This is a genomic window from Mesorhizobium sp. ES1-1 (assembly GCF_020164785.1).
GTDB lineage: Bacteria > Pseudomonadota > Alphaproteobacteria > Rhizobiales > Rhizobiaceae > Mesorhizobium.
In genome coordinates, this window is the sequence record NZ_JAIUGX010000001.1 from 1 (window position 1) to 57,671 (window position 57,671).

Annotated in this window: 49 protein-coding genes (1 of these 49 running past the window's edge); 21 read left to right on the top strand and 28 right to left on the bottom strand. The window is 63.1% G+C overall.

From position 1 onward, the window contains the following. Positions 1-278: 278 nt before the first annotated feature. On the top strand, positions 279-1,502 hold the full coding sequence (locus LB513_RS00005; RefSeq protein ID WP_224661396.1) for an ROK family transcriptional regulator: 1,224 nt from the start codon (positions 279-281) through the stop codon (positions 1,500-1,502). A gap of 105 nt (positions 1,503-1,607) precedes the next feature. Here the strand turns inward: LB513_RS00005 and LB513_RS00010 are convergent, their stop codons facing one another. The 8 genes from LB513_RS00010 to LB513_RS00045 all read right to left on the bottom strand — a co-directional run bounded on the left by LB513_RS00010 (position 1,608) and on the right by LB513_RS00045 (position 9,987). After that, entirely contained in the window at positions 1,608-2,900 is a 1,293-nt protein-coding gene (locus LB513_RS00010; protein WP_224661397.1) for a class II D-tagatose-bisphosphate aldolase, non-catalytic subunit, read from the bottom strand. A gap of 17 nt (positions 2,901-2,917) precedes the next feature. Continuing rightward, positions 2,918-3,745: a carbohydrate ABC transporter permease gene (locus LB513_RS00015; protein ID WP_224661398.1), complete on the bottom strand. Its 828-nt coding sequence runs from the start codon at positions 3,743-3,745 to the stop codon at positions 2,918-2,920. Between the two features lie 7 nt (positions 3,746-3,752). Then, complete coding sequence (locus LB513_RS00020; RefSeq protein ID WP_224661399.1) at positions 3,753-4,628, bottom strand: carbohydrate ABC transporter permease; 876 nt, start codon at positions 4,626-4,628, stop codon at positions 3,753-3,755. 10 nt (positions 4,629-4,638) lie between these two features. Beyond that, positions 4,639-5,877: an ABC transporter substrate-binding protein gene (locus LB513_RS00025; RefSeq protein ID WP_224661400.1), complete on the bottom strand. Its 1,239-nt coding sequence runs from the start codon at positions 5,875-5,877 to the stop codon at positions 4,639-4,641. Positions 5,878-5,918: 41 nt separating this feature from the next. Next, on the bottom strand, positions 5,919-7,001 hold the full coding sequence (locus LB513_RS00030; RefSeq protein WP_224661401.1) for an SIS domain-containing protein: 1,083 nt from the start codon (positions 6,999-7,001) through the stop codon (positions 5,919-5,921). A 1-nt stretch (position 7,002) separates the two neighbouring features. Next, positions 7,003-7,920: an ROK family protein gene (locus tag LB513_RS00035; RefSeq protein ID WP_224661402.1), complete on the bottom strand. Its 918-nt coding sequence runs from the start codon at positions 7,918-7,920 to the stop codon at positions 7,003-7,005. Beyond that, entirely contained in the window at positions 7,917-8,975 is a 1,059-nt protein-coding gene (locus LB513_RS00040) for an ABC transporter ATP-binding protein (RefSeq protein WP_224661403.1), read from the bottom strand. The genes LB513_RS00035 and LB513_RS00040 overlap by 4 nt, the downstream gene beginning before the upstream one ends. 184 nt (positions 8,976-9,159) lie before the next feature. Next, a complete protein-coding gene (locus tag LB513_RS00045; RefSeq protein WP_224661404.1) occupies positions 9,160-9,987 on the bottom strand; it encodes an arginase family protein in 828 nt (275 codons plus the stop codon). A gap of 75 nt (positions 9,988-10,062) precedes the next feature. Here LB513_RS00045 and LB513_RS00050 point away from each other — a divergent pair, with 75 nt between their 5' ends. The 8 genes from LB513_RS00050 to LB513_RS00085 all read left to right on the top strand — a co-directional run bounded on the left by LB513_RS00050 (position 10,063) and on the right by LB513_RS00085 (position 18,102). Then, on the top strand, positions 10,063-10,818 hold the full coding sequence (locus LB513_RS00050) for a GntR family transcriptional regulator (RefSeq protein WP_224661405.1): 756 nt from the start codon (positions 10,063-10,065) through the stop codon (positions 10,816-10,818). 77 nt (positions 10,819-10,895) lie between these two features. After that, positions 10,896-12,389: an FGGY-family carbohydrate kinase gene (locus LB513_RS00055; RefSeq protein WP_224661406.1), complete on the top strand. Its 1,494-nt coding sequence runs from the start codon at positions 10,896-10,898 to the stop codon at positions 12,387-12,389. Between the two features lie 65 nt (positions 12,390-12,454). Then, on the top strand, positions 12,455-13,201 hold the full coding sequence (locus LB513_RS00060) for a GntR family transcriptional regulator (RefSeq protein ID WP_224661407.1): 747 nt from the start codon (positions 12,455-12,457) through the stop codon (positions 13,199-13,201). Then, the gene (locus LB513_RS00065) at positions 13,198-13,935 is read left to right on the top strand and encodes an SIS domain-containing protein (protein WP_224661408.1); all 738 of its coding nucleotides are present in this window, start codon (positions 13,198-13,200) and stop codon (positions 13,933-13,935) included. Before LB513_RS00060 ends, LB513_RS00065 begins: the two co-directional genes overlap by 4 nt. A gap of 66 nt (positions 13,936-14,001) precedes the next feature. Beyond that, on the top strand, positions 14,002-15,288 hold the full coding sequence (locus tag LB513_RS00070; protein ID WP_224661409.1) for an ABC transporter substrate-binding protein: 1,287 nt from the start codon (positions 14,002-14,004) through the stop codon (positions 15,286-15,288). Between the two features lie 22 nt (positions 15,289-15,310). Beyond that, positions 15,311-16,183, top strand: coding sequence for a carbohydrate ABC transporter permease (locus LB513_RS00075; protein ID WP_224661410.1), 873 nt, complete (start codon positions 15,311-15,313; stop codon positions 16,181-16,183). Continuing rightward, complete coding sequence (locus LB513_RS00080) at positions 16,180-17,007, top strand: carbohydrate ABC transporter permease (protein WP_224661411.1); 828 nt, start codon at positions 16,180-16,182, stop codon at positions 17,005-17,007. Before LB513_RS00075 ends, LB513_RS00080 begins: the two co-directional genes overlap by 4 nt. Before the next feature lie 15 nt (positions 17,008-17,022). Further along, a complete protein-coding gene (locus LB513_RS00085) occupies positions 17,023-18,102 on the top strand; it encodes an ABC transporter ATP-binding protein (protein ID WP_263481892.1) in 1,080 nt (359 codons plus the stop codon). A gap of 193 nt (positions 18,103-18,295) precedes the next feature. Here the strand turns inward: LB513_RS00085 and LB513_RS00090 are convergent, their stop codons facing one another. The 3 genes from LB513_RS00090 to LB513_RS00100 form a co-directional block, all read right to left on the bottom strand. After that, positions 18,296-25,084, bottom strand: coding sequence for a hypothetical protein (locus tag LB513_RS00090; protein WP_224661412.1), 6,789 nt, complete (start codon positions 25,082-25,084; stop codon positions 18,296-18,298). Positions 25,085-25,573: 489 nt separating this feature from the next. Beyond that, complete coding sequence (locus LB513_RS00095; RefSeq protein WP_224661413.1) at positions 25,574-27,811, bottom strand: mannose-1-phosphate guanylyltransferase/mannose-6-phosphate isomerase; 2,238 nt, start codon at positions 27,809-27,811, stop codon at positions 25,574-25,576. 11 nt (positions 27,812-27,822) lie between these two features. Continuing rightward, on the bottom strand, positions 27,823-29,343 hold the full coding sequence (locus tag LB513_RS00100) for a phosphomannomutase/phosphoglucomutase (protein ID WP_224661414.1): 1,521 nt from the start codon (positions 29,341-29,343) through the stop codon (positions 27,823-27,825). A gap of 394 nt (positions 29,344-29,737) precedes the next feature. On the opposite strand from LB513_RS00100, the gene LB513_RS00105 reads away from it, so the two are divergent. Both LB513_RS00105 and LB513_RS00110 read left to right on the top strand, forming a co-directional pair. Then, positions 29,738-30,112, top strand: coding sequence for a VanZ family protein (locus tag LB513_RS00105; RefSeq protein WP_224661415.1), 375 nt, complete (start codon positions 29,738-29,740; stop codon positions 30,110-30,112). A gap of 221 nt (positions 30,113-30,333) precedes the next feature. Further along, positions 30,334-30,522 (top strand): hypothetical protein, encoded by a 189-nt coding sequence (locus tag LB513_RS00110; RefSeq protein WP_224661416.1) that lies wholly within the window; start codon positions 30,334-30,336, stop codon positions 30,520-30,522. A 128-nt stretch (positions 30,523-30,650) separates the two neighbouring features. Here the strand turns inward: LB513_RS00110 and smc are convergent, their stop codons facing one another. From smc to LB513_RS00125, 3 genes are all read right to left on the bottom strand, one after another. Then, positions 30,651-34,109 (bottom strand): chromosome segregation protein SMC, encoded by a 3,459-nt coding sequence (gene smc, locus LB513_RS00115; protein ID WP_224661417.1) that lies wholly within the window; start codon positions 34,107-34,109, stop codon positions 30,651-30,653. A gap of 60 nt (positions 34,110-34,169) precedes the next feature. Then, a complete protein-coding gene (locus LB513_RS00120; RefSeq protein WP_224661418.1) occupies positions 34,170-34,910 on the bottom strand; it encodes a DsbA family protein in 741 nt (246 codons plus the stop codon). A 141-nt stretch (positions 34,911-35,051) separates the two neighbouring features. Beyond that, the gene (locus LB513_RS00125) at positions 35,052-35,552 is read right to left on the bottom strand and encodes a DUF721 domain-containing protein (RefSeq protein WP_224661419.1); all 501 of its coding nucleotides are present in this window, start codon (positions 35,550-35,552) and stop codon (positions 35,052-35,054) included. A 55-nt stretch (positions 35,553-35,607) separates the two neighbouring features. Here LB513_RS00125 and mutY point away from each other — a divergent pair, with 55 nt between their 5' ends. Beyond that, on the top strand, positions 35,608-36,747 hold the full coding sequence (mutY, locus tag LB513_RS00130; RefSeq protein WP_224661420.1) for an A/G-specific adenine glycosylase: 1,140 nt from the start codon (positions 35,608-35,610) through the stop codon (positions 36,745-36,747). Between the two features lie 11 nt (positions 36,748-36,758). Beyond that, the gene (locus LB513_RS00135; protein WP_224661421.1) at positions 36,759-37,370 is read left to right on the top strand and encodes an HAD family hydrolase; all 612 of its coding nucleotides are present in this window, start codon (positions 36,759-36,761) and stop codon (positions 37,368-37,370) included. 65 nt (positions 37,371-37,435) lie between these two features. On the opposite strand, the gene LB513_RS00140 is transcribed toward LB513_RS00135, so the two are convergent. After that, positions 37,436-38,569 (bottom strand): site-specific DNA-methyltransferase, encoded by a 1,134-nt coding sequence (locus LB513_RS00140; RefSeq protein ID WP_224661422.1) that lies wholly within the window; start codon positions 38,567-38,569, stop codon positions 37,436-37,438. A 174-nt stretch (positions 38,570-38,743) separates the two neighbouring features. Between LB513_RS00140 and LB513_RS00145 the strand changes: the two genes are divergently transcribed. Next, positions 38,744-39,430, top strand: a complete 687-nt coding sequence (locus tag LB513_RS00145; protein WP_224661423.1) for an HAD family hydrolase — start codon at positions 38,744-38,746, stop codon at positions 39,428-39,430. 40 nt (positions 39,431-39,470) lie between these two features. On the opposite strand, the gene LB513_RS00150 is transcribed toward LB513_RS00145, so the two are convergent. Next, the gene (locus tag LB513_RS00150) at positions 39,471-40,199 is read right to left on the bottom strand and encodes a hypothetical protein (protein ID WP_224661424.1); all 729 of its coding nucleotides are present in this window, start codon (positions 40,197-40,199) and stop codon (positions 39,471-39,473) included. Between the two features lie 128 nt (positions 40,200-40,327). On the opposite strand from LB513_RS00150, the gene thrC reads away from it, so the two are divergent. The 4 genes from thrC to LB513_RS00170 all read left to right on the top strand — a co-directional run bounded on the left by thrC (position 40,328) and on the right by LB513_RS00170 (position 46,636). Beyond that, the gene (gene thrC, locus LB513_RS00155) at positions 40,328-41,725 is read left to right on the top strand and encodes a threonine synthase (RefSeq protein WP_224661425.1); all 1,398 of its coding nucleotides are present in this window, start codon (positions 40,328-40,330) and stop codon (positions 41,723-41,725) included. A 116-nt stretch (positions 41,726-41,841) separates the two neighbouring features. After that, positions 41,842-43,134 carry a M16 family metallopeptidase gene (locus LB513_RS00160; protein WP_224661426.1) on the top strand — a complete coding sequence of 431 codons (1,293 nt, stop codon included), beginning with the start codon at positions 41,842-41,844 and terminating at the stop codon, positions 43,132-43,134. Positions 43,135-43,148: 14 nt separating this feature from the next. Beyond that, entirely contained in the window at positions 43,149-43,745 is a 597-nt protein-coding gene (locus LB513_RS00165; RefSeq protein ID WP_224661427.1) for a GNAT family N-acetyltransferase, read from the top strand. Between the two features lie 2 nt (positions 43,746-43,747). Beyond that, entirely contained in the window at positions 43,748-46,636 is a 2,889-nt protein-coding gene (locus LB513_RS00170) for an EAL domain-containing protein (RefSeq protein WP_224661428.1), read from the top strand. A 118-nt stretch (positions 46,637-46,754) separates the two neighbouring features. Here the strand turns inward: LB513_RS00170 and LB513_RS00175 are convergent, their stop codons facing one another. Further along, positions 46,755-47,363 (bottom strand): YqgE/AlgH family protein, encoded by a 609-nt coding sequence (locus LB513_RS00175; RefSeq protein ID WP_224661910.1) that lies wholly within the window; start codon positions 47,361-47,363, stop codon positions 46,755-46,757. Positions 47,364-47,532: 169 nt separating this feature from the next. Between LB513_RS00175 and LB513_RS00180 the strand changes: the two genes are divergently transcribed. From LB513_RS00180 to LB513_RS00190, 3 genes are all read left to right on the top strand, one after another. Beyond that, positions 47,533-48,339, top strand: a complete 807-nt coding sequence (locus LB513_RS00180) for a protein-disulfide reductase DsbD domain-containing protein (protein WP_224661429.1) — start codon at positions 47,533-47,535, stop codon at positions 48,337-48,339. Positions 48,340-48,422: 83 nt separating this feature from the next. Beyond that, complete coding sequence (locus LB513_RS00185) at positions 48,423-48,905, top strand: peroxiredoxin (RefSeq protein WP_224661430.1); 483 nt, start codon at positions 48,423-48,425, stop codon at positions 48,903-48,905. Between the two features lie 90 nt (positions 48,906-48,995). Next, the gene (locus tag LB513_RS00190; RefSeq protein WP_224661431.1) at positions 48,996-49,472 is read left to right on the top strand and encodes a DUF2938 domain-containing protein; all 477 of its coding nucleotides are present in this window, start codon (positions 48,996-48,998) and stop codon (positions 49,470-49,472) included. Between the two features lie 16 nt (positions 49,473-49,488). On the opposite strand, the gene rnhA is transcribed toward LB513_RS00190, so the two are convergent. The 11 genes from rnhA to ctaD form a co-directional block, all read right to left on the bottom strand. Beyond that, a complete protein-coding gene (gene rnhA, locus LB513_RS00195) occupies positions 49,489-50,019 on the bottom strand; it encodes a ribonuclease HI (protein WP_224661432.1) in 531 nt (176 codons plus the stop codon). After that, the gene (locus LB513_RS00200) at positions 50,016-50,993 is read right to left on the bottom strand and encodes a homoserine kinase (protein ID WP_224661433.1); all 978 of its coding nucleotides are present in this window, start codon (positions 50,991-50,993) and stop codon (positions 50,016-50,018) included. Before LB513_RS00200 ends, rnhA begins: the two co-directional genes overlap by 4 nt. Positions 50,994-50,998: 5 nt before the next feature. Next, positions 50,999-52,009 (bottom strand): 4-hydroxy-3-methylbut-2-enyl diphosphate reductase, encoded by a 1,011-nt coding sequence (gene ispH / locus LB513_RS00205; protein WP_224661434.1) that lies wholly within the window; start codon positions 52,007-52,009, stop codon positions 50,999-51,001. 87 nt (positions 52,010-52,096) lie between these two features. Beyond that, positions 52,097-52,852: an SURF1 family protein gene (locus tag LB513_RS00210; RefSeq protein ID WP_224661435.1), complete on the bottom strand. Its 756-nt coding sequence runs from the start codon at positions 52,850-52,852 to the stop codon at positions 52,097-52,099. Further along, positions 52,849-53,235, bottom strand: a complete 387-nt coding sequence (locus LB513_RS00215; RefSeq protein ID WP_224661436.1) for a DUF983 domain-containing protein — start codon at positions 53,233-53,235, stop codon at positions 52,849-52,851. Before LB513_RS00215 ends, LB513_RS00210 begins: the two co-directional genes overlap by 4 nt. A gap of 118 nt (positions 53,236-53,353) precedes the next feature. Beyond that, positions 53,354-53,845, bottom strand: a complete 492-nt coding sequence (locus tag LB513_RS00220) for a murein L,D-transpeptidase family protein (protein WP_224661437.1) — start codon at positions 53,843-53,845, stop codon at positions 53,354-53,356. A 117-nt stretch (positions 53,846-53,962) separates the two neighbouring features. Further along, positions 53,963-54,844: a cytochrome c oxidase subunit 3 gene (locus LB513_RS00225; protein ID WP_224661438.1), complete on the bottom strand. Its 882-nt coding sequence runs from the start codon at positions 54,842-54,844 to the stop codon at positions 53,963-53,965. Between the two features lies 1 nt (position 54,845). After that, positions 54,846-55,478 carry a cytochrome c oxidase assembly protein gene (locus tag LB513_RS00230; protein ID WP_224661439.1) on the bottom strand — a complete coding sequence of 211 codons (633 nt, stop codon included), beginning with the start codon at positions 55,476-55,478 and terminating at the stop codon, positions 54,846-54,848. After that, positions 55,478-55,642 carry a hypothetical protein gene (locus LB513_RS00235; RefSeq protein ID WP_224661440.1) on the bottom strand — a complete coding sequence of 55 codons (165 nt, stop codon included), beginning with the start codon at positions 55,640-55,642 and terminating at the stop codon, positions 55,478-55,480. The genes LB513_RS00230 and LB513_RS00235 overlap by 1 nt, the downstream gene beginning before the upstream one ends. Further along, a complete protein-coding gene (locus tag LB513_RS00240) occupies positions 55,639-56,583 on the bottom strand; it encodes a heme o synthase (RefSeq protein ID WP_224661441.1) in 945 nt (314 codons plus the stop codon). Before LB513_RS00240 ends, LB513_RS00235 begins: the two co-directional genes overlap by 4 nt. 76 nt (positions 56,584-56,659) lie before the next feature. Then, on the bottom strand, positions 56,660-57,671 hold the 3' portion of the coding sequence (gene ctaD / locus LB513_RS00245) for a cytochrome c oxidase subunit I (protein ID WP_224661442.1). 641 nt of this gene lie beyond the right edge of the window; the window shows 1,012 of its 1,653 coding nt (coding positions 642-1,653); its start codon lies beyond the right edge, outside the window; the stop codon is at positions 56,660-56,662.

A 57,671-nucleotide genomic window follows, 5' to 3' on the forward strand; every position in this document is an offset into this window, starting at 1 on the left:
AATCCAGCCAGCATCTTGAATCACAAACAAGCCTCGATGGGAATCCTACGATTCTCCCAAAACAGGAAACGCTCTAGCAAGTGCCCCAACGCACGAAAGGACCTTAGAGCCAGAAAGCCCGCGGTTAAGCGGGCTTGCCGAATGGCCGGGAACGGGAGAGCGTTCTGACAACGTCCCGGCGGGATCCAAATTAGCAACCCTAGCGATGCCAACCTTGCTTGGACATTGCCGATCGAAGCCTGTATCCCAGCGAATGAAAGAACCGTCGCTGCACCAAAATGATATTTGCCGGCACAAATCTCGACCAGGGCCAAGCCTATAACCGCCGTCTGTTGCTGGAAGCCATCAGGGTCCATGGCGCGCTTTCGCGCGCCGACCTGACCCGGCTGACCGGGCTGGCGCCGCAGACGATCTCGAACATATCTGCGACGCTGACCGAAGCCGGACTGCTCGTCGCCGAGCGCCGGAATATCAACGGCCGAGGCCAGCCTCCGACGGACCTACGCCTCAATCCAACCGGCGGCTATGCTTTCGGGATTTCCATCGACAATCACCGGCTGTTCGCGGTGCTGGTCGATATTGCCGGCAACAGGTTGGACGAGATCGAGGACCGGCTAGAGGAGACTTCGCCGGGCTATGTGTTGCCGAAAATGGCGTCGGCGATCGCCACGATGCGGCGGCGCACACCGATACCGGACAAGCGCGTGCTGGGCACAGGGATAGCGATGAGCGGCCTCACGACCCATGGCAGCTTCATCGGCCTGGCACCCGACGAGATCACGTCCGGGTGGCACGGCTTTCCCCTGGAGAGCCAACTCGAATCGACGCTCGGAATGCCGATCTTCACCGACAACGACGCGCGCGCCGCCGCGGTCGGCGAAGCATTCTACGGCGAAGGACGCAAATACAGGGACTTCGTCTACATCTATTTCGGCGTCGGCGTGGGCGGCAGCATCATGAACGCCGGGCAACCGTTCCGAGGCAGCCAGGGCCGCGCTGGCGAGTTAGGCCACATGATCGTCGAGGCGGGCGGACGGCTGTGCCCATGCGGCAACCGAGGATGCCTGGAGCAATATGCCTCAATGGGTTCGGCGCTGGCGGCCATCGAATGCACATCGAACGGTCTCAATGCCCAGGATCAGCTGGTTGATGCGCTCGCTCGACTTGACCCCGGCCTGCTGCGCTGGACCGAGGCTGCCGCCGTGCATCTGCGGACGGCAATCGTCAACCTGGAGAATATTTTCGATCCGCAGACCGTCCTGCTAGGCGGTATCATTCCCGAGCCGGTTCTCGATGCGATCGTGGAGCGGATCGTGCCCCTGCCCCGCACCGTATCGAGCCGGCGCACGGGGGATGCCAGGCGCATCGTCAAGTCCAGCCTGGGCCCTGCGATCCCCGCCATGGGCGCCGCTTCGCTGGCGCTCTTCGATGCAACCAGCGCGGATTTCTCGCTCCTCTTCAAGAAGAACGCCGTCTCGGCGCCGAACCCGGCCGCGGCTTGATCTGGGAGCAGTTTGCCTTCGTGAAAGGTGAACCCATCGTTCAGGGAAAGATGCCGCCGAAGCAGGTCGAGACGGCCTCTCGCCCCGCCTGAAAGGATGACGCCGCTAGTCGGCCGAACTGGCCCCGCGATAGGTGCTCAGAACGGACCGGACCGCAGCGGCCAGCAGGGTGCGCGCCGTCTGTGGCGAGGCTGACGCAACCGCGTCGTGATAGCGCACGGCAAGGTGCTGGCTAATCAGCGTTTGCGGTATGGGCCGGTCCCCCAGCCTGCCAAGGAGGTCATCGACGGCCTTTTGCGCTGGCGGCAGGGGCCAGTAATAGCGGATGCGGTCGCTGTAGCTGAAATGGCGCTGTACGCGCATGTGATCGGCCGAACCCCGGTAATATGGCGCCCAATATTTGGGTTCTTCCTGCATCAGCGCTTCCATCGCCGGCGCCAGCGACACGGGTTCGCCGGTGAGCACCCCGTTGATGTGGTCCAGCCCATAGAGCGCCTCGCGCCAGGCGAATGTCAGCGCGGGACCGACCTTCAGAATTGCGAAGCCGTCCGCCGCCAAGGACCGCAGCAGCTCTGCCGGCTGATAATCGGTCGAGTGCGCTTCGAACGCGATGCCAGGCAGTTCGCGTAGTGCCTCCTTCAGGCGTATCGCCTTCTCCGGCTGATAGATCGCGATCCCGTCATCGCCGAATTCGACGCCGGGCTGAACGACCAACCCGACCACCCGTTCGAACGCCTGTTCCAGCCCGTGCCGGGCGAAGGCCGCCCGGTGAACCGAGATCGTCCGCTTCGCGGCCCCCGGCTCGGTCACCGCAAGATGGTCCAGACTGTCGAACGCGCCGCCCGGTGGCGGCACCTCTGTTCCGACGATATAGACCGGAGCCACCCCTCCTTGAGAGGCCGAAATCGCTTCGGCGACCTTGGCCAGCCGCGCCGCGCGATCGGCAACGACCTCGTCTTCCAGCGCCACAGGTTCACCGGCGCATCCCATGCTGGTGTCCAGGTGCAGCTTCCTGAAACCGGCGCGGACATAGGCGGCGATCATGGTTTCCGCCTTGGCCATCGCTTCGTCGGCGGGCAGGTTCTTCCAGGGATTTGGACCGAGATGATCGCCGCCGAGGATGAGGCGCCCGGGCTTGAGCCCGGCTGCCTCCGCCATCGCCGTGACCTGGTCGTAAAATGCCTGCGGCGTCAGGCCGGTATAGCCGCCCTCCTGGTTGACCTGGTTGCAGGTCGCCTCGATGAGGATCGGCTCGTCATGCGCCGCGGCGTCCTCGAGCGCGATGCGCAGTACCTCGGGATGCGCTGTGCATACCGCCGTGATGGCGAGACGGTTCGTGCCGTCCGGTCCGCCAATGAGGCGTTCGAGTGCGGGGCGGGCGGGAGATGAAGTATTCATGCAAAGGGTCCAGTGAGCTATTTGACCGCGCCGAGGGCTAGACCGCCGACGATCTGCTTCTGCAGCAGGATAAAGATGGCCGCAATGGGCACCGTTGTGACGAGCGTCGCAGCCATCACCTCGTTCCAGTCGACATGGTATGTGCCGCTGACCAGGTAGAACAGCTTCATCGTGGCGGTCAGCTTGTCGGGCGTTCGCAGCAGGGTGAAGGCCAGGATGAAGTCCGTCCATGCGGCGATGAAGGTGAAGATGGCGGTGACGCCGATCGCCGGCATGGCCAGCGGCAGGAAGATGTGCCTCAGGCTGGCGAACCAGCTTGCTCCATCGATATGGGCGGCCTCCTCGATCTCGCGCGGTATGGTCTCGAAATAGGACTGCAGCATCCAGACGGCAAAGGCGACGCTGAAGCCGGAATAGGCGAGGATCAGGGAGCGGTGATCGTTGATCAGCCCCTGAGCCGACATCATCCGGAAGATGCCGATGATCAGCACGACGGGCGATATCATCTGCGTCAGCAGCAGGAACAGGCGCAGCGCCCCCCTCGCCGGCAACGTATAGCGCGCCATCGCATAGGCGGCAGGGATCGCCAGCAGCAGGGTGAGGATCGTCGCGCCGACACTGACATAGAGGCTGTTGAGCAGCGCGCGTCCGAAATCGATCTTCGTCCAGATGATGGTAAAGTTGGACAGGTCGATGGTCTCGGGCAGCCAGCGCGGCGGGAAGGTGAAGACCTCGGTTGCCGGCTTCAACGCGGTGGACAGCATCACCGCGTAAGGAAGCAGTATCACGATCAGCAGCGGGGACAGCAGCAGCCAGAACAGGAAGCTCTTGCGCGCATAGCTCATGATCGCCTCACAAAGCCCGTTCGCGCATGGCGAAGCGGGCGTACAGGATGCAGAACACGAGCAGGAACGCGAACATCATCAGCGACATGGCCGATGCCTCGGCCATCTTGCCGTATTGAAACGCCACCTTGTACAGATAGGTGACGAGGATATCCGTGCTGTTGGCGGGGCCGCCCTGGGTCAGGATCCAGATGATGGCAAAGCTGTTGAAGGCATAGATCACGTTCAGCACGATGGCGATGTTGACGAACGGCCGTATCAGCGGCAGCGTCATGTAGCGGAACGTGTTCAGGGGTCCCGCCCCGTCGATCCGCGCGGCGTCGAAGACATCGCCCGGCAATGACGAAAACGCGCCGAGGAAGATGATGACGGTGAGCGGGACGGCGGCCAGTATGCCGATGAGGATGGCGACGGGAAACGCGACCTCCCCGGTCGCCAGGAATTCGATCGGCTGATCGGTCAGGCCGAACTGCAGCAGCAGGGCATTGAGCATGCCGAACTGGCCGTTCAGCGTCCAGCGCCAGACGATGCCGGTCATCGTGGCCGATACCGCCCAGGGAAGCAGCACGATCAACCGGGCGACGCTGCGCCCGGCAAAATCCTGGCTCAGGACCAGGGCGACCGGAATCGAGATCAGGATGGTGCCGCTGGTGACGCACACCGTCCAGATGACGGTGCGCCTGAAACTTGCCCAGAACAGCGGGTCGGCGAAAAGCTTGCTGAAATTCAGCGCGCCGACGAAGTTCCCCGCCTGCCCGAACCGGTTGACGGCATGCACGGACATGCGCATCAGGTCGGTCACCGGATAGCCCATGATCCAGATGACGAGCGCCAGGCTCGGCAACAGCATGGCAAACGGCAGGAGCAGGTGGGGACGCGACATCAGATCCGCCTCATTGAGGTGCGATCAGCCCATCGATCTGGGTCGCAGCGGCGCCGAGCGCCGTTTTCGCATCCTGCTGGCCCAAATAGATCTGCTGCAGTGCGGCCGTGGTCGCAGCAACGACTTGTTCCCACTGCGGCATGAGCGGCGCAAACTGGGCGATGGGCAGCATGTCGGCGAAAGCCTTCAGCGATGCATCATTTGCCAGCCTGGAATCGTTCATCTCTTCTTTCAGCACGGGCAGGAATCCCTCGCTCAGGGTGAACTCGAGACGCGTCTCCGTCGAGAAGATGCCGTCCTGGATGAACTGCCAGGCGAGCTCCTTGTTGGGGCTCGACTTGAACAACATCATGCTGTCGGTACCGCCCCAAGTCAGCTGCTTGGTGGCGCTCGGCATCGGCGCGATGCCGTAGTTCAGCTTCGGCGCCTCGGAGGCGATCTGGCCGCGCAGCCACGGACCGGTCACAAGCGCGCCGAGCCGTCCCTGCTTGAACAGGGTTTCGATGTCCTGGCGGTTGGAACCTGTCGGGCTCGGCTGGCTCAGCCCCCCGTCGATGAACGACTTGTAGAGATTTGCCGCCTGGACGCCCGCCTCGCCGGCGATGCCCGACTTGCCGTCCTTGACGATGTCGCCGCCATAGGACCAGAAGGGGTAGTACCAGTATGTGTCGGTTTCGATTTCCTTGCCCTGGATGCCGAAGCCATAGGCGCCGTCGCCCTTGGCCTTGACCTTCTCGGAGACAGCCTTCAATTCATCCCAGGTCTTGGGAATGTCGGTGACGCCCGCCTTTGCGTAGAGGTCCTTGTTGTAATAGAGGGCGCGCGTCGAGGCCAGGATCGGCAGGAGATAGGTCTTGCCGTCGACAGTGCCCGGCTTCAGCAGATTCTCGTAGAAGCGGCTGCGGAACTCCGGCTTGATATAGGCGTCGAGGGGTTCGGCGATATCGTTCTGGACGTAGTCCAGCACCCAGCGCGTGGCGATGACCGAAATGTCGGGCGCGGTGCCGCCGGCGATGTCGGTCGCCAGCCGCTGCTGCAGATTGTCCCAGCTGACATCCTCGATGTTGATCTCGACATCCGGATGGGCTGCCTCAAAACGCTTGGCCGCGTTCTGAAATGTCGTGAGCGTGTGGTCGCTGAAATGCGCCACGATCACATGGAGCTGGGTCTTGGCGAAAGCCGGCATGGCCGCGATGCTCATGGCCAATGCGGAAATGCCCAGAAGCGAAAGTCTGCTTATTCTTTTCATGTTACCCTCCTTGCTGGTGTTGGTGAGCGTTCCTCTGAAGCTCACTTGTGGATGCTCTTGGAAATGAAGACCGGGTAGAGTTGCGGATAGCGCGCAGTGTCGATCGGCACGCCTCGCGCGGCGGCAAGATCGTGGGCGAGGAGCTGGAACGGCACCACGCCGAGGATCGCCCGCACGGCCGCGTCCTCGCATTCGGGCAGAACGAGATCGAATGGGCCGTGGTTTGTCGCCACGGCGTCGCTGGCCGCGATCGTCGCCGCTGCGGTGCCGATCAGTTTCACGCCATCGAGGAACGCGGTGAGCCGCTGGCCCTGGCTGATCTCGTCGGCGACCAGCACGATGCCGGTGGCCGGCCCCACTCCATTGAAGGGACCGTGCATCATCTCCTCGAGTTCCTTCGGAACAACCGGCATCTTGGCCACTTCCAGCACCTTCAAGGCGCCTTCCAGCGCGGTCGGCACCTGGCTGCCGGCGCCAACGACGAACAGGGCATCGGCGTCGCGGAACTTTTCCACCCAACCGGCGGCTGCAGCCTGGCTGCCGGCAATCGCCGCGGAGAACGCCTCCGGCAGTCCGGCGTAGCGCCCGCGCAGCACGGCGTCGCCGTCGGGATTGCCGGCCAGCGCCAAAGCGCGTCCGAGCAACACCGCGGCGAAGGCCGTGGTGGTGAAGCCCTTCGTCTTGCCCATGTTGATTTCGGACCCGGTATGGGTCTCGATGACGAAGCCGGCCTCAAGGGAGATGGGGGCTTCGGGATAGGCGGTGACGACCGCCGTCAGCGCGCCGCTGGCGTTGGCGCGCCGGATTCCTTCGAGCAGGATCAGCGACGCGCCGCTCTGCGAGATAGCGATCACCAGGACGTCCGGGCCGAGCCCCCCGGCCTCCGTCTCATCGAGGAATTCCAGCGAACTCACGGCCTCGCAATCGATCACCAGCTCCTGTTCCCACGAGCGGGCGGCGATCATCGCCGCGTAGAGCGACGTGCCCGAACCGACGATCCAGACCTTGCGGATTCCGCGCTGGCCGAGGGCGGCTACGAAGGCATCGGCCTTCAGGCCGTGGTCGAGCAGGCGGCCGATCGCCGCCGGCTGCTCGAGAATGGACTGCATCATCAATGTCGACATCTCAAACCTCGGTATTGCCGGTCAGTTCGGCTTCGATGGTGAGCGCCGCCGCGCCGACCAGGCCGGTGAACGGAGCGGTGCGGGACAAGCCTATTTCCTTCAGGCCGCCGATCGCCGTCGGCAGCGCATGCGCATGGACGGCGCGACGGACCCAATCGGTCGCGGCGGGATCGCCGGTGAACATGCCGCCGGCGAGCACGATCGCAGCCGGGTTCATGAGGTTGACGAGCTGGGTCAAGCCGAGCGCGAGGTAGCCGTATTCCCTCATTGCCGGCGGTTCGATGCGCGGCAGATAGGCCGGCACCGTGTCGTCCCCGGCGCGCGCTTCGAGCAGCAGTTTTTCGGTGCAGCCGCTTTGTCCGCAATAACAGATCGTCGAGCCGCTCTGGTCGGAGCTGATATGGCCGTTTTCGCCGGCGGCATTGCTGGCGCCGCGATGCAGCCGGCCGTTGAAAACCATGCCCGTGGCAAGGCCGGTGCCGGCATTGTAGAGCAGGAAGTCACGGTGCAGGCGGCCAACCCCGAAATAGATTTCGCCGACGGCGGCGGCGTGCACGTCATTGTCGACGAAAACCTTCAGTCCGGTCGCCGCCGCGACTTCCGTGCCGATCGGAATGTTGGTGATCCCCATGTTCAGGGACCTGACCAGCATGCCGCTAGAACGGTCGACGAAACCGGTTGTGCCGACGCCGATACTGGCCGCCGTCTCGCCGGCCTGCGCCAGGATGACCTTGGCGACGGAGACGATATCCTCGAGCAGGCTGAGCCGGTTGGTGGCGACCTTGTGCTCGAACAGGATCTCGCCATCCCGAGAGACGAGCCCCCCGAGGATCTTGGTGCCGCCGACATCGATGCCCAGCAGGGGCCCGGTGGAAGCCGAGGTTATCGGTTCGGAAGAATTGCGTGCTTGCATGGTCATTGGACGCTCATCCGCTTCCTGTCGCGCGGATCGAAGAAATGGACATTGGCCGCATCGAAGGCGATGCGGATGTGGTCGCCCCGGGCGAGCGGGAGGCGCTGCTGGACGACGATGGTCAGCTCGATCTGCCCGAGCTGTGTCGCGACCAGCGTTTCCGATCCCTGGACCTCGATGAAGCGCACGGTGGCCGGGACGCCCGTTTCACCGAGCCGGATATGTTCGGGCCTGATGCCGCAGATGATCTCGGTCCCGGCGGCCTGCGCGGTGCCGATGCCGAGAACGGTCCCGTCCTCGAGACAGACGCTTCCTCCGGCCGCGACCTTTACCGGGAAGATGTTCATCGCCGGCGAGCCGATGAAGCCTGCGACGAAGGCGTTGGCTGGCCTGTCGTAGAGATCGAGAGGAGCTCCGATCTGCTCGATATCGCCGCTGCGCAGAACGACGATCCGGTCAGACATGGTCATGGCCTCGACCTGGTCGTGCGTAACGTAGATGGTGGTGGCGCCAAGGCGGTTATGCAATTCGCGGATTTCGGCGCGCATCCGCACCCTGAGCTCGGCATCGAGATTGGACAGCGGCTCGTCGAACAGAAACACTTTCGGACTGCGCACGATCGCCCGGCCCATTGCCACACGCTGCCTCTGTCCTCCCGAAAGTTGTTTGGGATAGCGGTCGAGAAGCTCCTCGATGCCCAGCGATGCAGCGGCGGCACGGATGCGATCCTGCGCCTCGGCCGCGGGCGTCTGGCGCATCAGCAGCGAAAAGCCGAGATTTTCGCGCACCGTCATATGCGGATAGAGCGCATAGCTCTGGAACACGAAGGCAATGTCGCGATGCCGGGCGGATACGCCGTTCATCTGCCGCCCGTCGATTTCGATCGTTCCCGACGTCAGGGGGTCGAGACCGGCGATCAGCCGGAGGAGGGTCGACTTTCCGCAACCCGACGGCCCCACCAGGCTGACGAAACTGCCTCGTTCGACGCCGAAGGAAATGCCTTTCAGAATTTCGGCGGTGCCGAATTTCTTGTGTAGGTCGGTGACGCTCACATAGCTCAAGAGATGCTTCCAGAAGGCCAGTGGCTCAATTAATTCCATTCAATGGAATTTTTAGGTGGCTGTCAACACGAAAGCTGACCCGCGTCTCTGCGAATTTGGATGATCGATCCGGAATGGCCTGACGCGATGCCGCCACGCCGGTCCGCGTGGCGCGGTAACAGCCGCCGATGCGGTGGCGGACGTGCTACTTGACGCCGCCCATCGTTATGCCGCTGATCATGCGCTCCGACAGGAAGATGTAGAGGGCGACCGTCGGCACCATGACGATGGTAACGCCGGCGAACAGGCCCGGCCAGTTGCCGCCCGAATATTGCATCGATGTGATCAGGGAGTAGATGCCGAGCGACAGGATCGCGGTCTGCATGAATGTCAATCCACCAGGCTCTATCGCACCGACACCTGGTGCCACGGACGGGTCCATCCCGTCGCAATCAAGCGAGACGACCCAACGGCGGGAAAGGTCGAGCGAGTGAGCGATCGATTTTGCTCCATTCTCATGAACGTCCCAGGCCGTGACGATCCGGTTGCCTGCCTTGAGCGCGGCCTCGACTTCCTGCCTTCGGGCACTGCCGATGGAGCGCGCGCCGACCTGCACCAGATGGTGCACACACGCATAGTCGCGCACACGCCGCATCGGGCTGGAAAACCCATCGCGACGGCCATTGATCTCATCGCGAAAATCGATATGCGCGTCGATCTGCAGGACGTTGATGTCCTCATGGCCGTCGAAGGGGGCGACCAGCATTGGAGGCACTGAGTCCATGTCACCGATAACAATCGGAACCACGCCGGCCTTGACGAGCGGGCCAAGCACGGCGGCAGCATCACCCACAATGCACTCCGGATCCCGCACGTTTCCGGCAACGTTGCCGAGGTCGTCAGGTTCGGCTTGCCGTCCTCGAACTGCGGTTCGCCGATGTCGAAGTTCCAGTCCGTAAGGATTCCAGAATCCTGCGCAGGAAGGCGCGGGTTCGTTCGTGTTCCGGGTTGGCAAGCACAGCTCTGCGTGCATCGACCGCGCGGCGACGGCCGTTGCGGATGCGGGTTAAATTGGTATTGTGCTGGTATTATCGAATGGGCTGCCGGCGTGACATTTCTTGACATTTTCAATGTGGCTCGAGACGGGAAGGAGGATGGTTCGCCGGCCTATCGGCGGCTGCAGGCTTCATTGGCCGGCGCGATAGCCTCGGGCGTGTTGAAGCCTGGATCGGCCCTGCCCCCTGAACGTGAACTGGCTCTTGAACTCGGCATCTCGCGGGTCACCGTCCGCAGGGCGATGGTTGAACTGGTGCGCGATGGTTTCGTTGTCCAGCGACATGGCAGCGGCACCTATGTTTCGGGACCGCCCGAGCGCGTCGTACAAAGCCTCAGTCGGCTCTATTCGTTTTCCGAAGACATGATGTCGCGCGGACGAGTCGCCGGTACTGTTTGGCTGGGCCGAGAGTTGACCGTCGCCAATGCCGAGGAGGCGCTTCGCCTCGAAATCCCTAAGGGCGCCAGAATCGTCAGAATGCGTCGCCTGCGTCTGGCCGACCAAGAGCCGATGGCTCTCGAGACCTCGCTGATCCCGGCAGCGATGCTTCCGGATCTGACGAAAATCAAAGATTCGCTCTATCAGACATTGCGTGAGCTCGGTCATGTCCCATCGCGGGCTGTGCAGCGCATTTCGGCCGTCAATATCGATGAGGAAACCGCGCGGCTGCTCAAGCTGACACCTGGCGCGCCAGCACTCGACATCGACCGTGTCACCCGCATGGACGATGGGACGGTCGTCGAACTTAGCCGATCGATCTTCCGCGGCGACGCCTATGATTTCGTCGCGGAACTCGGTCTCGGTACTTGAGCGGGCGGGCCCGCTGGCCGGGGGAATGCCAAGCTGTCGCCGCTGCATTGAACAGCAATCAGAGATAATACTAGTTCATGACCCCTTATTTCCTCGGCATCGACGCCGGCTCGTCCCTGACCAAAGCCGCGGTCTTCGATGCCAATGGCAATCAGTTCGGCATGGGCGTCAGGCGTATCCAGCTGCGGCGCCCTCATCCAGGCTGGTCGGAGATCGACCCTGCGGAAGCATGGAGCGCGGTCAGCGCGGCGATCCATGCGGCGCTCGACGATGCCCGTATCGCCTCAACCGACATTGCGGCGGTAGGACTGTCCGCGGCAATGGTCGGGGCATGGCTGGTCGATGGCGACGGGAACGCCTTGCGTCCGGGCATCGTGTGGGAGGACAGCCGGGCGCAGGACCTGCTGGACGAGCGAGCTGCCGCCGTACCGGATTTCTATCGCAGGATCTTCAGATCGAATGGGTGCGTGCTTCAGCAGGGCTGCACATTGCCGCTCCTCGCCTGGCTGCGGAAACACGAGCCCGATATCCTCGACAGGGCTGCCCATGTTTTCAGCTACAAAGACTTCCTGCGCCTGAAGCTCACCGGGCAGGTGGCTGCCGACCGCACCGAAGCCGCGGTGGCCCCCGGCAACGCCAGCTTGCGTGGCCGCAGCGTCGAAATGCTCGATCTGTTCGAGATCGCCGACCTTGCCTACAAGCTGCCAGCGGCGGCCGAGTCCGAGACATTGGCCGGTTTCGTCACTGCAGAATCGGCAGCGATCACCGGCCTCGCCGAAGGCACGCCCGTGGCGATCGGTGCCGGCGATGTTCCGGCAACGGTCATCGGCGCCAGCGCGCTCGAAGCCGGCACGGCGCTGGCTGTGCTCGGCACGACCTGCATGGTTGGCATCGTGTCCGATCAACCCGTATTCACACCGCCGGACATCGGCCTGCTCTTCACCTTGCCCGGAGAGGCCTGGTTCCGGGCGATGGTCAATGTTGCCGGCACGCTCAATCTCGACTGGGCGATCGGGACGCTGCTTCCCGACATCGCTGCGGAACCTGATCTCTATATCAGGATGGAAGCGATGATCGCAGCGCTGCCGATCGGCTGCGACGGCGTCGTCTATCTGCCCTATCTCAGCGAAAGCGGCATCATCGCGCCGGTGGTCGATCACGAAGCGCGCGCCGGCTTTCACGGGCTCGCGCCCCGGCACCGCCGCCCTCACATGATCCGCGCTGTTTACGAGGGCGTCGCGCTCGCCTTACGTGACTTGTATCAAGACCTCGAAGGGACCACCGGCACGATCCTTCTGACGGGTGGCGGCGCACGCAGCCAGATGTGGACACAGATGATCGCCGACGCTCTCGGGGCCACCGTCCTGGTTCCAGCCGGTACGGAATTCGGGGCAAGGGGTGCGGCACTTCTTGCCGCGACGGCCGTGGGACGATTCCGTTCCGTCCGCCAAGCGTCGATCTCGACGCGGCAGATACAGCGCCGGCACGAGGCGGATCATACCACGAAGCCGGCTTGGGATCGGGCGTTCATAAATTATCGGGCGCGGCGCGACAGCATCTTGCGCAGATAGCCAAGGACGCACTACACAGGATTTGCGTGGTACATACCACGAGAAGGTCCTGGTTATACCTGACAATGGCTGCAAGCGTCGTCGCCGATCAACCCCCACTCTATCAACGCATAGCCAACGCGCTTGCGACGCAGATCGCGTCCGGCATACTGAAGGTCGGCGAACGGCTGCCGTCGGAAAGGCAGATGGCCGAGGACCTCGGTGCAAGCCGGATGACCGCCCGCCAAGCCCTGAAGCTGCTGGAGCGGCGTGGCCTGGTGGAGACCCGGACGGGCCTTGGCGCCTTCGTCGCGCGTGCCCAGATCGAACAACAGCTCAGCACGCTGAGCGGGTTTACCGAAGATATGGACCGTGGCGGGCGCAAGGCGTCAAGCATCGTGCTCGACGCCGGGCTGGGCTCCGCGGACCGGGAGGTTGCCGTCGCGCTTGGAATTGCAGAGGATGCGCCGGTCCATCGCCTCGTTCGCGTGCGCCTTGCGGACGCCGAGCCCGTCGGTCTGGAGCGCACGGAAATCTCGGCAGCTCTCGTGCCGAAACTTTTCCAGCGGACTGATTTCAGGACGGATTCGCTCTACCGCGTTCTGCGCGAGGACTACGGGCTTTTTCCAAGCGAGGCCGAGCAGAAGCTCTGGTCCGCCCATCCGGACGCTGCGAGTGCCGCGTCCTTGGGGATTTCGCTGCAAAGCCCCGTGCTCGTCCTCACCCGACGCACACTCGATAGTGCTGGACGGCCGCTGGAATATGTGCGGGCAGTCTATCGGGGCGACTGCTTCGTGATGCGCGCCCATCTGACCCTCGGAAAAGGCACATGACAAAAACGCCGACTGCCGCAGCCTATCTTGCCGACCTCACGATCCGCATCGGGCGCCTGCTCAATGACAATGCCGACGCCATCGCAGCCGCCGCGGACGCGATCGAGCGGACGGCCAAGGCCGACGGACTGGTCTATGTCTTCGGCACCGGTCACAGCCATACCATGGCCGAGGAGGCGCATTATCGAGCCGGTGGGTTGGCATTGACCGTTCCGATCCTAGCGGGTGTGACAATGGTCCATGAAGGTGCGGTCGCCGGCACCGTCTTCGAGCGCATGTCCGGCATCGTGGCGCCTGTGTTCGCCCGCTATCCGATCGGCCCGAAGGACGTGCTGATCGTGGTGTCGAACAGCGGCGTCAACGCCGCCACCGTGGAAGCGGCGATGATCGGAAAATCAGTGGGCGCGACCGTCATCGCGATCACCTCGCAAACCTATTCCAGCCTCGCCGCCCAAGGACGCACAAGGCTGGCCGATGTCGCCGACATCGTGCTCGACAATGGTGGCCCGCCCGGCGACGCCACGACCAGTGTTCCCGGCAGCGAGTTGCGCGTCGGCCCGGTTTCAACCTCGATCGGCGCGGCGCTGATGAACGCCGTGTTCGCCGAGGCGGCGGCACGCCTGCAATCGGCCGGCGTGGCCGCCCCCATTTATCTCAGCGCCAATATGCCTGGTGCCAAGGAGGTCAACGAAGCGCTGGTGGCCCGCTATCGGCCGCGCAATCCGCATCTCTGACCAGTCCACACGACGAGAATTCCGGGTCTCAAGGGGAGCCCCGGCGGAAACGGGAGACTACATACAATGGGCCTGACACGAATTCTGACACTCGCCGGCTTCGCGGCGACACTTCTTGCCGGCACTGCCTATGCCGAACCGGTAAACCTGACGCTTTGGCACATGGAGCAGCCGCCGCACCGTGTGCAGCGCATGAAAGAGCTTCTCGATGAGTTCAATGCTGCGCACCCCGATATCCAGGTCAAGCAGGAGCCGCAGAGCTGGGGCGAAATCTACGCCAAGGCGCCGGCTGCCTTCGCTGCAGGAAATGGTCCGGATCTCCTCTTCACTATTCCCGACTTCACGACCGTGCTGAAGGGAATAGACGCCGTGGTGCCGGTCGACGACCTGGTCAAGGACCTCGACGCCAAGCACGGATTCGTCAAGGCGACGCTCGCGCCCTACCAATATGACGACCACGTCTGGGCCGTGCCGGCCTACAACATGGCCATCTCGCTATGGTATCGCAACAGCGTGTTGAAGGCGGCCGGTGTCGAAGTACCCAAGACCTGGAGCCAGTGGCAGGCAGCGGCCGAGAAGCTCAGCACGGACGGCAAATCGGGTATCGGCCTTCCAGCCAACAAGCAGCTCTACACCGACCAGACTGTCTACAGCTTCATGGTCAACAGCGGCGCCGCCGACATCTACAATGCGGACGGCTCCATTGCCTTCGACAAGCCGGAAACGGTCAAAGCCTATGATTTCTACAGCAAGCTCGCAAAACTGTCCCCGGCCGACAATGGCACTTGGACCTGGGGCGAGGCCGAAGCCTGCTTTGCAAACAGCACCTGTGGCATGATCCTGCAGTTCGGCGTCATCAATACCTATGATACGCAGGCGGAGGGTGATGCGGCCGATCTCGGCGTGGCGCCTGTGCCGCACGCCGATGACCAGAGCGAGTCGGCGACGATTTCCTATTCGAACGCCATCATGCTGACGACCAAGGATGAAGCCAAGCAGAAGGCCGCCAAGGTATTTCTCACCTGGCTGCTCGAGCCCGCCAATTACGGCCGCTTCCTGACCATGGAGCCGGGCTTGTTCCTGCCGGTCACGGATGACGGCGCCAAAGCGGACTCGTTCTGGAACGACAAGACCGTGACGAAGTACAAGTCGCAGGTCGAAACCATGATTGCGAACTCGCACACTGGAAAGCTGTTCGGCTTCACCACCGGCAAGGTCTTCCCGTCGATCGGCGCCATCTCCGCGCAGAACGTCATCGCGGAGACCTTGCAACACATCGTCGTCGACGGCCAGAGCGCCGGCGATGCGGTCAAGGCCGGCCAGGGCCGCATGAGCGAAGTCGCCAAGAAATAAAGGTCGGGGCCGAGGAACGCTCATGAAGAACACGACGCTCGCCATCGCGTTCGTTTCCCCGGCCCTCATCTTCCTTTTGGCCGTTCTCGGATGGCCGCTCGTTCAGGCCGCCATCCTGAGTTTTCAGGATGTCGGCGTGATTGGTTCCGAGGGTCATTTCATCGGCCTAGGCAATTACGCGACTATCCTGGGTGGCGCCGGCTTCTGGCAGGCGCTCGGCCGCAGCATCGTATGGGTGCTGTCGAACGCGGTGGTGCAGACCATCCTTGCGCTCGCGACAGCGCTGGTCCTCAATCAGAAATTCCCAGGCGTGCGCATCGCGCGCACCTGGATCATCCTCACCTGGATCGTGCCGACCGTCGTGGTCGTCATCATCTGGCGCTGGCTGCTGTCCTCGTCGGGCGGCATCATCAACCCGCTCCTGATCCAGGCCGGCGCAATAGACCGCCCGGTCGGATTCTTCGCCACGCGCGAGAGCGCCATGGCGACACTGATCATGATCAACTCCTGGCGCTGGTTTCCCTTCACCACCTTGATGATGCTGGCTGGCCTGACGCGCATTCCCGGTGACCTCTACGAGGCCGCCAGGGTCGACGGCGCCGGTACGTTTCAGCGGTTCAAGCGCATCACCTGGCCATTGCTGCAGCCTACCCTCATGGTGCTTGGCGTCGTCGGAACGCTGCTTTCTTTCAACGTCTTCGATGTCATTTGGCTGCTTACCGCCGGCGGCCCGGCCGGGGCGACCCAGACCCTGCCGGTGCTCATCTACGAAACCGCCTTCAAGGGCTATCGTCTGAGCCAGGCCGCGACGATTTCGGTTCTCACCACGATCCTTCTCATGGGGTTCGCCTTCTTCGCCACGCGTGCCATGGCGGCCGCGGAGGCGGATCGATGAGGCGGACCTTAGGCCAGTCTCTGTCGCTTTATGGCGGTCTCCTGCTCATCGCCCTGGTGATCGGCTTGCCGTTCTGGTGGGTGCTGACCGGGTCCATCAAGCTGCCAAAGGAAATCATCCAGCGCGTGCCCACCATGGTGCCGCAAAGCTTCACCCTACAGCATTTCGAAAAACTGCTGCAGGCGTCGGACTTCCCGGTCTATCTGCTGAACAGCATGGTCGTGGCCCTGTTTTCGACGGCTTTTACCGTCCTGCTCGCGCTGCCTGCGGCCTACGCGTTCTTCCGCATGGAGTTTCCCGGGCGCAACGCACTCTACAAGACCATTCTGCTGGCCTACGCTTTTCCGGGCGTGGTCGTGCTGATCCCGCTCTATGGCCTGTTCGCGAAGGTCGGATTGATCGACAGTCCGGTCGCGCTGGTGATCGTCAACGTCGCCTTCGCTCTGCCCTTCTCGATCTGGATGATGCGGTCCTTCCTGTCCAGTGTACCCCGTGAGATCGAGGAGGCAGCGGTCGTCGACGGGGCACCGACCCTCACCATCCTCGTCAGGATCCTTATGCCGCTGATTGCGCCGGGCATAGCCAGCGTGGCGATCTTCGCCTTCATCTCGTCATGGACGGAGTATCTGTTCGCCTCGGTACTCATCGTGTCGGACGCGCGCCGGACCATCCCAGTCGGCTTTGCCGGCATCATCGGCCAGTACCAGATAGACTGGGGACTGCTGCTGGCCGGCGCGACGGCTGCGATCATCCCGGTTGTCATCCTCTTCGCTCTCGTCGGTCGCTGGTTCGTCTCCGGTCTCACCGACGGCGCCGTGAAATAGGCAAAAGGAAAACTCATGGCGGGTCTGTCGCTGCAGAAGGTCAAGAAGCGTTTCGGCGAAACCGAAGTTATCGGGGGCGTCGATCTCGACGTCGCCGATGGCGAGTTCGTCGTTTTTGTCGGTCCATCGGGCTGCGGAAAGTCGACGCTTCTGCGCATGATCGCCGGGCTGGAAAAAACGTCCGAGGGGCGCATCCTGATCGGCGGGCGCGATGTGACCGACGAAGATCCCGCCAAGCGTGGCATCGCGATGGTATTTCAGACCTACGCGCTCTACCCGCACATGACGGTGGCGACAAATATGGGTTTCCCGTTGGAGATGGCCAAGCGCCCCAAGGAAGAGATTGATCGCAAGGTGGCGGAAGCCGCCAAGATACTGCATCTCGAGGCCTACCTGCATCGCAAGCCGCGCGAACTGTCCGGCGGCCAGCGCCAACGGGTCGCCATCGGCCGCGCGATAGTGCGCCAGCCGGGCGTGTTCCTGTTTGACGAACCATTGTCCAATCTCGACGCCGAATTGCGCATGCAAATGCGCATCGAGATTGCCCGGCTGCACCAGCAACTCGGCACGACGATGGTCTATGTCACGCATGACCAGGTCGAGGCGATGACGCTCGCCAGCCGCATTGTCGTGTTGCGCGCCGGCCGCATCGAGCAGGTCGGCGAGCCCCTCGATCTTTACGAGAACCCCGACAACAGTTTCGTCGCCGGCTTTATCGGCTCGCCACGCGTGAATTTCGTTGATGCGACCGTTACGGCCGTCGAGGACGGCCGTGCCCTTGTCGCCGCGCCCGAGGCCGGACTCGCCGGCATGGCGGTCTCCACGCGCGGCACGCCGCCCAAACCAGGCACGCCCGTCAGCCTGGGTATCCGACCGGAGCACTTCGTGCCCGCCGATGGCGCGGCCGGTACGCTCTCAGGCACAATCTCGCTGGTCGAGCGCCTGGGTGGCGTTGCCTATGCCCATGCGGTCCTGGCTGACGGCTCGATGATCACGGTCGAAAGCAGGGACGCTCACAATTTCGAGGTCGGCAAGACGCAGGTCTTCGGCCTGCAACGAGCGTTCTTGTTCAGTGCCGACGGCATGCGACTTTGACGAAGGTCGGCCGAAGGCAACGGCTTGTGTGCAATATCCATCGCCTGGCCGTCCCTGACTAATTCAGCACCTGCTCGCTGGTGGTCGCGCACCGCACCTAAACAGGCGCTCTCGCATGAATCGAAGGTGACCTGGGTTCACCGTCGAGAAGGTGAACCCAGCGCTTCTTCCAAGAAGCCCCGCAGCCGTCCGACTACCAGTTCACCTTCACGCCGACATTTCCGCCATAACTTTGGACGTCTTCGCCGAACTTGCCTTCGAAGTTGGTGAACATCGATGTGTTGCTGCCTAAATTCATCTTCACGCCGGCGTCCACCGCCACCGCGTCCTCGGCAGCCGCCGCGCCTTGGATTAGGAAGGGATAGCCGGGCGCAGACTGGAACTCCGGCCTGACGGAGCGCTCCGCCTCGAACTCATGCACCCAGGCTGCCCTTGCCCACGCCTGGAGCGACTGTCCGTCGCCGACATCCACCTTGGTATCGAGTTGAAGCCCTAGAGAGACCGGCAGCGAGAGTACGGCGCGACTGTCGAAGTTCAGGCCAAGCGCGCCTGCACCATCCGAAGTCTCAGCGAAATCCTCCGCCGACAACATTGAGAATTGCACGCCGGCGAACGGCGTGACGGCGCCATCTCCCATTTCCTGTCGCCAGCCGGCCTCTACGCTGGTGCCGAGGCCAGCGCTCAGGAAGTTGCTTTTCCAGTGTTCGGTCGGGAGGCCGGCGACCGGGTCGAGTGGAGCATTGGAGCCAGGCACGCCGACGTAACGATCGATGCTGTTGTTGTAGAGCCCAACGGCGAGAGCGCCGTTTAGGTAGAACTGGTCCCATTTGCGGGTCAGGTGCGCGCCGACCTGTCCGCCGATGATGTTGCCGCCGGTCGCCCGATCAGGCACCGCAAAGGACATGGCTGCACCACCCAGCGCGAAGCCTACCAGCATGTCGGGATCGCCAATCGAGTCGAAACCAGCGCTCAGACTGCCGCCCTTGTACTCATTCTCGGCACTGCCCAGATCGGCATGTCCTGCAAGTTCGCCCGTACTGCCTCCGGCAGCCGCCCAATAGCTCCAGCGCCGCTCGTCCGGTACCTTTTCCAAGGCGTCGAACTGGTCGCCCTTGCCCTTTGGCTCGTCATAAGCCTGCGGTGCAATCTGGTCTAATGGGCCGGTGCCCAGCCCGGTCCGCCAAAAATCGGACTGGCGTGTCATCGCACTCAGGAAGGTTCCGTAGGCGTCGAACTGTGGTTGCTCGAAACCCGAGACACCCTCCCCGGACATTGAAGAGTAGATCGATCCCAATTGCTCCAGGGTTGGAACGTAGAACAGCGCTTCGGAGATCCTGGCGAAACCTGGTGAGGAGAGGTCCGTCTGGATCCGGTTCACCGCGTTACCGACAGCGGCCTGGTTTCCGGTCAGGCCCACGGGCGCGTAGTTGATATCGACGTTGAGGAAGACGTCCTCGGGGTTCGGATAATTCAATTCATACTGCGCGACCGCACTTGGAATCGCGCTGAGCTTGAAACCGTTGTCAGTGATCCCGTCGTCGGCATGGAGGATCAGGAAGTCCTGGCTACCGGGTTTGGCGGCCGCAGGGTTCAGAATGTTGATGCCGACGGCGCCGGCGAGCACGGCCGTGCCGTCGACATTGATCAGATCCGACTGCGCATTGAGATCGACGTCCAGCTTGTAGGTGCCGGTCGCGGACTGGTCCCAGTTGCCGACCAGATTTGTGGTCATCGCCTTGCCGTCACCGCCCGGAGAGAAATACCCGCCGTCGGAGAAGAGATTGCCAGCGCCGAATTTGGCGTCCATGCCGGCGTTGAATGTTGCCCCCGCTATGTTGGTGAACCCATTGTAGCCGGCGCCGAGATCGACCGAACCGGTCACTATGCCATAGTTCGTGACCGTCTCGTCGGCAGCACCGGAAAGGATCGCCCAGCCGCCGGCAGTGCCGCTTGCTGTCGTGATGGTGCCCTTATTGCTGATCGTGTTGTCGTTGCCATCGACGATCCAGACACCGACGCCGATATGGTCGGCATCCGTAGCCCCGCCCTTGACCATACCGGTCGTGCTGTTCAGATTGATGGCGATATCGCCGTTGCCGTCGACCGCCTTGCTCTGCGCGACGATAGCGCTGGTGCCAGCGGCGTGGGTCACAACCGAGCCGGTGAGGTCGACCGTGACGTCGCCGGCTGTGCCGAGGAAGCCCTGCGTGGCATCTTTTTTGCCGCCATTGCTTTGCGCGAAGATGCCGATTGAGCCGTCGCCATAAGTGTCGATCTTGCCGGCGTATTTGACGTGAACCAGGCCTGAATCGCCGGCGTCGCCATTGCTGCCGACCGCCCAATTGGTCACATAGTGAATACCCGGGATCAGTTCGTTGCCCAAGGTGCCAAGGATGCCGCCGCCGCCGCCAACCGACTGGGCGAAGATGCCGGCTGAAGAAGAGCCATGGGTGATGATCGCACCATTGCCTTCGACGGTCACATCCTTGCCCGACCCGCCATTGCCGCCGCCTTGGCCGAAGGCCAGGCCGATGCCCAGATTGAGCGCCGGAACCGGTCCCATCGCGCTTTCGAGGACCCGGTCGACATTGCCGGCGACACCGCCGCCGCCGCCGATCGACTGGGCGAAGATGCCGTTGGAAGCCGCGCCGAATGTCTCGATGGTGCCGTCGCCATTGTTGATGACATGGACGACGCCGCCGTCGCCGCCGCTGGTTCCCTTGCCGCCGATGCCGAGCGTTCCGGTGGCGCCGATATTGGCCTTGCCGCCAACGCCGCCGCCGCCGCCGACCGACTGGGCGAATACCCCGTTGGAGTTGCTGCCCTTGGTGGTGATATCGCCGGTATTGGTGACCTCGACGAGGCCGCCTGTGCCCGTACTGCCGCCCTGGCCGCCGACCGCAGCGCCGAGATTGCTGTAGATCTTGGTCTTGCCGAACAGCACGTTGGCGATCAGCGCCGCAGGTACCGGGATCAGTTCCCCTGTCCCAAGCAATCCGTTGCCGCCCGCACCGCCGCCGCCGCCCACCGACTGCGCATAGATGCCGTCCGACATCGAGGCATGGGTGATGATATCGCCGTCGTTGGTCACTGCGACGTGGCCGCCATTGCCAGCGCCGCCGCCGTCGCCGCCGACGGCGATCGACATGGCCATGTTGACCTGTGCCCCGGGAGGAGCATCGCCCTTGCCGATCAGGACGTTAATCGAATTGGCCCGGCCGCCGATGCCGCCGCCGCCGCCGATCGACTGGGCAAAGATACCGTAGGCACTGTTGCCGGTGATGATCGGATCGCCCTCAGCGTCGACCGTCTGCGTATCAAGGCCTGTTTCGATCCTGCCGTGATTGTTGACGGTCACGTCCTGGCCATCGCCTGCCGCCCCGCCCTTGCCGCCGACGGCCACGGACAGGTTGACTGTCTGCGCGCTCTGGCTGGTTGCGTTCGCCCAGCCGGCAACTCCGGTTATGGCGTTGCCGCCATCGCCGCCGCCGCCGCCCGCGCTCTGCGCGAAGATGCCGGCCGCGTTGTCGCCAAAGGTGCGGATACCCGCCCAGTTGTTCACCGTCGCCGTGGAGCCGTTTCCGGCGACCCCGCCGCTGCCGCCAACAGTGACGCCGAGGTTCACGTTGAGCGACTCGCTGTTGTTGATCCCGATATTGACGCCGACAGCAAAGCCGCCATCGCCGCCGCCGCCGCCGATGGACTGGGCACGGATGCCGTTGGCTCCCATGCCGAAGGTGGTGATGAGCGAATCCGCCACGGTCGCGCCGAGTTCGTCTTTGCCCGCATCGACGATAACCGCGCCGGCGGTCTCGCCAGTCCCGCCCGTGCCGCCGACTGCGACAGTGATTGTTCCGCCGGGCCCAATCGCCATGGAGCCGCTGGCAGCGTAGCCGCCTATACCGCCGCCGCCGCCGACGCTTTGAGCCCAGATGCCGTGGGCTTCGGTGCCTCGCGTGGTGATGTCGCCACCATTGATGACATGCACTGTGTCGGCAATGCTGCCATTGCCGCCACCGCCGCCGACGGCGATCGAAACCGCCACGGTCGGGATGGCGGTCGGATCGGGCGATGCGGTCGCCGTGAAGGCGACCGCCGAGCCGCCATTTCCGCCGCCGCCGCCGACGCTCTGCGCAAAGATGCCGTAAGCCTTGGCACCTGAGGTGATGATATCGCCCTGATTGTCTACAGTGACGGTGCCGCCATTGCTGCCGCCGCCGCCATGGCCCCCTACCGCTGCCGACACGGCGCCGACGGCGATCGCACCGGCAATCGAGAAGCCGCCATTGCCGCCGCCGCCGCCGAGGCTTTGGGCATTGATGCCGATTGCGCCGGCTTCATGCGTGATGATCGTGGACTTGTTGTTGACGGCAACCGCCTTGCCTACTCCGCCGGTACCGGCATCGCCGCCGAGCGTGACCGTCAATGCGACCGCTCCCAGGGTACCGCCGCCTGCGAAGCCGCCATTGCCGCCACCGCCGCCGACGCTCTGTGCAAAGATGCCGTGGGCTTGAAGTCCATAGGTCTCGATCGTGCCGCCGGTCGTGTTGACGGTCACGATGTCCGCGTCGCCTGCGACGCCGCCTTTGCCGCCCAGTGCAAGACCGAAATTGAAGGCGCCGCCGGCAGCCACCGACACCGAACCGCCGCCATCACCACCACCCCCACCGACGCTCTGCGCGAAGATGCCGTTGGCCTGGTTGCCATGTGTGGTGATGTCGCCTTTGTAGTTGACGGTCACATCCTTGGCGTTGCCACCGGGGCCGCCAGTGCCGCCAAGCGCGAAACTGATGCCGACCCCCGTGCTGGTGCCGCCCGCAACGGCGACCGCCAGGCCGCCGCGGCCGCCGCCGCCGCCGACTGATTGCGCGAGAACACCGTAGGCCTTGGTGCCCGTCGTATCGATCTCGGATGCCACGAGCCCGCTCAGATCGCCGGGCGTCGCGACGTGGTTGACCTCCACGGAGCCACCATTGCCGCCAGCTTCACCGGATCCACCGATGGCGATGGCGACTGGGGGGCCGACTGTGTAGGAGCCGCCGCCATTGCCGCCGCCGCCGCCGAGCGACTGGGCAAGGATGCCAACCGCATCGTTGCCGCCGGTGGTGAGATGACCGGACGAATTGACGGTGACTTTTTGTCCGTCGCCGCCGCCGCCGCCCGAGCCGCCGATGGTGAAGAGACCGACGCTGGAGCCGCCATCGCCGCCGCCGCCGCCGATCGATTCCGCCTGGATCGCCGTGCCTGCCGTCGTAATGGTGCCGGTGTTGGTGACCGTGACCGCGCCGCCACTGCTGGTGGACGAACCTTTGCCGCCGATCGCGACCAGGCCGCCACTGTCGCCGCCATTGCCGCCGCCGCCGCCAATGGACTGGGCATAGATGCCGCGTGCTTTCGGCCCGATGGTGATCAGCGTGCCGTTGTTGGTGACGGAAACCGTTCCGCCGGCGCCGCCGGCGCTGCCCTCGCCGCCGATCGCCACTAGGCCGCCGCTGCCGGAACCATTGCCGCCGCCGCCGCCAATCGATTGCGCCACGATGGCGTCTGCGCCGACATCGGTCACAGCCGGGCCGAGATCAGTCACGCTGCTGTCCGACCCGCCGAACGTCCGGATGACATTGCCAGCGGCATTGGTGACGATGACGGCCTTGCCGTCTCCGCCCGAGCCGGCGTCGCCGCCGATGGCAACGAGGCCCCCGGAGCCGCCGGCATCCCCGCCGCCGCCTCCGATCGATTGCGCCAGTATGCCGAAGGCGCCGACACCATAGGTCGTGATATTGCCGCCGGCGTTGTTGTCGACAGTAACCGTGTTGCCCGTGCCGCCGCCGGAACCAAGCTTATTGCCCAGCGCGACGATGCCGCCGGAATCGCCTGCATCGCCGCCGCTGCCGCCGAGCGACTGCGCCCAGATGCCGTAGGAACGCGCGCCCTTGGTCTGGATGGCACCGGTGTTGTTCACCGTGACGGTGCCGCCATTGCCGCCGGCCGACGCGGAGCCAGGCTGGCCGACGACGCCGAAACTGTCACCACCGCTGCCGCCGCCGCCGCCAATCGACTGCGCGAAGATGCCGATGGACTTGTCCTTGTTGGTGGTGATCTGGCCGCTGTTGTTGACGATGACCGTACCGCCACTCGTCGGCGGGCCGCCGGACCCGCCCTCGCTAAAAATGAAGCCTTTGCCGCCTGCGCCGCCCTGACCACCCTTGCTCATGACGAAGATGCCGTCCGCGCCGACGGCATTGGTCGTGATCGTCGCGCCGGAAGTCAGCGTGATGTCGCCGCCTTTGCCAGCGGCCCCACCTTGACGAGCCTTCTGGTTACCGTAGGAATCACCGCCGGCGCCCCCGTTGCCGCCAATACTGGCGACCTCGACAGCGGCCTTGCCGTCCTGGTTGGAACTATAGCTCTCGGTAACCGCGAGCGTGTCGTTGATGGTCGGTCCATTGCCGCCTGGCGCGCCGTCGGAGCCACTTACGCCAACAGTCAGGCTGCCCAGGATGCCAAAGTCGATCTTGATGCCATAGGCATTGGAGCCGCCGCCGCCGTTCGAGCCCGTCTGGCGGTCGACAAAGCGTACAGTGTCGCCTTGGGTCACGCTGCCGCCGCTGCCGGCGCCGCCTGGTTCGCCGCCCTCGATCGGCACGTTAAGCTGATAGGCGTTCAGCGTGGATTGCGGTTTACCCGAGTCAGTCTGGTTCTCCACCTTGATGCCGGTGACATAGTCAACGGAGTTCACGGTCGTGGTCGTGTAGGAGAGAACCTTGTAGGTCTTCCCGCCGGAGACGAATGTGCTGTCCTTGGCAGGCGGCGTTACGATCACGGCGTTGAAGCTCGTCGTGCTTCCGGACGATACCGCGGTCACCACCCAGCCGTTGGGCGGAGATGGTATCTGAACCACGGTTTCGAAATTCCCGGTGCCGGGATTGTAGACCTGGTCGCCGACCGCCAATGCAAATGCCTTACCCACCGGCAAAAGCAGCATCGAGACAGTCAACAAGCCAAATACATTTGACCGTGCAGACCGACGCAAAGCCTTCAGCCCGATCGGGGCCGCACAATTAGTTTTCACGCAGCAGCCCCCAACCCCGACGAGCTCCAGACACAGATCGAACAACCGAGGCTACGCCCTGGCTTCCAAAACCTGCCGGAACTCTTTACGTTGCGTAGCTGATTTGCCTGGCAGTTGGCTACGGCGAATTTGATATAATCTGTAACATTATGGAGGACCGCCAAAGGGCGGATTTCGCGGCGGTTTTCGCGACCCACGCCTCAGTCGGTTCTTCTCCCGTGGTTGCTCGGCCATGTAGCAGCGGGACCTGCCCGAGGCGAAGCATGATCTCCCGCCATCCATTTTTAGGGCCGACATTGGCTGGACCGTTGCTCTGGCCACTCTTGGGCGCTGCGATAGCAGCAAGGCCCCAGGTCTTGTGGCGCCGCTCCGGGGTGGATGGCCGGGCAGCGTTGAAAGCCGTCATCTCTCTTCCAACGTGTTGTCCAGATACTGGGTCAGCGCGCAGACCAGGTGGTAGAAGATGCTGGCCGGGACGTCCGTGGCTACAGAGCGACCGCGCTGGTCGATACGGTCGATCCAGAGGCCGAGCGGCGCCGGATCGATGTGCCAGCGAAACAGGCGGCCGACCCGCTCCTCGATCTCCGGCTTGAGATCAGGGCCGCCCGAACCGTCGAGCGCGATTGCTGCCTTGACGGCCTCGGCCTGTGGCCAGCTGCGCGATATCAGGTCGAGCGGCAGGCCCTGGCGCGAGATGGCGCCATAGGCAAGGCCGGTGGCGCGGTTGAAGCCGTTGGCGATGGCCGAGGCATAGAGCTTCCTGGCAAAGCCGCTGAGTTCGCTCTGGCCGCTGCGCGCCGTGAAGTCGACGAGCAGCGAAGCCCATTCGAAGTGGTGGCCGGGCTCGGTCCAGGTGCCCTTCTCGCCGGCGGACGGTTTCCATTCGTCATCGAAATACTCGCCGAGCGTCCAGCTTTCCGGGTCGAAGAAATGGCTGCGGAAGAGGTCGATGATGCGCGCCGCGCGGCGCAGATAGGTCCGCTCGCCAGTCGCCTGGTGCCAGGCCAGGAACGCTTCGAGGAGATGCATGTGCGGATTGGTCCGGCGCTCGCCCTCGCCGTCCGACGTTTCGAGGAAGCCGGTCATGCGGCGATCCTCGAGATGGGCGTCGAGAAAGGCAAAGGTTTCCTCGCCGAGCCGCAGCGCATCGGGATTGCCGCACATGTGCGCATGCGCCAGCGCCAGGAGCACGCAGGAGTGGTCGTAGGCATCCTCGGTGGCATCGGCGACCGAACCATCGACATTCAGCGTGCGCACCCAGCCGCCCTTGGCGGTCCGGCCATTCCTGGTCATGAACTCGATGCCATGGCCGATCAGGCGGTCGGCCGGACCATCCCAGCCACGCGCCCGGGCGACGGCGAAGGCATAGACCTGCCGCGCCTGCGTGCGCATGCGCTTGGGCTTCGCCAGCGCGGTGCCGTCAAAGGCCAGCGCTTCGTGGAACCCGCCATGCCGCTCGTCGACGCCCGATGTCGACCATAGCGGCAGGGTCTCCTGAAACAGCCAGTGACGCACGCGCCGGCGCCAGGCGCCGCTTTCGATGACGCGATCATGCGCCGGCGTGAAGCGGGTCTCCAGCCGGCCCGACTTTTCGAGCTGCTCGACGATCTTCTTGACGTGCTGGCTATGGCTGACCGGGGCGACGAAGGTGGCGTCGGCGGTGGAAACGATGGCAACGTCCCTCATGCCGATCGCCGACAGAAGGCGGCCGTCGCTGCGGATATAGGAGTTCTCGCAATCGATGGCGACGACATCACCGAGGATGACGTTGCCTTGCGTGTCCGAAGGACCGACATCGAGCAGCGATTGCCAGGAGCCGAGATCGTTCCAGCGAAAGCCGGCCGGGACCATGGCGATGTCCTTGGCGCGCTCCATGATGGCGTAGTCGATCGAATTGGACGGGATCGCCGCATAGAGCTCGATCGGCATGTAGAGGCCGGACAGATCCGATGTCGCGGCCTGGTAGGCCGCTTCGGTGGCGTTCCATATGTCGGGCTGGAACGCCAGGAATGCATCGCGCATGGCGCCGGCCCGAAACAGGAAGATACCGGTGTTCCAGTAGAAATTGCCGGCCTGGAGGTAACCCTGCGCGGTGCTGAGATCAGGCTTTTCGACGAAACGCGACACATCGAAGGTGCCGCCGCTTTCTGCCGCCACCTCGATATAGCCATAGCCGGTCTCGGGCAGAGTCGGCTTGATGCCGAACACCACGAGCCTTCCGGCGCGTGCCGCATCGCAGCCCGCCTCGATGCTTTGCCAGAACTGCCGCTTAGTCGAGATTTCATGGTCCGAAGGCACCACCAGCACCAGGCTGTCGCCATATTCGGACAGAGTGCGCAGCGTCGCCAGGGCCACCGCTGCTGCGGTGTTGCGGCCGGTCGGCTCGAACAGCGGACCGCCGCCGGAAAGGTCGAGCCCGGCAAGATCGGCGTGGACGCGATCGGCATGCCGCTCCGAGGCGATCAGGAAGACAGGCGTCTCGCCCTGCGGCCGCGCCACCAGCCTGCGCAAGGTCTTGGCCAGCATCGAGCCGTCGCCGGACAGGTCGTGGAACTGCTTGGGATTGTCCTCGCGCGACAGTGGCCACAGCCGCGACCCAATGCCGCCGCTCATGACAAAACTGACGATCCGTTCGGTCATGGATTGCTCACTCAAAAAGTCTGGTTGTAGGCACCGACGTCCGGGCTGCGGCGCAGCACGGCATCGACTGCCTCGAACATTTGCCGCCGGCGTTCCGATGACACCGGGCTCTCGACGACGACGACAAGCTCCGGCTTGTTCGACGACGCCCGCACCAGGCCCCAGGTGCCGTCCTCGGCAACCACGCGAATGCCGTTGACGGTGATCAGGTCCGCGATCTGCTGGCCGGCGAAGATCTCGCCATTTTGTTTCATAGCCTGAAAGTCGGATACGACGCGCTCGACCACGCCATATTTCAATGCATCGTCGCAATGCGGCGACATGGTCGGCGTGCCGAAGGTGAGCGGCAGCGCACAGTAGAGATCGGCCATGCTGCTGGCCGGATTGCGGTCCAGCATCTGGCAGACGGCGATCGCGGTCACCAGGCCATCATCATAGCCGCGGCCGATCGGCGGATTGAAGAAAAAGTGGCCCGACTTTTCAAAGCCGGCGATGGCGCCAAGCTCGGCGACGCGACGTTTGATATAGGAGTGGCCGGTCTTCCAATAGTCGGTGACCGCGCCATTGGCCTGCAGCACCGCGTCGGTCTTGAACAGGCCCGTCGATTTGACGTCGACCACGAAGGTCGAGCCCGGATGGAGCATGGAAATGTCGCGCGCCAGCATGACGCCAACCTTGTCGGCAAAAATCTCGTTGCCTTCGTTGTCGACGACGCCACAGCGGTCGCCATCTCCGTCGAAACCAAGCCCGACATCGGCGCCGGTCTCCAGCACCTTGTCGCGGATGGCGTGCAGCATCCGCATGTCCTCGGGATTGGGATTATAGCGGGGAAAGGTGTGGTCGAGTTCGACATCGAGCGGGATCACCTCGCAGCCGATACGTTGCAAGGCCTGGGGCGCAAAGGTGCCGGCCGTGCCATTGCCGCAGGCGGCCACGACTTTGAGCTTTCTCGCCACGCGTTTTTCGCCGACAAGATCGTCCAGATAGGCCTCGCGAAAGCCTGCGACAAAGTCATAGGAGCCGCCACCGACAAGATCGAAATCCCCGGCCAGGACGATCGCTTTCAGCGCGCTCATCTCCTCGGGGCCGAATGTCAAAGGCCGTTGCGCCCCCATCTTGACTCCGGTCCAGCCATTCTCGTTGTGTGAGGCGGTAACCATTGCAACGGACTGCGTGTCGAGGGCGAACTGGGCGAAATAGGCCATTGGCGACAGCGCCAGACCGATGTCCTTCACTCTCGCCCCAGCAGCCATGAGGCCGGAGACCAGCGCCAGCTTGATCGCCAGCGAATAGGAGCGGAAATCATGCCCCGTGACGATATCCGGTCCGGCGCCCATGCGGCGTATCAAAGTGCCGAGCCCCATACCGAGCGCCTGCACGCCAATCAGATTGAGTTCGGGCGGCACCGTGGAGCCGGCATGGCCGAACCACCAGCGCGCATCATACTCGCGAAATCCGGACGCCTTGATCAGAGCCTCGGTTTCAAATTCAAATGTATTGGGTAGGGCTTGTCCAACGATCCTGAGGCTCATGATAACGAACTCCTGCAGCGATGGCGCACCACCGGGGGTGGCCGCGGACGACTGCTTACTACACAAGCCTTTAAATCGCGTCTATCGAACAGAAAACGGCGCGGATGGTTTTCAATTTCACAATCGGCATCGGAACATCGCACATCTGCTGACCCATGGCCTGGACGGTTATCGTCGCTGCGATTCCCCGGTGCAAATCGGGCCGGAGACAATCGGAGCAGAATGAAGCTGTCCATAGCGCGACTGGTACGTCAGCGCCCGTTGCTTTTGCCGGCATCGGATGCAATCGTGCCGCCATGGAGACCCGCTCGAATAGCGCTCGCCCTGCGGGTGCCTGCCTGCGAAGTCGCTTGGATTATGCAGCTTTGAGCCGGGCGGTTTGTCGTTACAGCGCATGAAACTTTATGCAGCAGTCGAACGGGCCGCGTTCATTTTCGCGCTGATAGCAGTTTTTGTCCTTGCGCTTCTTCCTGCTTCACGTCTGGAACAATTCGGGCTCAACATTGGTTTTCACTCCGACAAACTGAACCACGCCAGCGCCTTTGCCGTACTGGCATTTCTTGGGACCCTCGGCTGGCCGCAGCGCAAGGCACGGGTGGTTGTTTTCCTGGCGCTTGTTGGCGGAGCGATCGAAGTTCTGCAGGGAACGTCACTGATCGCACGCGACCTGGACATTCTCGATTGGGTAGCCGATTGCCTTGGCATTTCTTGTGGCTTGATCGCGGTCGTTTGCCTAAGGCGGATCTTTTGCCGCCAAGGCAGAAGCTAGTACGTTTCCCTATAGGCTATCCTGGCATTTGATCTTCGCGGCCAGCGCAAAGATTCTCATCGCTTGACCGTTTCAGTTCGATTTGTGACCTTCTTCCATATTCGGCAACATGAGTAAGTTTTACCAATCTCGTGCTTTCACTATTTGCCTAATTTCTGGGAATGAAACTCTGAACGTCGGCGTTCGTAGTTAGCAAGACGCCATTCGCTCATGGGGATTTTATGACCATCAGGATAAGGCTGCCGGGCGGAACGCTGAAGATCAAGAAGCGTGACGAACTGCGGCTTCGCGAACAAAAGGGTGTAGTGCCCGTCTGGCAGGTGGGTGGGTACTTCATCGTTTGGTGGCCGAGCCATATGTCAGACCGGCCGTCGAAGCGCAACGACACGGACCACCGCGACCCTAGCTGACTTTCGAAGCCAGCCCGTTGGCATCGGCCAACATCGCCTTAGACGCGAGGCGTCACCTCAGCCAGCTGGGGTGTGAATCCCCCAAACGAAAGTGAGGCTGTCAGCCCTGTCTGAATACTACCAGTGAATCAGCTGGCTTCACGCATCGCCTCGGCGGCCTGCAGGTCGACCGACACCAGCTGGCTGACGCCCTGCTCGGCCATGGTGACGCCGAACAGCCGGTTCATGCGGGCCATGGTGATCGGATTATGCGTGATGATGACGAAACGCGTCTCCGTGGTGGCAGCCATCTCGTCCATGAGATTACAAAAGCGTTCGACATTGTGGTCATCCAGCGGCGCGTCGACTTCATCGAGGACGCAGATCGGCGCCGGGTTGGTCAAAAAAACCGCGAAGATCAGCGACATCGCCGTCAGCGCCTGCTCGCCGCCAGAGAGCAGCGTCATAGTCTGCGGTTTCTTTCCAGGCGGGCGAGCCAGGATTTCGAGCCCGGCCTCCAGCGGGTCCTCGGATTCGATCAGCTGCAATTCCGCCGTGCCGCCGCCGAACAGGTGCGAGAACAGCCTCTGGAAATGACCATTGACCACGTCGAAGGCGGCCAGCAGCCGCTCGCGACCCTCGCGGTTTAGGCTCTGGATCGCCTGCCTGAGCTTGCGGATCGCCTCGATGATGTCCTCGCGCTCGGAGACGATCGTTTCCAGCCGGTCGGACAGTTCCCTCTGCTCCTCCTCGGCGCGCAGATTGACGGCGCCAAGACGTTCCCGCTCGATCTTCAGGCGGTCGAGTTGGTGCTCGATCTCGGCCATCTCAGGCATCGGGCTATCGGCTTCGAGGCCGGTGTGCCGGATGACCAGATGCGGCGGCGTGTTCAGCGTTTCCTGGATGCGCGCTTCTATCTCAAGCCGGCGCTCGTCGGCAGCTGTCAGGCGCTCCTCGGCGCGAACACGGGTCTCGCGCGCCTCGGCCAAGGATTGGATGGCGCCGGTGGCCGCCTTGTCCAATTCCGATTGTCTGTTTTCCGCTTCCTGAAGACGGTCGGCGGCCGCCTTGCGCAAGCTCTCGGCCTCGGAAAGCTGCGACAGCAATGCGCGGCGCTTGGCGTCAATCTCGTCGGGCGCGTCGGCCAACTGCTCGCGCTCGACCTCGGCCTCGGCCTTGCGCTCACCGAGGGCGACGATCTGCGTCGATGCGTTTTCGGCGCGCTCCAGCCAGTTGGCGCGCTCGGCGTCAATGGCATCGAGCCGGCGCGTGCGCGCCTCGGCTTCACGCCGCAACCCCTCATGGACGGCACGTGCGTCGGCAAGTGTCGCGCGATCGCGGGCAACATTTGCCGATGACTGTTCGAGCCGCAACTGCAGGTCACCCAGATCAGGCGCGTTGTGCAGCAGCGTCTCCGCCTCGGCGACGACAGCCGCGGCCTCTTCATGGCTGTCGACGATGCGATCGCGGGCCTCATCGAGTGCGGCGCGCCGGCTCGACAATTCCCCGCCCGCCTTTTCGGCCTCGGCCAGCGCGTGCCGGGCGGCGTCCAGCCTATGCTGCGCGTCGCGTCCGGCTTGACGCGTGTTGCGCTCGGCCTCACTCGCCAGGCGAAGCACCTGTTCCGCCTGTGCGAGCGCGTCCTCCGCCCGACGCATGGCAATTGTAGCCTGCACCGCCTCGGCATCGAGCTCGGCCAGCCGGTTCTTCTGCGCCAGCCTCTGCGCGGCGGCGGTCGGCGCATCGGCGCTGGCCGTCAGCCCGTCCCAACGCCATAGCGCACCGTCACGGCTGACGAGACGCTGACCCGGCGCGAGCAGCGCCTGCAGCCGCGGACCGTCGGCGGCTTCGACAATGCCGATCTGGGCGAGGCGGCGGGCAAGCTGCGCAGGGGCACGGACCACGCTGGCTAGGCTGACCAATCCTTCGGGCAGCGCAGCGTCACCGGGCTGGATCGCGATTTCGCCCCAATGTGCCGGCGCGCTGCGGTCAAGCGGCACGTCGAGATCCTCGCCGAGCGCCGCACCAAGCGCCGTCTCGAAGCCGCGTTCGACACTGATCTGTTCCAGAACCGAAGGAAACAGATCGCCGCCGCCGGCATTGAGGATCTTGGCCAGTGTACGCGCTTCCGTCTCGATGCGCGCCAGCTCGGCCTTGGCGTCCTGAAGCGGCGGCCGGGCAGCGCTTTCGTTGGCGCGCGCATCGATAACCGACTGCTCGGCCTCCAGGACGGCCATCTCGGCTTCTTCCAGAAGCGCCGTGGCCTGTTCCACCATGACGCGTTTCTCCGCCGGATCCGGCAGGCCCGCCACCCTTGAGAGTATTTCGGACAATTCCCGGTCGACATCGGCAAGCTGGCGCACGAACCGGTCGCGGCGCTCCGCGGTGTCACGCAATGTCCGTTCGGCCTGGTTGCGCGAAGCCGCCGCCTCCGCGCGTTCGGCAGTCATTGCTGCAAGCTTGGCCTCGCTTTGCGAAAGCGTCGATGCCGCCTGTTCGAAGGCGGCCCGGGTGGTGGCCTCGCGCTCGGCCGCGCCGGCGTTTTCCGAATTGAGCGCGGCCTCTTCGGCACGCAGGCGTTCGAGGATATCCGCATTGTCGCGCACCATGCGCTCCTCACGGGCAATATCACCGTCTAGTTGTTGCAGCCGTCGCTCGAGCTCGGCCTGACGGGCACGAACACGGCCGGCTTCCTCCTCGATCTGAGATTTGGCGATCGACAGGCGCTGGAAGGCGGCGGCGGCGGCGGCTTCAGCGTCGCGCAGTTCCGGCAAACGGTAAGCGCCGATGCCCTGCTCCCGAGCGGCGGCCATCTGGGCCGCGGCCCGGTCACCGACCAGCGCGGTGGCGATAGCCAGCGCGGAGCGCGCTTCGCCTTCCTGAGTCTTGGCCAGCGTCCAGCGCAGATGGAGTAGCGTCGCCTCTGCCTTGCGAATGTCGGCCGACAGGTTCTTGAAGCGCGATGCCTGGCGCGCCTGCCGCTTCAGGCTTTCGATCTGGCTCTCCAATTCGCCCACGACGTCGTCCAGGCGCTCGAGATTCTGCTCGGCCGCCTTGAGCCGCAATTCGGCCTCGTGGCGACGGGTGTGTAGACCGGAAATGCCGGCCGCCTCCTCCAGCAGGGCGCGGCGTGCCTGCGGTTTCGCCTGGATCAGTTCGCCGATGCGGCCCTGGCCGACCATCGACGGCGAACGGGCGCCGGTCGACTGGTCAGCGAACAGAAGTTGCACATCCTTGGCACGCGCTTCCCTGCCGTTGATGCGGTAGAGCGAGCCCGCATCGCGTTCGATGCGGCGCGACACCTGCAGTTCATCGGCGTCATTGAACGCGGCGGGCGCCGACCGATCGCTGTTGTCGAGGAAAAGCGTGACTTCGGCGGTGTTACGCGCGGGGCGGGTGCCGGAACCGGAAAAGATGACATCGTCCATTCCGGACGCGCGCATGTTCTTGTAGGAGCTCTCGCCCATCACCCAGCGCAGCGCCTCGACCAGGTTGGACTTGCCGCAGCCATTCGGCCCCACAATCCCCGTCAAACCGCGTTCGATGACGAACTCGCCGGGTTCGACGAAGGATTTGAAACCGAGCAGGCGGAGGCGCGAGAATTTCATTCACGCGCCTCGTAAACACGGCCAGCGCTGCAACGCCGCCGTTCAGGCACTGAGCCGATGTCAGAGCAACGGGTCGATGATGGCCGACATTTCCGCAATCGACACCGCCCCTTTATAGGTCTTGCCGTTGATGAAGAAGGTCGGCGTCGAGTCGACCTTGAATTCATTGGCGCCGCGCTTCTGGACCGATCTCACATCGTCCAGAAGTTTCTGGTCCGTCAAGCACGACTCGAAGGACTCCTGTGTAAAACCGGCAAGCTTGGCAATTTGCAGAAGCGCATCCTTGGTGTTGGCAACCCCAACCCAGTTCTCCTGTTGCCTGAACAGCACGTCAACCATTGGGAAATAGTTATCCTTGGCGCAACGCGCCAGCATGAAACCGGCCTCGGCGGTCGGATCGAACGGGAATTCACGCAGGATGTAGCGGACCTTACCGGTGTCGATGTATTTCGTCTTCAGTTCAGGGAAAGTGGTTTCGGCGAAATGGGCGCAATGCGGACAGGTCATCGAGGCGTATTCGACGATGGTGACCTTGGCGTCGTCCTTGCCCAGTTGCTTGTCGGGCAGCGCACCGGGCTTCAGCAATTGGGCCATGTCGACGCTTCCCTGCGGCTCCGGCGCGGAGGCGGCCGGCGAAGCCGGCTTCGCGGGAGCCGCCGGCTCGGCGGGTTTTTCCTCCGGGGGCTTGGCCTCCTTACCGGAATCGCTGCAGGCAGCGAGCAACGCTGCCGCCGAAATCGCGGCCAGCGAAGACAGGGCACTCCTGCGCGACAAGGGCTGGCCGAACGGGGAACGGTTCATACGAATCACCTGACAAGAGTTGGATTTTGCAATGTGGTGGGACAAAAAAGCGAGAGTTCGCGCGAATTAAGGCATCTCGGCTGCGAATCCAATCGCCGCGCGAGACAAGGCAATCACGAATGCGAGACATTCGCGACATATCTATGACTTCTTCTCGCCAAGAACGCTTGCGCCAAGCTTTTCCAGTGAGGCCCGCAGCCCGTCATCCTCGATCGATCCCACCGCGACGGACAATTTGGCCTTCTCATCGGCCGTCAGGGGCCTGAGAGTTGGCCTCGGCCGCCCCTTGGTGGTCATGACCGGCTTCTGAACGATCTTGATGCGGCCAATGGCGTTGAAACCGAGGAAGGCGTTGACCCGTTTGATGATCTCGCTTGTCTCGTGCTGCAGATGGAGAGCCGCCATGCCCTCGCAGGCGATCACCAGCACAGCCGGCTCGAACGGATCGTCCTCATGCATGCGGCGCGGCCATTGGATCTTCTCGGGACGCGTGCGGTTGGCAAGGCGCGAGCCCGCAATCTCCTCCCATGATTGCACCAGGCCGATCGAGATGCCGGCGCGCTTGCGCAGCACCGGGTCGAGGATTTTGGTCGCAAGATCGCTTACCGGGACGGGATTGCCGTAGGACGTTCTCCCTGCCATGTACGTTCTCCAGCCGCCACGACCACCAGATACCGGCCCGGCCAAGACAGGATCAATGGCACCGCAGCATCAGACCCGCAAGGCCACGTCCCGGGATAGGTTGACATCCGCACCCGCCGATGACGGCGAGACCACCGCGTCGCGCCTGCTCGACTGGTACGATGCGCATCACCGCGAGCTGCCCTGGCGCGTCACGCCGCGCGAGCATGCAAACGGCGTGCGACCCGATCCCTACCGCATCTGGCTCTCCGAGGTCATGCTGCAGCAGACGACCGTCGAGGCGGTGAAATCCTATTTCCGCGCCTTTGTCGAGAAATGGCCCGACGTCGAGGCGCTGGCGGCGGCACCGACCGAGGATGTGATGAAGGCCTGGGCCGGGCTCGGCTACTACTCCCGCGCCCGCAATCTCAAGGCCTGCGCCGATCTGGTGGCCAAGCGCGGCGGCCGGTTTCCCGACACCGAAGCCGCCTTGAGGGACCTGCCTGGCATCGGCGCGTATACCTCGGCGGCCATCACGGCGATCGCCTTCGACCGCCCGGCCGCCGTGGTCGACGGCAATGTCGAACGCGTCGTCTCGCGGCTTTTTTCGATTGCCACTCCGCTGAGCGAGGCCAAGCCCGAGATACGCGGCCATGTCGAGCGGATGGTACCGGCGACAAGACCGGGTGACTTCGCCCAGGCGATGATGGATCTCGGCGCCACGATCTGTACGCCGCGCCGGCCGCGCTGCATGCTGTGCCCCCTGCGCGACGACTGCAGTGCCGTCGCGACAGGCGATCCCGAGCATTTTCCGGTGCGTTTGCCAAAGGCCGACAAACCGCTGCGGCGCGGAGCCGCCTTCGTCGCGGTCAGGAGCGACGGCGCAATTCTTCTGCGCAAGCGCGCGGAGAAAGGCTTGCTCGGCGGCATGACCGAGGTGCCCACCACCGACTGGACGGCGCGGATCGACGGCGCCAACACGGTTGCCGCCGCCCCCTTTCCGGCCGACTGGCAGAGCAGCGGGCGCATTGCGCATGTCTTCACCCATTTCACGCTCGAGCTCGAAATTTTCCGTGCCGTCACCACTGGCGTGACGCCGGCCGGCCATTTCTGGTCGTTGCCCGCCGACATATCGGGAGAGGCGTTGCCAACCGTCATGAAAAAAGCAATCGAGGCCGCGATACCGGGCGCGACCAAGAAGCCACGACCGAATTGAATGAGGACTGCATGACTGAAATCCGCCACATCGTGTTCGACATCGGCAGAGTGCTGATCCACTACGATCCTCACATTCCGTTCAGCAGGCTCATCCCCGACGAGAACGAGCGGAAATGGTTCTTCGACAATGTCTGTACGCATGACTGGAATATCGAGCAGGATCGCGGCCGGACCTGGGAGGAGGCCGAGGCTCTGCTGATCGCGGAACACCCCGATCATGCGGACAACATCCGCAATTTCCGGCGTCATTGGCACGATATGGTACCGCATGCCTATGAAGACAGCGTCGCCATAATGGTCGGCCTGATCGAAAGCGGCCACGACGTGACGATGCTCACCAACTTTGCCGCCGATACGCTGGCCGAGGCGCGGCAGCGTTTCGATTTCCTCAATCGGCCGCGCGGCGTGACCATTTCCGGAGAGATCGGCAAGATAAAGCCGGATCGGGAGATCTACGACCATCACGTCGCGGCATTCGGCCTCGAACCGTCGGCCACGCTGTTCATTGACGACAGCCAGAAGAATGTCGACGGCGCCAAGGCGGCAGGCTGGCAATCGGTGCTGTTCACCGATGCAAAGACGCTTCAAGCAGACCTTGAACGCTTCGGAATCAAGGTGTGATCTGAATCGTTTGCGGTGACCGGGTGATATTTTGAATCAACGCAGTGCGCGGCACCGGACGGGGCTCACGCCCCTGCCCGCTCCATGCCGAGCCGGGCAATACGGCGAAGCTCGTCGATCGGGGTGAGACCGCCGCTGCGCTCATAGTGCCAGAAGGTCCAGCCGTTGCAGGCATCCAGACCCTGCACCTCGGCGCCGATCTTGTGGATGGAACCCGCACTTTGGCCGATCGCCACCGTGCCGTCGGCGCGCACCTTGGCGGCCCAGCGCTTCTTGGCGTCGTAGAGCGTGGCGCCGGGCATCATCAGGCCGGTGTCGATGAGACTGACGAAGGCAACGCGCGGCTCGGCGCGCTTGCCGGTCAAAACGGTCAGGTCGGCGCCCTCCAGCGGCCGCACCGCGGCGATGCGCTCGTTGGCGGCGTCGATATAGGCCTGCTCGCGCTCGATACCGACGAAGTGGCGGCCGAGGCGCTTGGCAACCGCCCCTGTGGTGCCCGAACCAAAGAACGGGTCGAGCACGATGTCGCCCGGCTTGGTGGAGGCCATCATGATGCGGGCAAGCAGTGCTTCCGGCTTCTGCGTCGGGTGAAGCTTGTCACCATTGTCGTTCTTCAGTCGCTCGCCGCCCGTGCAGATCGGGAAGAGCCAGTCCGAGCGCATCTGGATGTCGTCGTTCGAGGCCTTCATGGCCTCATAGTTGAAGGTGTAGCCCTTGCCCTTCTGGTCGCGCGAGGCCCAGATCATTGTCTCATGCGCGTTCTGGAAGCGGCGGCCGCGGAAGTTCGGCATCGGATTGGTCTTGCGCCAGACCACGTCATTGAGGATCCAGAAGCCGAGATCCTGCATCTTGGCGCCGACCCGGAAGATGTTGTGATAGGAGCCGATGACCCAGATCGTGCCATTGGGCTTCAGCACGCGCCGCGCCGCCAAAAGCCAGGCGCGTGTGAAAGCGTCATAGGCCTCGAAGCTCTCGAACTGGTCCCACTCGTCGTCGACCGCGTCGACCTTCGACTGGTCGGGACGGTGCAGGTCGCCGTCGAGCTGAAGATTGTAGGGCGGGTCGGCAAAGATGACATCGATCGACTTCTCCGGCAGCCGATCGAGAGCGGCGACACAGTCGCCCTTCAGAATGGTGTCCAGCCACTCGGATTGCTGGGGGGCACGGGATAGCTCGTCGATAAGACGCACGGCTGACATTCTGACACCCAAGGCACGCGTTACTGTTTACTCCCGGTTATGGTTACCGATCAGCGTAAATATTCGGTGAAGGCTCAGAGATGGCCGTGCCAGTTTGCGAAGGCGCCCCTGTTGGTGTATGCCGCGCCGCCTGAGCCGTAAGAGGCTCCTCAATACTCCCATGTCCGGATCGCCATGCCCCAGCCAGACCTTGTCATCTTCGATTGCGACGGCGTCCTCGTCGATTCCGAAATCATCGCGGCGCGTGTGGAGGCCGAACTGCTGACCTTGGCGGGGTTTGAAATATCGGCCGAGGAATTGGCTGAAACCTATGCCGGCCTAACTTTCAAGGACATCATGATGAAGATCGAGGAGAAGTCGAGCATCCCTTTCCAGGCCTCGCTGATCGACCGTGCCGAGGATCTGGTGGACCGCAAGTTGCGCAGCGACGTCCGCGCCATCGATGGGGTGCGCGAGGCGGTCGCGGCGGTAACGGCGCCACACTGCGTCTGCTCGAACTCGCGCTCAGAGCGGATCGAATTCATGCTCGAGAAGGTGCATCTGCTGCCGTTTTTCTCCGGCCGGATTTTTTCGGCCCTGGAGATACCCACCAAGAAGACCAAGCCTGCCCCTGATGTATTCCTGTTTGCCGCCGAAAAGCTCGGTGCTGATCCGGCAAACACCTTCGTCATCGAGGATTCCGTGCACGGCGTCCACGGCGCAAGGGCAGCGGGCATGCGCGTCATAGGGTTCACAGGCGCGAGCCACAGCTATCCTGGCCATGCCGACGCACTGACGGAGGCTGGCGCAGAAACGGTGATACGCCGCTGGTCCGAACTCAAAAGCGTCATTGCCGCTCTGTCGGTGTGGTCGGACGCCTGAAAGCGTGCGGCGCGCCGCACGCTTCATGCCAAGCCGGGACCTAGTTCGTCGCGGCTCTCTTCTTCTTGCGGGTCTTCCCCGGCTTTCCGGTCGGCCCCTTCGGCGCGGTCTCATCATAGCCCGCGTAGGCCTGATAGTCCTGCGCGGTCGGCTCCGGCACGACAATGTTGGAATCGGTGAAGACGAACTGAGTGGCCACCGATGGGTCGGTAACCTGGACCTGGTACTGATGAATCTGCGAGTAGAGCACGTCGGTGCCATGCATCACGGCAGTTCGGATGGGCATGGTTATGGTGCCTGGCGAGAACTTCGGTCCCGGAACAATCCTGCCCGCGACGGCGATCTTCATCGTCAGCTGGCCGTCGGCACGGCTGCAGTCGCGCGTCACGTCGCTGATCGAGGCCTGATAGATTATCCTCGCCGAATCCTCCGCCGGCGCGGCAGCGGCGGCGTCGGCCTCCGCTTGTGCGGCGGCGTCCTGCGCGGCGTCGCCGGTCTTCTTGAGTTTAGGCCTGGGCTTCTGAACGTCGTTGACATAGGTGTTGAAGAAAGCGGTGCCGTCGCGCACCGTTACCCGCGGGCAATAGGCGCGGAGCTGGCTGGCCAGGATCTTCGGATCCTGGGGCGGAGGAGGAGCCGCTGGGTCCTTGTTGCCGATGCCAAGATTAAGGATGCCATTGTCGCCGGATTGGCATCCCGCGGCGGCAAGCATAAAGCCGGTGAGCGCAAGACCCGCGAAAAAGCGGCCGCTGAATGTGTGAAACGCCATGAAACTGCACTTCCCTCTCGCAAAGCTGGTGACCTATATCAACCGCGCGGCAAAAATGCGACTGATCCAGCGCGGAAATTAACCACCTTCCGGTGGATGGAAACGACAAGCAGTAACGGATTTGTGACATGCGCTATGTGAGTACCCGCGGCGAGGCACCAGTACTTGGATTTTCGGACGCCGTGCTGGCGGGACTGGCACGCGATGGCGGGCTCTACGTGCCGCAGGAGTGGCCGCATTTTTCCCCAGCCGAAATCCGCGCCATGCGCGGCCTCGCCTACCCCGATCTTGCGATCCGTCTGCTGTCGCCCTTCCTTGGCGATGAAATTCCGGCCGCTGTTTTCGAACGACTTGTCCGCGAGGCTTATGCCACCTTCCGTCACCCGGCCGTATGCCCGCTTGTGCAGACCGGACCCAACACATTCATCCTGGAGCTTTTCCACGGGCCGACGCTTGCCTTCAAGGACGTGGCGATGCAGTTACTGGCCCGCCTGATGGACTATGTGCTGACCGAGCGCGACCAGCATGCGACGATTGTGGGCGCCACGTCCGGCGACACCGGCGGAGCGGCCATCGACGCGTTTGCCGGGCGCGACCGCACCGACATCTTCATCCTTTTCCCACATGACCGGGTCTCGCCGGTGCAGCAGCGGCAGATGACGACATCGAGCGCGCAAAACGTCCATGCACTGGCGATCGAAGGCAATTTCGATGACTGCCAAGGCTTGCTGAAGGACATGTTCAACGATCATGGCTTTCGCGACCGGGTGGCCCTTTCTGGCGTCAATTCGATCAACTGGGCGCGCATCATGACCCAGATCGTCTACTATTTCTCGTCAGCGCTGTCGCTAGGGGCACCGGATCGACCCGTCTCCTTCACGGTTCCCACCGGCAATTTCGGCGACATCTTCGCCGGCTATGCGGCCAAGAAGATGGGGCTACCAATCGAGCGGCTGATCATAGCCACCAACGACAATGACATCCTGGCACGCACCTTCGAAACGGGCGAATACCGCACCAAGGGAGTCTTCGCCACCACCTCGCCGTCCATGGACATCCAGGTGTCGTCGAATTTCGAGCGCCTGTTGTTCGAGGCGTCCGGCCGGAACGCGGCAACCGTGCGGCGCTACATGGACGGTCTCAAACAGTCCGGCGCCTTCACGATCGAAGCGGCGGAGATGACCGGGATAAGATCCGAGTTCGATGCCGGCCGCGCCACCATGGACGAGGTTGCAGCGACAATCCGCTCGACCCTTGCGACCAGCGAGTATCTGCTCGATCCGCACACCGCAGCGGCCATGCATGTCGCAGCCGGCAGGACCGGCGGCGCCGTGCCAATGGTGGTGCTGGCGACCGCGCATCCGGCCAAGTTCCCCGCGGCGGTCTTGGCCGCCAGCAGCGTCTCCCCCGCCCTGCCCGCCTGGCTAGGCGGGTTGATGACGGCAGAGGAAAAATACACGGTACTTCCATCCGACCTGAAAATGGTGGAAGATTACGTCGGCAGCCGCGCGCGAGCGGCGCTGTAAGGCGCGTCGTCTCGAAACGGATCAGACAACGCGCCTTAAGCTTTTGTTTTCGTGCATGTCGTTATCTCGAAACCGCGTCCATTTCTGAGCGACATGCAACAGGGAGTAGTAGCCATATGGGTGTTGAGGTAAGCCGTCTGTCGAACGGCCTGACAGTCGCCACCGAAACCCTTCCAAGCATCGAATCGGTTGCCCTGGGCGCCTGGGTCAAGTCAGGTGCCCGCAATGAGCGTGAAGACGAGCATGGCATGGCCCATTTGCTCGAGCATATGGCTTTCAAGGGCACGAAAAGGCGAAGCGCTTTCGAAATCGCCTCGGAAATCGAGGATGTCGGCGGCGAGATCAATGCCGCCACCAGCGTCGAGACAACTTCCTATTATGCCAGGGTGCTCTCCGACGACGTGCCGCTGGCGGTCGATATTCTCGCAGACATCCTGCAGGAATCCGAATTCGATCCGCAGGAGCTGGAACGCGAGCAGCATGTCATCCTGCAGGAGATCGGCGCCGCGCACGATACGCCCGACGACATCGTCTTCGACCGTTTCACCGAGACCGCCTTTCGCCACCAGACGATCGGCCGTTCGATATTGGGCACGCCCGAAACCGTCAAATCCTTCACTTCGAAGCAGTTGCACGATTTCATCGAACGGCAATATGGCGCTGAAAGCATGGTGATCGTCGCGGCCGGCGACATCAAGCACGACAATTTCGTGCGGGAAGTCGAGAAGCAGCTTGGCGGCTTCCGCAGCAAGACCGACGGCACCATCCCGCAATACGCACAATATGTCGGCGGCGACTTCCGCGAGGACCGCGACCTGATGGACGCGCAGATCGTCCTCGGCTTCGAAGGCCGCGCCTATCATGTGCGCGACTTCTACGCCTCGCAGGTGCTTTCGATGATCCTCGGCGGCGGCATGTCATCGCGGCTGTTCCAGGAGGTCCGCGAGAAGCGCGGCCTTTGTTATTCTGTCTATGCCTTCCATTGGGGCTTCTCCGATACCGGCATATTCGGCGTCCATGCGGCGACCGGCCAGAGCGATATCGCCGAGCTGGTGCCGGTCATCATCGACGAATTGCAGAAGGCTGGTGAAAACATTCTGCAGGAAGAACTCGACCGGGCTCGCGCGCAATATCGCGCCGGGCTGATCATGTCCGCCGAAAGCCCAGCCAGCCGCGCTTCGCAAATCGCGCGGCAACTGCTGCTCTTCGGACGGCCGATCGCCAAGGAGGAACTCATGGAAAGGTTGTCGGCGCTGACAACCGGGCGGCTGACCGATCTGTCATCGCGACTGTTCTCGACCAAGCCGACGCTGACCGCCGTGGGTCCGGTGGGCACGCTTGCGCCTTACGAGGCAATCCTCGATTCGCTCCCAGGCGCGCGGACCACTGCCCGCAAGCTCGCCGTCTAAGCCTTCAACACGTCGTGTTCGCGCTCCCTTTCTTTCGCCGAGATCTGCCGGCACTGAAAGGCAACCTCGTGACCCTTCGCGTGCCGTACACGAACGACTACCGCGAATGGTCGATGGTTCGAGGCGAAAGCCGCGCCTTTCTGGAGCCTTGGGAGCCACGCTGGACGCCCGACGAACTCGACCGTTCGGCATGGCGGCTGCGCATCAGCCGCTACCGCGAGGACTATGCGCAAGGAACGGCGGTAGCCTTTTTCATCTTCGAGAAAAGCAGCGGCAAGCTGGCGGGCGGCATCACGCTTGGCAACATCCGTCACGGCGTCTCGCAAAGCGGCCATGTCGGCTACTGGATCGGCGAGCGTTTCGGCGGTCGCGGGCTGATGACCGACGCGACCAAGGTGGTTGCCCGCTTCGCCTTCGATACGCTGAGGTTGCACCGGATCGAAGCCGCCTGTATTCCCGACAATATCAGGTCGATCCGAGTGCTTGAAAAAGCCGGATTCCGGCGCGAAGGACTTCTGCGATCCTATCTGAGGATCAACGGCATCTGGCAGGACCACTATCTCTACGCCCGGATCGCGGACGATCCGCCGGGCGCTGGAATGAAGGGCTGATTTTGACGAAATTCCTGCGCAACAGGCCGCTGTTGGCTTTTGTCCTGGCGACAATCGTGACGCTGTGCGCGGCCTCCTCGGCCCTTGCCGTCGAACCGATCAAGATCGCCCGCGACGATGTCGCGCTCGACCTGTCACGCGCTGTCCAGATCTACGTCAACCAGGGCGAGAATTTCCAGGTGTCGACCGCCCCCGGTCCGGACGGCATCGTGCGGCGCATCGAAGTCGAGGCCAATGACGCCCGCTCGACCGGCGACTGGGCGGTGTTCGCGCTGGCCAACACGACTGACCAGCAGCTCGACCGGCTGATCGTAGCGCCACATTTCCGGCTGGTGAATTCCGGCATAATCTGGCCCGATCTGGGCTCGACGCGTATAGCCGCAATCACGCCCAGCGAAGGTTTCGCGCTCGACCGCCAGACCAGCCCCGACGCCGATGTGTTCCGGGTGACGCTGAACCCCGGCACGGTCATCACCTTCATCGCCGAACTGGCCTCGCCGAAGCTGCCGCAGGTCTACCTTTGGGAACCCGAAGCCTACAAGGACTCGGTCAATTCCTACACGCTGTTTCGCGGCATCGTGATCGGCATAGCGGGCCTGTTGGCGCTGTTCCTGACGATCCTCTTCGTCGTCAAGGGAACCTCGATGTTCCCGGCGACGGCGGCGCTCGCCTGGGCCGTGCTGGCCTATATCTGCGTGGATTTCGGCTTCCTCAACAAGATCATTGAAATATCGCCGGGCAACGAGCAGATGTGGCGGGCGGGGACCGAGGTGGCCCTGGCAGCGACCTTCGTCGTCTTCCTGTTCGCCTATCTCAATCTCAATCGGTGGCACGGTCATTTCAGCTATGGCGCGCTGGTCTGGATCCTCGGGCTCCTGCTGATCGCCGGCGTCGCCATCGTCGATCCGGCGGTCGCCGCCGGCATCGCCAGGCTGTCCTTCGCCGCTACGGCGCTCACGGGCCTCGGCCTGATCATTTTCCTCGGAATACGCGGCTATGACCGCGCCATCATGCTGGTACCCAGTTGGGTCATGGTGCTGTTGTGGCTCTGCGGGTCGTGGATGGCGATCACCGGCATGCTCGACAACGACATTGCCCAGCCGGCGCTGGGCGGCGGCCTTATCCTGATCATCCTTCTGATCGGCTTCACCGTGATGCAGCACGCCCTCGCGGGCGGCGCATTACATCAGGGCCTGTTCTCCGATCTCGAGCGGCAGGCGCTGGCGGTGGCCGGATCAGGAGACACGGTTTGGGACTGGGACGTGCTGCGCGACCGCGTTGTCACCAAGCCCGATGTCAGCATCCAGCTCGGCCTGGCGCCCAACAGTCTCGGGGGCGCTGCGCGTAACTGGCTTCCGGTGCTGCATTCGGACGATCGAGACACTTTCCGCACGACGCTCGACGTGGTTCTCGAACACCGTCGCGGGCGCGTGTCGCAGAACTTTCGCCTGCGCGGCGCAGACGGACATTACCATTGGTTTGCGCTGCGCGCGCGGCCGGTCATCGGTTCCGATGGCGAAGTCATCCGTTGTGTCGGCACCATGGTCGACGTGACCGAGCAGAAGAAATCCGAGGAACGCCTGTTGCACGACGCCGTGCATGACAATCTGACCGGCCTGCCTAACCGCGAACTGCTGATGAACCGCCTGGAGGCGATCATCTCGATCGCACGCACGGAAGAGACGGTGCGTCCCACTGTCTTCGTCATCGACATCGACCGCTTCAAGCAGGTCAATGACGGGCTCGGCATTTCGGCCGGCGACACGATCCTGCTCACCATCGCGCGCCGTCTGCACCGGCTGCTCAAGCCGAAGGACTCGCTTTCGCGCTTCGCCGGCGATCAGTTTGCGCTGATGCTGCTTTCCGAGCAGGACCCCGCCCGCATTGCCGGCGTGGCGGATGCCATCAAGCATGCCATCAATAATCCGATCACCTTCGCCAAGCGCGAGATCGTGCTGACCGCTTCGATCGGGCTGATCACCTGGAACTCGCCGCAAATGTCGGCCGAGGACATGGTCAAGGATGCCGAACTCGCCATGCATCAGGCCAAGCGCTTCGGCGGCGACAGGATCGAGCCGTTCCGACCGGCGTTCCGCACGGTGGGTACCGACCGGCTGCAGTTCGAGTCCGATCTGCGCCGCGCCATCGAACGGCGCGAATTCACGCTCGCCTATCAGCCGATCGTGCGCCTGGAGGATGGCAGCGTCGCCGGCTTCGAGGCGCTGTTGCGCTGGGACCATCCTCGCCGCGGCATGATCCCGCCGGCGGATTTCATACCCGTCGCCGAAAGTTGCGGTCTCATCGTACAGCTTGGGCTGTTCGCCATGCAGCAGGCGGCGGAAGATCTCGCAGGCTGGCAAAAACAAATCGGCGACGCGCCGCTGTCGGTCTCGGTCAATCTTTCGAGCCGCCAGCTCATCCGCCGCGACCTGGTCAGTGACGTCCGCTCCGTCATCGCGCGGGCCAATCTGAAGCCGCGCTGCTTCCGGCTCGAGCTCACCGAATCGCTGGTGATGGATAATCCTGAGCAGACGGCGCATGTGCTGACCAAGCTCAAGCAGCTTGGCATCGGCCTGTCGCTGGACGATTTCGGCACAGGTTATTCATCCCTGGCCTATCTGACGCGGTTCCCATTCGACACCATCAAGATCGACAAGAGCTTCGTCGACGACACCACGCCGAAGCGCGCGGTGCTGCTGAAATCCATGGTCAATATGGCGCATGAGCTCGGCCTATCGGTGGTCGCCGAGGGCATCTCGGACGAAAGCGATGCGCTGGAACTGCGTCAAATGGGCTGCGAATATGTGCAAAGCTTCATGTTCGGCGCTCCGATGCCCGGCGACCAGGTGCTGAAGACGTTGAAGGAGCAATACCCGCTGGCTCGGGCCTAGAGGTTGAGGCCCGTCGGGCCTGCCCTTCGTGATCCACGGGTCTGCGCGTCGCTTCGCTCCTGCTTCGCCCTAGGATGACGAAGTCGGTAGGGCTCCTGCCATCATCGAACGGTGGCAGTCAGGCGTGGCCGGCGGCAAGGCTGAGATGTGCGAGGTCGATGCCGATCGAGGCAAGGATGCGGTCGTATTTGCGCTCAAGGTCGGTATCGAACAGAAGCTCTGTATTGGCCGGACAGGTGAGCCAGCCATTCTCGGCGATCTCGGTTTCCAGCTGACCGGCGCCCCAGCCCGAATAGCCCAGTGCCATCAGCGCCTGACGGGGGCCGCGCCCGGATGAGATGGCGCGCAAGATATCGACGGTCGCGGTCAGGCAGATATCGTCGGAAACGGTGAGCGAGGACTCCACACGGTAGTCGCCCGAATGCAGCACGAAGCCCCGGCTGCGGTCGACCGGACCGCCATTGCGCACGACGAAATCGCGCGCCTGGGCCGGCAGTCGGATCGCTTCCTGCTCGTCCATGATGCCCAGTTGCACGAGCAGATCGGGAAACAGCATCTGCTGCGTCTGGTTGATGATGAGCCCCATGGCGCCCTCATCGCTATGGGCGCAGATATAGATGACCGAACGCGTGAAACGGTCATCCTTCATGCCAGGCATGGCAATGAGGAACTGATCGTCGAGAAAGCCACGGGTGGCGGCTGTCTTCTTGTTGCGCAACAAGTCCATGACGATCAAAGTAACGCGTTTCCAAAGCGCCGAAAAGATGCCCGGTCAGGGATTCGACGAAGCCGATGCAGCGTTTCGGATACTGCCGCTCTGAAGAGGTCACGCAAATATGATACCGGCGAGACCATCAAGCCATTGCGCGGCCATGAACGGACGATCAAATCACGGCATGCAACGCCTGAGAATCCTGCTGCTGAGCGCTGCGCTCGGATCGGCCGCCGCTCTGCCCGCCGCCGCGTCCTCGTCGGCATGGTACAATAGCGAAGGCGGCAAGGTGCGGCTGGTGACTTCAGGCAAGCCCGATGATGCCGGGCGCATCCGTGGCGTTCTCGACATAGCGCTCAAGCCCGGGTGGAAGACCTATTGGCGCGATCCGGGCGATGCAGGCGTGCCGCCGCAGCTGGACCTATCTGCCAGCACCAACATCGCCGAGGCACGGCTCTCCTTTCCGGCGCCGCAGCGTCATGACGACGGCTATGGCAAGTGGGCCGGCTATGATTACCCGGTCTCGCTGCCCTTGGTGGTCACCCTATCTGCGGTGAAGGACCCAGCCATGATAGACGCCGATATATTTCTCGGTATCTGCGAGACGATCTGCATCCCGGTGCAGACCAGGCTGACCCTTGATCCCGCTTCCGACCCGGACAATGCCGAGGACGCCGCGCTGGTGAAGGCGGGTTTCCTGGCATTGCCGGCGGCCGCGAAGCCTGATTTCGGGGTGAAAATTCTGCCGGGAGATCACGAAACTTTGGTTGTCGAAGCAAGCTTTCCCGGCGATCCGGAAGCGGCGGATTTCTTCGTCGCGGGTGAGCGGGACTACATGTTCGGCGCCCCTGCCCGGAGCGAAAAGGACGGCAAGCTGATTTTCACAGTGCCAATCCTCGACCGTCCGTCGGCGACACCCACGGATGGCGGACTGCATTACACGCTGACGAGTTCAGCGGGCGCTGTCGAAGGAATCCTGCCTTTCCCTTGAGCCGGCTTGCCGGAAGGTTGCGGGAAGCGGTCGAGTTCGCTACGCAAGACAATTCTTCCCCAATTTTTCTAAGCGAGGAAACCATGAGCATTTCCGTTGGCGACAAGCTACCTGACGCGACTTTCAAGACGATGGGCGCCGACGGCGCGAAGTCGATGAGCTCGGCCGAGATTTTCACAGGCAAGAAAGTGGTCCTGTTCGGCGTTCCCGGCGCCTTTACGCCGACTTGCAGCAACAACCATCTGCCCGGCTATCTCGAAAACCTCGACGCCATCCTGGCGCGCGGCGTTGACACCGTTGCGGTCGTATCGGTCAACGACGTTCACGTCATGGGGGCCTGGGCGCGTTTCACCGGCGGCGAGGGCAAGATCCTTTTCCTTGCAGACGGCAATGGCGATTTCGCCAAGGCGACCGGTCTCGACGCCGATTACTCGGGTGGCGGGATGGGACTGCGTTCGAAGCGGTTCGCGATGATCGTCGACGACGGCAAGGTTACCGCGCTCAACGTCGAGACGAAGCCCGGTGTGGACGAGTCCGGAGCGGCTCATATTCTCGGACAGCTCTGAGCACACAGCCAAGCCGGGCGAGCAGCGGCCGGGCCGCCCTCGCCCGACGGCCGTTTGCGCTCCGACCTGAGGGCTTAGGGGACACCAACGATGCTGGACACCTTGTGCCGCGCTATCGTGATCGGCATCGGCGCCACGGCCCTGATGGATATCTGGGCGATCTTCCTCCACAAGGCGTTCGGCCAGCCACGGCCGAACTGGGCGCCGGTGGGGCGCTGGGTCTGGCATCTCGGTGACAGGGTCTTTCACGACGATATCGGTGATGCCGCGCCCTACGCTCATGAGTTGGCTCTGGGCTGGGCGTTTCACTATTTCGTTGGCATCGCCTACGGGATCATCCTGGTCCTGCTTGCCGGCACGGGTTGGTTGGCCGTGCCGACCTTCCTGCCGGCGTTCATATTTGGCATCGTCACCGTCGGCGCCGGCTGGTTCCTGCTCGCGCCCGGCCTGGGCGCCGGCTGGGCCGCTTCGAAACGCCCAAATCCGATGCGCATCAGGGCGCTGAACCTGATAGCGCACACGGTGTTCGCACTCGGGCTTTGGGGCACCGCGCTGCTGATCCGCTGAGTGGGTTGGGAGTCTGTCAGTAGCTCTGGGTCGAGCGCCGCGGCTTTGCCACCGCAGGCTGGCTTGGCCGCGCGGCAGGCTTCGGCGCCTCCGCCGGTCTGACCGGCCCTTTCTTGAACGGCGCCATGCCTTCGCGGGCGAGTTCGTCAGCCCGCTCGTTCTCGGCATGGCCGGCATGGCCCTTGACCCAGTTCCAGGTGACCTTGTGGCGCCGGTTCGCTTCATCCAGCGCCTGCCACAGTTCACCGTTCTTGACCGGCTTCTTGTCGGCGGTCTTCCAGCCGTTCTTCTTCCAGCCATGGATCCACTTTGAGATGCCGTCCATGACGTATTTGCTGTCGGTATGAAGCTCGACGATGCAAGGCTCCTTCAGTGCGTTCAACGCCGAAATCGCGGCAAGCAGTTCCATGCGGTTGTTGGTCGTCTCGGCTTCGCCGCCCGACAGTTCCTTGGTCTTGCCGTTGAAGCGCAGGATGGCGCCCCAGCCTCCGGGACCGGGATTGCCCGAACAGGCGCCGTCGGTGAAGATTTCAATCTGCTTGCTCATGATGCACCGTATTCGGCCAATCCATACTCCGACGCGGACCGGATCGCGCGGTGGAACCGCATCCTGCGGATGTATTCGGTCGGGTCGCGTTTCATCACAAGCCCGCCATCGGGAACGGTCAGCCAGTCGTACAGCCGGGTCAGCATGAAGCGCAGCGCAGAGCCGCGCGCCAGTATCGGCAGGGCCGCCTTTTCCGGGTCGCTCAGAGGGCGCACTGCCTGGTAGCCGGCCAACAAAGCCTTGCCCTTGGTGAGATTGAAGGAGAAATCCTTCTCGAAGCACCAGGCATTGAGGCAGGTCGCGACGTCATAGGCGTAGAGGTCGTTGCAGGCGAAATAGAAGTCGATCAGGCCGGAGAGCTCTTCGCCGAGGAAGAAGACGTTGTCAGGAAACAGATCGGCATGGATGATGCCCGCGGGAAGGTCCTTCGGCCAGTCACGCTCGAAATCGGCGAAATCGGCGTCGACCTCAGCCGCGAGGCCCGGTTCGACCTCATTGGCACGGTCGCGGGACGCGTGCCAGAGCTTGCGCCAGCCCTCGATGGCGAGCGCGTTCGAACGCGTCATCGGGAAATCCGCACCCGCCAGATGCAGCTGCGCCAGTGCCTTGCCCACTTCGGCGCAATGAGTGGTCGTAGGCCGACGCAGTGAAAGCCCCTCGAGGAAGGTGATGATGACCGCCGGCCGGCCGGAAAGCGTGCCGATGACGCTGCCGTCATGCGCGGTCACAGGCAGCGGGCAGGACACGCCCTTGTTGGCGAGATGACCCATCAGCCCGAGAAAGAATGGCAGATCCGCTTTCTCGACGCGCTTTTCGTAGAGCGTCAGGATGTAGGAACCGGTTGAGGTGTGCAGCAGGAAGTTCGAGTTTTCGGTGCCTTCGGCGATGCCCTTGTAGGACAGGAGATCGCCGACCGGATAGCGCTTCAGGAATGCGTCGAGTTCGCCTTCCGCAACGTCGGTATAGACCGCCATGTGCCTTACGCGGCTCCATTGACGAAGGCCATGTCGGCCCGCGTCAGTTCAACATCGCGCAATACCCGCATGACAGGGAAATCCTCTGTTTCCGTCGCCGTGATGGCCAAGTCGATTGTGACATCGAAGCGTTGCCGGAACCCGTCGATGATCTCGTCGACGATGATTTCCGGCGCCGAGGCTCCCGCCGACAGGCCAAGGGTGGAAATGCCCTTGATGTCATCCCACGGAATCTCTGCGGCGCGCTGCACGAGAAGCGACATCGTCGCGCCGGCACGCTCCGCCACTTCGACCAGACGGCGCGAATTAGAGGAATTGGGGGCGCCGACAATCAGGAACAGATCAGCTCCGGCCGCGGTCTCCTTGACCGCCTCCTGGCGATTGGTGGTGGCGTAGCAGATCGATTCCGCAGCGGGCGCCTGAAGGTCGGGAAAACGGTCCCTCAGGGCACGGATGATGCCGGCTGTGTCTTCGACGGACAATGTGGTCTGTGTGACGAAGCCGAGCGCCTGGGGATCGGCAGGTGTCAGCGTCGCGGCATCGGCTTCGGTCTCGACAAGCGTCACCGCGCCCTCCGGCAGCTGGCCCATCGTGCCGATCACCTCGGGATGTCCCGCGTGACCGATGAGAAGCACATGGCGTCCCAGCCGCTGATGGCGCATCGCCTGCTTGTGGACCTTCGACACCAGCGGACAGGTGGCATCGAGATAAAACAGATTGCGGGCCTGTGCATCGGCCGGCACCGATTTCGGCACCCCATGCGCCGAGAACACGACAGGCGCCTGGCGATGTTCGGGCGGGATTTCGGAAAGCTCCTCGATGAAAACGGCCCCCAGGCTCTGCAGTCCCTCGACGACATAGCGATTGTGCACGATCTCGTGGCGCACATAGACCGGCGCGCCATATTTCTTCAGCGCCAGGACGACGATCTGGATGGCGCGATCGACGCCTGCGCAAAAACCGCGCGGCTGGCAGAGCCGGATCGTCAGAGGAGGCTTGGTTGTTGTCTGCAGCATCAAATCCTGGCCGGTTCGTCAGCGCCGAAATGAGGTGCCCACCCCTGCCCTGTCAAGGGCGTCGGTTGAAAGAGGCGACAGCCGCGTTCATTCGTCCTTCGCAGGACGGCGGAGCCGCAGGATGAGCACGGCTGCGAGCGCGGCGGCAAGTCCGTACCAGGTCATCGCATATTGCAGATGGCTGTTCGGCAGATCGATGATGGTAACGCCTCCGATCGGCAGACCACCGGGATTTGTCGTCTTGTCGGCATCGATAAAGATCGGCACCAGCGTGAACCCGGCCGGCAGGCCGGCGCTCGCCGCCATCAGGTCGCGGTCCTTCCAGTAGAAGATGTTCTTGGCGACATCGTTGTCGGGAAGCATAATGGACGGCTTGCCCGGCAGCGGATTTCGGGCAAGTCCGGTGACCGTCACCCTGCCTGTCACCTGGCCTTTCGGGCGCTTGGCGGAGTCTTTGAGGTCATAGGGGATGAAGCCGCGATTGATCAGAACGAAGCGGCCGTCATCTAGGGCAAGTGGCGTATAGACATTGAAACCGGCTTCGCCTTCCCAGGTCGAATAGAAATGCCGTTCGGCCGCGTGCAGGAAAGTTCCGCTGACCGTCACTGGCGTGTAGTCGACATCTCCGGAAGCGGCGAACTGCCTTTCGACATCGGCCAGCGGCCGGGGTGCTGAATGGGTGCGCTGGTCGATGGTCTGCAGCAGGGCTTCCTTCCACTGCAGGCGCTGCACCTGCCAGGTGCCGAGCGCCAGCAGGATCGCCAGGAGCATCAGGCCAAGGCCGAGCAGCAACGCGGTCCGCGGCCGCGAACGGCCGGTCGCTCTGACGGATGTCTCGCTCACTCGCCGCGATCCAGACGACCCTCGGCCGCCTTGTTGGCGTATTGCAGGGTGAGCAACACGCCTTTGATCAGCCGAAGCGCCGTCAGGCAGAGCGCCAAGGCGAGCGGGATCCATATCAGCAGATGCAGCCACAGGGGCGGGCTTAGGTTGACTTCGACCCAGAGCGCAAGACCGACAATGAGAAAGCCTATGATCAGGATGACGAAGACCGCCGGCCCGTCGCCGGCATCGGCGTAGGAATAGTCGAGACCGCAATTGGCGCAGCGCTTGGCGACGGTGAGGAAACCGGAGAACAGCCGGCCCTCGCCGCAGCGTGGGCAACGGCCATGCAGGCCGGCGGAAATCGGATCGATCGGAGGCCAGATCGCCTTGTCGTCACTCATGAATAATGTCTTCGCTCATGCTCTAAAGCGATCGCGCTGAAATGGAACCGTGCGACGCGCTTTGAATTTCGTTTGATGCATGTCCCCAAAACCGCTGCACACTTCGGGGGGACATGCATTACGGCTCGATCTCGATCGGCGTTCCATCCGGCACCATAGTCCAGATTTCATCCATGTCGGAGTCGGTAACCGCAATGCAGCCATCCGTCCAGTCGACCAATTGAAGCAGCCAGCCCCACCAGCCGAAGCCGTTGGGCTGGCCGTGGATCATGATGTTCCCGCCTGGTGCGACGCCGGCGGCTTTGGCTGCTTTCACCTGTGCGGCGTTGGGATAGGAGATGTGGATCGACTTATGGGCGATGCTGCCGGGATTGCGCCAGTCGAGGATGTAGCGCCCCTCGGGCGTGCGCTCGTCCCCCTCCCGGCTTTTCTGGCCGACGGGGGTGTTGCCCAGCGCGATGGAGTAACTGCGCAGGACCTTGCCGGCGCGGATCAGGTCAAGCCGCCGCTCAGACTTGTCGACCCGCACGAGGTCCGCGGGTTCGAGGGCACATGCCGGAAAGACTGCGAACAGGAAAGTGCAGATCGCAGAGAAGATCGTCAGCCGCATCGGCTACCGATCAGGCATCATTGCGCCCGAAAGAAGATGGGCACTTAACAAAAGAAAGGCGGCCGTGTTGCCGCAACCGCCTCACTGATCCTCAGGGCTGCTTCCCCGATCAAACCATCAGTGGCCTTCGATCACCGCGCCGACCGATCCCCAGACGTAGATCGATGCGAACAGGAAGAGCCAGACCACGTCGACGAAGTGCCAGTACCAGGCAGCCGCTTCGAAGCCGAAATGCTGCTTCGGCGTGAAATCGCCTTTCATCGCCCGGATCAGGCAAACCAGCAGGAAGATGGTGCCGATGATGACATGGAAGCCATGGAACCCGGTGGCCATGAAGAAGGTGGCGCCGTAGATGGAATCCTTGAAGGCGAACGGCGCGTGCATGTACTCGTAAGCTTGCACCATGGTGAACAGCATGCCGAGGCCGACGGTCAGGATCAGGCCGTTGATCAGCCCCTTGCGGTCGCCATGGATGAGCGAATGGTGGGCCCAGGTGACAGTGGTGCCGGACAAAAGCAGGATCACCGTGTTATAGAGCGGCAGGTGGAAGGGATCGAGTACCTCCATGCCCTTCGGCGGCCAGACGCCGCCGGTGAACGCGGTGCGGGCGTATTGCTGCACCTCGCTCGGGAACAGGCTGGCGTCGAAATAGGCCCAGAACCAGGCTACGAAGAACATCACTTCCGAGGCGATGAACATGATCATGCCGTAGCGCAGATGCAGCGACACGACGCGCGTGTGATGACCCTCATGCGCTTCCTTGATCGTATCCGACCACCAGGCGAACATGGTGTAGAGAATGATGGCGATGCCGATGTAGAACAGCCATGGATTGGCGATGTTGACGCCAAAGATCGGGAAGCTGCCCCCTTTCAGATACTCCATCAGGCAAACGCCGCCAAAGGCGGTGACAAGCGCGCCTACCGACCCCAGGAAGGGCCACGGGCTCGGGTCCACGAGGTGATAGTCATGCTGTGGTCTTGCGTGCGCGTCTGCCATATCAACCCCCGAGATTTCCTTCGGTATTCGAAACTCTATTTTTATCGCCCTGCACCGGCTCCGACAATGCCACCGGCTTGTTCTTCTCGACAGGGAACATCGTGTAGGAGAGCGTGATCGTCTTCATGTCCTTCAGTTCCGGCACATTGACGATGTCGGGATCCACGTAGAACAGGACCGGCATGTCCAGCGTCTCGCCGGGCTTCAGCGTGGTGTCAGTGAAGCAGAAACACTCGACCTTGTTGAAGTACGGGCCAGCGAGTTCCGGCTGCACGTTGAATGTGGCGCGGCCGGTGACAGGGCGATCGAACTTGTTGGTAGCCTTGTAGCGCACCTGCACCGTCTCGCCGATCTTCATCGTGACCGAGCGTTCGACGGGCTGGAAATCCCAAGGTACGCCGGCGACATTGGCATCGAAACGAACGGTGACCTCGCGGTCGAGCACGCGGCCGGCATATTGCTTCTCGGCGCGCTGGGTCTTGCCGCCGTAACCTGTCGCCTGGCAGAACATCTTGTAGAGCGGCACCGCGGCATAGGCCATGCCGATCATGCCGGTGAAAAAGGCGAGGCAGACCGCCGCTACAACGACGTTGCTGTTCCTCGCGATCGATTTTCCGGGAGTCTCGATGCTCATCACATCGTACCCAGATTGTGGCCGAACTTGACGATCGTGGCGATGTAGAAAATCACGACCAGCACCGCCAGGGCCACCGCTATGGCGATAGACCGGCTACGCCGGGCCTTTTTCTGCCGATCGGTCAGCGTCACCGTCTCGAGCTTTTCCTCGGCCATGGTCATGCCCCACCCATGGCAAGGGCGCGCTCGACGACGCTGTCGGTGAGGTAGGCGGCGAAGATGGCGAAGAGATAAAGCAGCGAATAGGCGAACAGGGCCTTGGCCGGCTTCATCACCCGGTCATCGTCAGCCATGCGAAGCACCTTCCACGCATACCAGACAAAGCCGGCTCCGAGCAGGATAGAGGCGACGCCATAGATCGGCGTCGTGTAGCCGAGCAGCCAAGGCAGCACGCCGACCGGGGCCAGCACCAGCGCATAGGCGAAGATTTGACGACGCGTCGAAGCCTGACCGGCGACGTTCGGCATCATCGGGATGCCGGCTCGCCCGTAGTCGTCGGACTTGAACAAGGCGAGAGCCCAGAAATGCGGCGGCGTCCACAGGAAGATGATCAGGAACAGAACGATGCTCTCGAAGCTGACCGAGCCGGTCACGGCGGCCCAGCCTATGACGGGCGGAATGGCGCCGGCCGCACCGCCGATGACGATGTTCTGCGGCGTCCAGCGCTTCAGCCACATCGTGTAGACGACGGCATAAAAGAAGATCGTGAAAGCCAGCAGCGTGGCCGACAGCCAGTTGACCAGTACGCCGAGCGTCATCACAGACAGGACCGACAGAACAAGTCCGAAGCTCAACGCCTCATGAGGCTGGATTCGCCCCGCCGGGACCGGACGGCTGGCCGTCCTCTTCATCACCGCATCGATATCGGCGTCGTACCACATGTTGAGCGCGCCCGAGGCGCCGGCGCCGATCGCAATAGCCAGGATGGCGATGACCGCGAGCAGCGGATTGATGGTCACCGGCGCCGCAACAAGTCCGACGAAGGCCGTGAACACAACCAGCGACATGACACGCGGCTTCAGCAGGGCAAAGAAGTCACCCGCCGTCGCTTCCGACATGCGGAAGGCCGGTTGGTCAATGCTGGTTTCGTCGACTAGGGCCATGCGTACTCAAGTCCATCATTCCGTTTGGCCAAAACCGCCGGCGGGCCGGCGGTTCTGAAGGTGCGCAGGATGCCGCTTACTTGATCTTCGGCAGCTGTTCCCACTGGTGGAAAGGCGGCGGCGACGGCAACTGCCACTCGAGCGTCGTCGCCCCCTCGCCCCATGGGTTGGCGCCGGCGATCCGCTTCTTCTGGAAGGCCTCGAAGACGCCGTAGAGGAAGATGACCACGCCGACGGACGAAATGTACGAACCGTAGGACGAGACCATGTTCCAGCCGGCAAACGCGTCCGGATAGTCGATGGTACGGCGCGGCATGCCGGCGAGACCCAGGAAGTGCTGCGGGAAGAAGATCAGGTTGACGCCGACGAAGGTGACCCAGAAGTGGGTGTTGGCGATGACAGGCGAGTACATGTAGCCGGTCATCTTCGGGAACCAGTAGTACCAGCCGGCGAAGATGGCGAACACCGCTCCGAGCGACAACACGTAGTGGAAGTGGGCAATCACGAAATAGGTGTCATGCAGCGAGCGGTCGAGGCCGGCATTGGCCAGCTGGACGCCCGTTACGCCACCGATGGTGAACAAGAAGATGAAGCCCAGCGCCCAAAGCATCGGCGTCTTGAACGAAATCGACCCACCCCACATCGTGGCGATCCACGAAAAGATCTTCACGCCGGTCGGAACCGCAATGACCATGGTGGCGAACACGAAATAACGCTGCGTGTCGAGCGACAGGCCGGTCGTGTACATGTGATGCGCCCAGACGATGAAGCCGACCGCGCCGATCGCGACCATGGCATAGGCCATGCCGAGATAGCCGAACACCGGCTTTCTCGAGAAAGTCGAGATGACGTGGCTGATGATGCCGAAGCCCGGCAGGATCAGGATGTAGACTTCCGGATGGCCGAAGAACCAGAACAGGTGCTGGAAGAGGATCGGATCGCCGCCGCCATCGGGAGCAAAGAACGTCGTGCCGAAATTGCGGTCGGTGAGAAGCATGGTGATGCCACCGGCCAGGACCGGCAAAGACAGCAGGAGCAGGAAGGCAGTGATCAGCACCGACCAAGCGAACAGCGGCATCTTGTGCAGC

Excerpts from the sequence above, each read along its gene's own strand:
- LB513_RS00005 (WP_224661396.1), top strand. The coding sequence starts at position 279 with ATGATATTTGCCGGCACAAATCTCGACCAGGGCCAAGCCTATAACCGC.
- LB513_RS00010 (WP_224661397.1), bottom strand. The coding sequence starts at position 2,900 with ATGAATACTTCATCTCCCGCCCGCCCCGCACTCGAACGCCTCATTGGC.
- LB513_RS00015 (WP_224661398.1), bottom strand. The coding sequence starts at position 3,745 with ATGAGCTATGCGCGCAAGAGCTTCCTGTTCTGGCTGCTGCTGTCCCCG.
- LB513_RS00020 (WP_224661399.1), bottom strand. The coding sequence starts at position 4,628 with ATGTCGCGTCCCCACCTGCTCCTGCCGTTTGCCATGCTGTTGCCGAGC.
- LB513_RS00025 (WP_224661400.1), bottom strand. The coding sequence starts at position 5,877 with ATGAAAAGAATAAGCAGACTTTCGCTTCTGGGCATTTCCGCATTGGCC.
- LB513_RS00030 (WP_224661401.1), bottom strand. The coding sequence starts at position 7,001 with ATGTCGACATTGATGATGCAGTCCATTCTCGAGCAGCCGGCGGCGATC.
- LB513_RS00035 (WP_224661402.1), bottom strand. The coding sequence starts at position 7,920 with ATGACCATGCAAGCACGCAATTCTTCCGAACCGATAACCTCGGCTTCC.
- LB513_RS00045 (WP_224661404.1), bottom strand. The coding sequence starts at position 9,987 with ATGCACGCAGAGCTGTGCTTGCCAACCCGGAACACGAACGAACCCGCG.
- LB513_RS00055 (WP_224661406.1), top strand. The coding sequence starts at position 10,896 with ATGACCCCTTATTTCCTCGGCATCGACGCCGGCTCGTCCCTGACCAAA.
- LB513_RS00060 (WP_224661407.1), top strand. The coding sequence starts at position 12,455 with ATGGCTGCAAGCGTCGTCGCCGATCAACCCCCACTCTATCAACGCATA.
- LB513_RS00065 (WP_224661408.1), top strand. The coding sequence starts at position 13,198 with ATGACAAAAACGCCGACTGCCGCAGCCTATCTTGCCGACCTCACGATC.
- LB513_RS00070 (WP_224661409.1), top strand. The coding sequence starts at position 14,002 with ATGGGCCTGACACGAATTCTGACACTCGCCGGCTTCGCGGCGACACTT.
- LB513_RS00075 (WP_224661410.1), top strand. The coding sequence starts at position 15,311 with ATGAAGAACACGACGCTCGCCATCGCGTTCGTTTCCCCGGCCCTCATC.
- LB513_RS00080 (WP_224661411.1), top strand. The coding sequence starts at position 16,180 with ATGAGGCGGACCTTAGGCCAGTCTCTGTCGCTTTATGGCGGTCTCCTG.
- LB513_RS00085 (WP_263481892.1), top strand. The coding sequence starts at position 17,023 with ATGGCGGGTCTGTCGCTGCAGAAGGTCAAGAAGCGTTTCGGCGAAACC.
- LB513_RS00090 (WP_224661412.1), bottom strand. The coding sequence starts at position 25,084 with ATGCTGCTTTTGCCGGTGGGTAAGGCATTTGCATTGGCGGTCGGCGAC.
- LB513_RS00095 (WP_224661413.1), bottom strand. The coding sequence starts at position 27,811 with ATGACCGAACGGATCGTCAGTTTTGTCATGAGCGGCGGCATTGGGTCG.
- LB513_RS00100 (WP_224661414.1), bottom strand. The coding sequence starts at position 29,343 with ATGAGCCTCAGGATCGTTGGACAAGCCCTACCCAATACATTTGAATTT.
- LB513_RS00105 (WP_224661415.1), top strand. The coding sequence starts at position 29,738 with ATGAAACTTTATGCAGCAGTCGAACGGGCCGCGTTCATTTTCGCGCTG.
- LB513_RS00110 (WP_224661416.1), top strand. The coding sequence starts at position 30,334 with ATGACCATCAGGATAAGGCTGCCGGGCGGAACGCTGAAGATCAAGAAG.
- smc (WP_224661417.1), bottom strand. The coding sequence starts at position 34,109 with ATGAAATTCTCGCGCCTCCGCCTGCTCGGTTTCAAATCCTTCGTCGAA.
- LB513_RS00120 (WP_224661418.1), bottom strand. The coding sequence starts at position 34,910 with ATGAACCGTTCCCCGTTCGGCCAGCCCTTGTCGCGCAGGAGTGCCCTG.
- LB513_RS00125 (WP_224661419.1), bottom strand. The coding sequence starts at position 35,552 with ATGGCAGGGAGAACGTCCTACGGCAATCCCGTCCCGGTAAGCGATCTT.
- mutY (WP_224661420.1), top strand. The coding sequence starts at position 35,608 with ATGGCACCGCAGCATCAGACCCGCAAGGCCACGTCCCGGGATAGGTTG.
- LB513_RS00135 (WP_224661421.1), top strand. The coding sequence starts at position 36,759 with ATGACTGAAATCCGCCACATCGTGTTCGACATCGGCAGAGTGCTGATC.
- LB513_RS00140 (WP_224661422.1), bottom strand. The coding sequence starts at position 38,569 with ATGTCAGCCGTGCGTCTTATCGACGAGCTATCCCGTGCCCCCCAGCAA.
- LB513_RS00145 (WP_224661423.1), top strand. The coding sequence starts at position 38,744 with ATGCCCCAGCCAGACCTTGTCATCTTCGATTGCGACGGCGTCCTCGTC.
- LB513_RS00150 (WP_224661424.1), bottom strand. The coding sequence starts at position 40,199 with ATGGCGTTTCACACATTCAGCGGCCGCTTTTTCGCGGGTCTTGCGCTC.
- thrC (WP_224661425.1), top strand. The coding sequence starts at position 40,328 with ATGCGCTATGTGAGTACCCGCGGCGAGGCACCAGTACTTGGATTTTCG.
- LB513_RS00160 (WP_224661426.1), top strand. The coding sequence starts at position 41,842 with ATGGGTGTTGAGGTAAGCCGTCTGTCGAACGGCCTGACAGTCGCCACC.
- LB513_RS00175 (WP_224661910.1), bottom strand. The coding sequence starts at position 47,363 with ATGGACTTGTTGCGCAACAAGAAGACAGCCGCCACCCGTGGCTTTCTC.
- LB513_RS00180 (WP_224661429.1), top strand. The coding sequence starts at position 47,533 with ATGCAACGCCTGAGAATCCTGCTGCTGAGCGCTGCGCTCGGATCGGCC.
- LB513_RS00185 (WP_224661430.1), top strand. The coding sequence starts at position 48,423 with ATGAGCATTTCCGTTGGCGACAAGCTACCTGACGCGACTTTCAAGACG.
- LB513_RS00190 (WP_224661431.1), top strand. The coding sequence starts at position 48,996 with ATGCTGGACACCTTGTGCCGCGCTATCGTGATCGGCATCGGCGCCACG.
- rnhA (WP_224661432.1), bottom strand. The coding sequence starts at position 50,019 with ATGAGCAAGCAGATTGAAATCTTCACCGACGGCGCCTGTTCGGGCAAT.
- LB513_RS00200 (WP_224661433.1), bottom strand. The coding sequence starts at position 50,993 with ATGGCGGTCTATACCGACGTTGCGGAAGGCGAACTCGACGCATTCCTG.
- ispH (WP_224661434.1), bottom strand. The coding sequence starts at position 52,009 with ATGCTGCAGACAACAACCAAGCCTCCTCTGACGATCCGGCTCTGCCAG.
- LB513_RS00215 (WP_224661436.1), bottom strand. The coding sequence starts at position 53,235 with ATGAGTGACGACAAGGCGATCTGGCCTCCGATCGATCCGATTTCCGCC.
- LB513_RS00220 (WP_224661437.1), bottom strand. The coding sequence starts at position 53,845 with ATGCGGCTGACGATCTTCTCTGCGATCTGCACTTTCCTGTTCGCAGTC.
- LB513_RS00225 (WP_224661438.1), bottom strand. The coding sequence starts at position 54,844 with ATGGCAGACGCGCACGCAAGACCACAGCATGACTATCACCTCGTGGAC.
- LB513_RS00230 (WP_224661439.1), bottom strand. The coding sequence starts at position 55,478 with ATGAGCATCGAGACTCCCGGAAAATCGATCGCGAGGAACAGCAACGTC.
- LB513_RS00235 (WP_224661440.1), bottom strand. The coding sequence starts at position 55,642 with ATGACCATGGCCGAGGAAAAGCTCGAGACGGTGACGCTGACCGATCGG.
- LB513_RS00240 (WP_224661441.1), bottom strand. The coding sequence starts at position 56,583 with ATGGCCCTAGTCGACGAAACCAGCATTGACCAACCGGCCTTCCGCATG.